Below are 57,671 nucleotides of genomic sequence, written 5' to 3'. Positions count from 1 at the left end.
GGGTCCCTCGGCCGCGCCGCCCATCAGCATGACCTCGAACCAGCAGTGCTCGACCCAGCGCAGATGTGACACGACCCCCGCCACGGTCATGGCGGGGGACGCGGGGAGCACGGGGCGATGGGCGTCCTTCTCGGAGACGCCCTCGCACTTCCACTCGACGACGGCGCGCTGCATGTCCAGCCAGGCGACCAACTGCGTCCGCTCGTCGGCGTCGTAGGCAGGACGTATGCGAGGAGGAGTCATGGGTGAGGACGCTACTGGCCGGGTCGCCCCCGCCGCACGGCAATTTCCTGCGGATGGCTTCGGGGCGCCTTACGCCGCGGGGCGCGGCGAGCGTTCCTTGGCGGCCGGGACCGAGGTGGGGCGGGGCTCGGGGCGAGCCTCTGGGCGGGCCTCGGGGTGGGCCTCGGGGCGGGCCTCAGAGCGGGGCTCAGGACGGAGCTGCGGCCGTGGTGGGGCGGGCGGCGCGAGGGCCGGTCGAACGGTCGTGGGTGTGGCGGTGGTCGGGGTGGACACGGATATGGGCAGGCGTACGCGCCTCGGGGCGGATATGACGTGGCAGTGCGGGGCGCCGAGGCGTTCGCCCAGCCGGCGCACGTCCCTCGGCAGGTCGCGCCGCCAGGCCATGGCGACCACGGGCGCGAGCAGGGTCAGCGCGCCTGTCAGGCGGCACCGCACCGTGAGGCGCAGAAGGGTGCCGCGGGGGCGCGGGGAGAGCGTGAACGAGTACATCGGCGTCTGGGCGCCGAGGGGGTTCCACATCCGGTCGCCGCGGTAGACGAGGTGCTCGCCCGGGACGTACGCCACGCACTGCAGGAGCTGGTCCCGATGGCGTCCGGGAAAGCGGTACACGTGGACCACGCCGGGACCTGCGGGCTCTGCGCTCTCGGTGACACTGTCGACTCCTGAGAACCAGAGTTCGAGATTCCGTGCGTCGGAAAGGAAGTCGTACACCTCAGTGACGGATCGGCCGATGTGGACGTCCACGGAAATCTCTGGCATCACGCACCTCCCCGGCGCCCGTCCGGTCGTCGGCGCGGTGCCGACGGGTACGCACCCCACGGGCTCTACATTCCAAACGTGCGTGCGGATCAGCTCCACGACATCTCGGGTTAGCCCGAACGGGTGATGGGGCAGGCACGTACGGTGGTCGCCTTCCCGGAACACCGCCGGCCATGCGACCCGGGGCGGCCGGGGGTGTGAGGGAGGTGCGGGGGAGGTGTGAGAGGGGTGGGGCCGGGTCGTCACCGATCGGGGGACCCGGCGCCGGACGTGTTGAACGTTCGTTAAAGCTATGCCTTGTGTGCTCGTCGCAGGTCCGCCTTCAGGACCTTCCCCGCGGCCGAGGTGGGCAGTGCCTCCAGGAACCGCACCTCGCGCACCCGCTGGTACGGCGCGACACGGGCGGACACGTGCGCCATCAGCTCCTGCGCGAGGGCCGGGCCGGGGGCGGGTGAGGCATCAGGACGCGCCACGACGTACGCCGCCGGTATCTCGCCCGCGTCGGGCGCGGGAACCCCGATCACCGCGACCTGCGCGACCGCGGGATGGCCACTGAGTATCTCCTCCAGCTGGCCCGGATAGACGTTGTACCCCTTGTAGATGAGCATGTCTTTGGCCCGGCCCACGATGTAGACGTGGCCGCGCTCGTCGCACCGCGCCAGGTCGCCGGTGCGCAGCCAGCCGTCGACGAACTGCTCGGCCGTCAGCTCCGGGTGGCCGTGATAACCCGCGGTGATCTGCGGACCGCGGGCCCACAGCTCGCCCGTCTCGCCGTCGGGCACGCATCTCCCGGTCTGCACGAGGTCGCGGATCTCGACCTCGGTGTCGAAGACCGGCAGGCCGACCGACCCGATCGGGACCGGGTCGTCGGGGTCGACGATCCCCGAGGTGACGCCCATGGTTGCCTCGGTCAGTCCGTAGCCCTCCACGACGCACGCGCGGGGGAACAGCGTCCGCAGGGCCCGTAGTGTCGTCGTGTCGATGGGCGCGGCGCCCGAGTTGACCACGCGGACCGCGGGGAGTGCGCGGCCCTGTGCGGCGGGGGCGGCGAGCAGGGCGTGGAAGAGCGCGGGGGACCCGGCGATCTGGGTGGCTCCGAACTTCTCGGCCAGCTCCAGGAAGCGCTCGGGGTCGAAACGGCCGGCGAGGACGCTCGTCAGCCCGGCGAGTACGCCGATCGACTGACCGACCAGGCCCATCGCGTGGAAGAACGGCGCGACGGCGATCGAGACACCCTGTCCGGGCCGGTTCGTGTACTCGGTGGCGGCCTCGGCCACCGGGTCGAGGAAGATGCCTCCGTCGGAGTCCACCGCGGGCACGGCGGCCGCGCGCCAGCAGGTGAACTGGAGGCAGTTCGCCACGACATGACGGTGCAGCACTTGGACCGCCTTCGAGCGCCCCGTCGTGCCGCCCGTGAAGGACAGGTGGGCGACCGCGTCGGACGGGACGCGCGGGCCGGGCTCCGGGTCGCCCGCCAGCAGCTCGGTGAGCGGCACTGTGCCGTCCAGGTGCGCCCGATCGCCTGGCGCGACGGCCGACGGCGGTACGACGGTGACCAGTTCGAGCCCGTCGGTACCGGCGGCGAGGAGCGCCGGTGCCGTGGCCGGGTGCGTCACGGCCGCCCGGGCCCCCGCCTCGTCCAGCTGGGCGCGCAGGGCCGCCGGGGGAAGAGTGGGGTTGAGGGGCGCCACGACGGCGCCGGCCAGCAGGATCCCGTAGTAAGTGAGCGGGAACCAGAGGGAGTTCGGCTGATGGAGTGCCACCACGTCGCCCTCGGTGATGCCGCGCTCGCGCAGTCCCCGCGCGAAGCGGAGCGACTGTGCGTGGAGTTCCGCGTAGGTCAGCGTGTCGTCGCCGTCCCGCAGGGCGACCCGGTCGGGGTATCTCCTGGCCGAGCCGGCGAGGATGTCCCCGACGGACGCCTCGGGGTAGGAGAGGCGGGCCGGCATGCCCTTCGGATGGCGACGGATCACGCGGCAACTCCCTTGTCGGCGGGTGCGACGGGCGTGCAGTCAGAACATTCGTTAAGCTACGGTCCCGGTCGGTGCCTGTCCAGACGTCTGCAGCAGAGCCCGGTTGGGTGTCATCGAAGCGGTGCCCTCCGCACACAGCCTGCCCGCCGCGTCCTCGACGACGGCCCGCACCAGCGTCCGGAGGCGGCCCGGCTTGAGCACCGTCCCGACCACCTTGTACGTGGCGCCCGCCCGGAGGGGGCGCAGGTACTCGATGTTCAGGCTCATCGTCAGGAACGGCGTCAGCGGTTCGCTCCCGGACATGACGGTGGCGCCGCACGCCTCGTCGAGCGCGGTCGCGATGAAGCCGCCGTGCACCACACCGCCCCGGTTGAGGAGGGAGTCACCGGGGGTCCATGCCATCTCCACCCGCCCCTTGTCGACCTGGGTGATGCTCAGGCCGAACTGTGTGTACGGGACGTGCGGCGAGTGCGCCAGCTCCTCGGCGAGCGTGCGGATGCGGTCCAGGCCGGTGCCGGCGCCCCAGGTGAAGTCGAGCATGGGGAGTGGATTCCTTCCGGTTGTGCTGCGGGGGCAGGTGGGTCAGGTGGCTGCGGGCCGGTGGCGGATCAGCGCCTCCTGGAGCACGGAGGCGACCAACTGGCCGTCCTGCGACCAGAGTTCACCGCGTGACATCGCGCGGCCGTCCGACAGGTTCGTGGTGTGCTGGGCGTACAGCAGCCAGGCGTCGGCGCGCGCGGGGCGGTGGAACCACATGGCGTGGTCCAGGGACGCCAGCATCACCCTCGACCGGCGGGCGCTTCGCGCGCCGTGCGGCTCCCAGGGCAGCGCGGCCGTGGGGGAGATCGTCAGGTCCGACAGGTACGCGAGTGCGGCGGTGTGCAGCAGCGGCTCGTCGGGCAGCGGCCGCGCCGCCCGCAGCCAGCAGCGACGCCGCGACATGCCGTCGGCCCGCGCCGCCAGCTCATCGGCGTCCGCCTCGACGAGCCGCAGGTCGACCGCGCGGGGGATGACGGATTCCGCGTAGCGCTCCGGGTGCTCCCGTGCCATCACCTCGTACGGGGCTTCGCAGTCGTCCGGCGACGGTGCGCCGGGCATCTGGGGCTGGTGGTCGAGCGCGCTCTCGGGCTTCTTGAAGGAAGCGGAGAGGCTGAGCACCGTCATGCCGTCCTGGCGCGCGGCCACCTGTCGCGCCGCGTAGGAAGCCCCGTCCCGCAGCCGCTCCACCTCGTACGCGACGGAGGCTTCCGGGGCGACCGAACGCAGGAAGTAGGCGTGCAGGGAGTGCGGTTGCCGCCCGCCGTCGACCGTGCGCCCCGCCGCGAGCAGAGCCTGCGCGAGCGTGACCCCGCCGAACGCGCGCGGCGGCCGGCCCAGGTGCGGCATGCCGGTGAAGGCGCTGTCGCCCGACGCCTCGAGGCCCAGCAGCTCGCCGAGGGGAAGCAGGTCCGCGCGGTCGCCCGTGGCATCCGGCTGCGCCACCGCGAGTTGGTTGTATTGAGCACCCATGGTCGGCATGCTGCCAGCCCCGGGGGCCTGTGTGGCTGTGACGGTGCTCACGCGGCAGGCCGCGGCGCCGCCCGAATCGGACGTCCGTGGTGCCTGCTCCGGTCATTTGCCCTGTGAGCGGTAGGTTCGCGGCGTGTGCCAGTACACTCGGCGACGTCCCGCTACGACTGTTCGACCGTTCGTTCAGTGCGCGCGGCGCCGGGACGGGAGCAGGAGATCGGAGAGCTGTGTCCACGCGACCCGCAGGCCACAAGGCCATCGTCGAGGCTGCCCGGCAGGAGTTCTCCGAGCGGGGCTACGGCGCGACCTCGATCCGCGACATCGCCCAGCGCGCCGGGGTGAGCCTGTCCGCCCTGTACTACTACTACAAGGGCAAGCAGGACCTGCTGGTCGCCATCCTCGACGACGGCCTCGACGCCTACTTCGGCGCGTGCGGCGAGGCGCTGGAGGCGGCGGGCGACGACCCCGCCGAGCAGCTGGAGGCGCTCGTCGCGGCGACCGTCCGGTTCCGTATCGACCACCCCGTGAAGAGCAGCATCGTGCTGACCGAGGGGCGCAGCCTGGAGCCCGAGCACCTGGCGCGCTACCGGAAGAACGAGGCGCGCGGCACCCAGCAGTTCCGCGAGGTCGTCGAGCGGGGCGTGGCGCAGGGCATCTTCCTCACCCCCTATCCGGACGACGCCCGGCGCGCGGTCATCGCGATGTGCAACGCCATCGCGGAGTGGTACCAGGCTGAGGGCCCGGTGTCCGTCGACGAGTTGGTGGAGCGGTACGTGGCCCTGGCGCTGACCGTGGTCGAGTACCGCCCCCGCGCGGTGCGGCGCCCCGCGCGGGCCTGACACCGAACCGCAACGGCTTCATCCGGCGGGAGTGGCCGTCAGATGCGGTGCTCCGTCGTCGTCCAGGAACTCGATCACCGCGAGAGCGATGAGCGCGCACAGGGCGATCCACACGATGACGACGCCCGTCGGACGGTCCCACACCAGCATGATCACGGCCGCCACCACGACGACCGTCCAGTTCAGCCACGTCTTCGCCCGGTGCACCCACGCGCCGACCGGTCCGCCCGCGAGGCCCGCGGCGTCGCGCACCGCGCCGATGCCGCCGCGCCACATGGCCATGACCCGGGTCGCCGCCCGGCCCTCGCCGGTCAGCCACGCGGCGAGCGCCACCAGGACGCCGACGGTGATCACCATGCGTACCGTCGTCCGCAGGAACCGCACGAGCGCGTCGTAGACGGCGCCGGCGGCCGGCTGCGACACCCCGGAGGGCAGCCCGTCGAGATAGATCGCGCGGAAGGCCCACAGGCCGATGCCGAGAAGCGCGGCGCCCACGGCGATGGCGATGCCCATCGCCACCAGGGCACGCCGCTTGCGGACGGCGAGGAGGACGGCCACGGCCGCGAGGACCAGGGTGAGGATCGGCAGCCAGATCCCCATGAGCTGGAGGAGCCGGAAACCCTTCTTGATCTTTCCGATGGAGTCGGACTTCACGACGGTGAAGTCGGTGTGCACCTGGGGGATCTTCGAGGCGACGCCGAGGCCGCGGTCGACGAGCCGGTGCTTGGCCTCCTCGATGACGGGAGCCAGGTCGATCGTCACGGTGTCGTTCGTGAGCTTGACGGCGCCGCCGCCGCTCCCGGTCAGTGCCTTGTCGACCGCCGTGTGCACACGGCGGTTGAGGCCGGTCCACAGCTTCGCGAACTCGTCGCTCGAGACGAACTTCTGGACGGTGTTGTGCACAAAGCCGCTGAGACCGCTGGTGAGCGGGCCGCTCAGCGTCCCCAGCGCCTTTTCGAGCCTCGGCCGGTCGGCGGGTGCCACGTCACTGAGGAGCGTCTTGAGATCGATGTTCTCCATGACGACGTTCGTGACGCGGTTCGTGACGGCCGCCTGGACATCGGGGTCGGAAGCGAGCGGCTTCATCGTCGCCACATAGCGATCGGTGTCGCCGACGATGTCGCTGGCCCAGGTCGCGACGGCGCTGAGCGGCGTCAGGATCGCCACGAGGACGATCAGGAGGCCCGCGAAGAACGAGCGCAGACGGTGACGGTGCCGGGGCCGCGCCGGCCCTCCGGACTCCAGCTGGGCGACCCGGGCGCGCAGCTCGGCGATCTCGTCGCGCGCGTCCGACGGGGGACGGTCCTCACGGTCCGGTGTCATGTACTCATGGGATGCCAAGCGGAGGCCGAGGGCCCGCTGGATTAGTGCGTACGGGCGGCCGCCGCACCCCGTCACCACCGTCACGGGGTGACGATCGCGAAGTCCGGGTCGTTCTCGTCGAGGACCGAGAGCAGGGTGTCGAGGACGCCCAGGTCGCCCGAGTGATAGACGCCGTCGAGTCCCTTCCCGGCCAGCAGAGTGAGGAGTTGGGGCTTCGTCAGTGTGAGGGACAGGTCCGCGCCGTCGGCGGGGCGGCTCGTACGGGTGTGGACCAGAACCCCGTTGTGCAGCGTCATGCGGTACATCTCGCCGAGGTCGGACAGATGCAGGTGCAGGGTGAGCGAGTGCTCCCACGCCCGGGGCCCGTCGACGCGGACCGCGAGTGAGTCGAAGAGCTGCTCGACGGTCAGCGCGTCGGTCATGCTGCCGCCTCCGATCCTGGTCTCCCCGATGCCGCCGCGCAGCTCCTGTGCGCCGGTGAGGTAGCAGTTGCGCCAGGTCGCGTTCTCCGCGCCGTGCGCCAGCCGCTCGAAGGCCTGTGCGAGCAGCTCCTTGGCGTCGGCGTTGTCCGGCGCGGCGAACACGGCGTGCCTCAGGAGCTGGGCGGCGAACCGCAGATCGCCCTCCTCCAGGTACGTACGCGCCTTGCCGAGCACCGCGTCGAGGCCGCCGATGCAGTCGACGTAGCGCTCGGCGGTCTCCGTGGGCGGGTGCTCCCACAGTGAGGCGGGGTTGCCGTCGTACCAGCCCATGTAACGCTGGTAGACGGCCTTCACGTTGTGGCTGACGGAGCCGTAGTAGCCGCGCGCGTGCCAGGCCGCGGACAGCGCGGGCGGCAGCTCGATCAGCTCGGCGATCTCCGCCCCCGTGTACCCCTGGTTGAGCAGCCGCAGCGTCTGGTCGTGCAGATACGCGTACAGGTCGCGCTGCTCCGCGAGGAACGACCTGATCCGCTGCGAGCCCCAGGTCGGCCAGTGGTGTGAGGCGAACAGGACGTCCGCGTCGTGGCCGAAGAGCTCGATGGCCTCGTTGAGGTAGCGGGCCCAGAGCCGGGCGTCACGGACCACGGCGCCGCGCAGGGTCTGGATGTTGTGCAGGTTGTGCGTCGCGTTCTCGGCCATGCACAGGGCGCGCCGCTGGGGCAGCAGGAAGTTCATCTCCGCCGGCGCCTCGGCGTCCGGCGTCATCTGGAAGCGGAACACGACGCCGTCGAGGATGAGTTCCTGTCCCGTGTGCCGGACCTCGACGGTGGGCGCGACCAGCCCCGCCGTGCCGGTGGACGCGGTGAAGCCGAGGCCCATGCCGACAAGACCCTCGGGCCCCCGCTCCAGGTTGGCGCCCGAGTAGTAGGTGCCGCGGCGCAGCATCGCCGTACCCGCGTACACGTTCTCCGCGACGGAGTGCTCCATGAAGCCCTGTGGAGCGACCACGGGAACGTCGTCGTCGGGTCCGATGACGCCGAGTACCCCGCCGAAGTGGTCGAGGTGGGAGTGGGTGAACACGACGGCGGCGACGGGCCGTTCACCGCGCAGCGACCGGTACAGGTCCAGGGCGGCGGCCGCCGTCTCGGCGGAGGCGAGAGGGTCGACGACCACGACACCGTGGTCGCCCTCGATCAGCGTCATGTTGGAGAGGTCGAACCCGCGCGCCTGGAAGACACCCTCGGTCACCTCGAACAGACCTGCCCGCGCGGACAGTTGGGACTGCCGCCACAGGTTCGGGTGCACCGTGTCGGGACAGTCCTCGTCGAGGAACGCCGTGTCGTCGAAGTTCCACACGACCCGCCCGTCCTCGGCCGTGATCGTCGAGGAGAGCGGCGGGGAGACCAGACCTCGGTCCGCCTCCTCGAAGTCGGACCGGTCGGCGAAGTCGGGGGCGGAGTCGGGGATGTCGGAGGTGGTCACGTCGGTCTCCCAGGGATGTGTGTCAGCGCCGCGCCTCGGTGCCGTACGCGCGCAGGAACGGCGCCTTCACCCGCGCCGATGTGCTCGATCTCGGACGGGTCCGCCGGGACAGGGGCGGGCGGCAGCGCGAACACGATCGCCGGGACGATATAGACAAAGACGCAGGCCAGGCCGTACGCAGCCAGGGACGGAGCGGCCCGCGGACCCGCCACCGACGAGGTCGTCATCAGCGTCGGCGGCACCCGCTTCAGGGCGGGCGCCGCTGCCGGTGGCGCCGCCCTCGCCCGCGGTACGGGTTCGTCGGACGGGGCATCCATGGTGGCCATACGGGCCCTCCCGGGGCGCGTCTGCGGGCACCGGCGCCACCGGTGCCCGCGTCGCCCGGACGACGCCAGGCGTGCAAGTGGTACGTCGTTGCACAAAATTGTCATAGCTTGTGCCGGTTCGCACCCGCTGTCGGGCCGGGCCCGTATGCCCGCGGGGCGCGGACGGAGGGGATCCGCACCGTCCCCGGGCCGGTCAGCCCTCGGTCAGATGCCGCACCAGAACCGGCACATGGCTGTGCTCGATGTCCTTGACCGAGGTCACCAGTGTGACCGTGCTCGTACGGGCCAGCGCGCGCAGCTTGTCCGTCAGCTCCGCACGGTCCGGCTCGGCGAGCTCGTCGCGGTAGCGGCGCTCGAACTCCGGGAAGCGGGAGGCGCGGTCCTCGTGGTACCAGGAGCGCAGCGCGGAGGACGGCGTCAGATCCTTCATCCACTCCTGGACATCGGCCCGCTCCTTGGAGACGCCGCGCGGCCACAGGCGGTCCACCAGGACCCGGATCCCGTCGTCCGACGACGGCGGATCGTAGACGCGGCGGACGCGGAAGTGCGGTTCGGAGCTCTTGGAGCGTTCTGTCATGGCCTCATTGTGCGGAGTCTTCCGCGCCACACGTGCGCGGTCGTACGCCGCTGCGGTGACGGACCCGCATCGCGGGGGTGTACGTCGTTCGCCTCACCCGAGTGGCCGTCGCGCCGACGCCGTGTCAACAGTCGGACATGACGCACGCACCGCACGAACCCCGCATCCCGACGTCCGAAGACACCCGCGAAGAGCGCCCCGCCGCGCCCCGGGGCCCGCTCGGACGCCTGGCCCAGTCCGCATGGCAAGTAGTGCTGCTGGCCGGCACGGCCGCCCTGATCCTGGGCGTACTGGTCCTGGTCTGGCCAGGGGCGTCCCTGTTCGCCGCCGGAGTGCTCTTCGGCGTGTACCTCCTGGTCACCGGCGTCTTCCAGCTGGTGGCCGCGTTCGGCACCCATGTCACCACCGGGCTGCGCGTGATGGCCTTCATCAGCGGCGCGGTGTCGATCCTGCTCGGTCTGTTCTGCTTCCGTGGGGCGACACAGTCGATCCTGCTGCTCGCCCTGTGGATCGGCATCGGCTGGTTGTTCCGCGGCATCACCCAGACCGTCGCGGCCATCTCCGACGAGGCGATGCCTGCGCGCGGCTGGCAGATCTTCCTCGGCGTCGTGAGCGCGCTGGCCGGTGTGGTCCTGATCGTCTCGCCGTTCCAGTCCGTCGCCGTGCTCACCCTGGTCGGCGGCTGCTGGCTGGTCGCGGTCGGCGTCGTGGAGATCGTCACGGCGTTCCAGCTGCGGAGCAAGGCGAAGCGGATTCCGCACGGGGTGTGAGGGGGGCGGGCACCCGAACGCCGGGCGTCCCCCGCAGGGGCGCCCGGCGCGACTGCTTCGGCCTGCCGACGACGGTCAGACCGCGACCGTCTCCTCCATCTCTTCCTCCGCCGCCTGCGACTCCTGGGCCTCCTGCGACTCCTGGGCCTCCTCTGCCTCGGTCCGGTCGGAGCGTGCGGAGGCCTGCGCCGCGCTGTCCGCGGCCTGCCGCCGGGGCTCGACGGCGGAGGCACCGCGCCGCCGCTCGGTGAGCGCGGCCAGAGCCATCACGGCCAGGCCGACGACGAGCCAGACGGCCAGCGTCCACACATTCCTGGCCAGGTCGTGGCTGCCGAAGTAGAGCAGGCTGCGCGAGCCCTCGACGAAGCCGGCGCCGTTCCAGAAGGAGTGCAGCGTGCCGAAGAAGCCGTTCTGGAGTTCGGGCCGGTAGAGGCCGCCGGAGCTGGTGAAGTTCAGCATCACGAACAGCACCATGAGCGCGAGGGTCGTCCACCGCTTCAGGAACGTGTGCAGGCCGACGCCTATGAAGAGGATGCCCGCCGAGTACAGCCAGGCCATCGACCACATGCCCCACAGGCCGTGGTGGGCCAGGTGGAAGACCGGTCCCGCGAGAGCCGCGCCGACGAGGGCGACCACCCCGGACACACCGACCACGAGAGCGGCCCGTGTCCGCATCGACAGGGCGGAACCCGCCGCGCCGACCACGGCCACCGAAGCGTACGAGCCGATGCTCAGCGCCACCAGCAGGAAGAACAGGCCCTGGCCCGTCGGGTCGTCCGAGACGGTCGGGGTCACGTCCGTCACCTTGAGCGGCACGCCCTGCTGCGTGGCGACCGGCGTGAAGATCTTCTCGGCGGTGATCGCGCTCATGTCGGACCCGGCGGTCGCGACGATCAGCTCGGGGGACTTCGCGCTCAGGACGTACGCGCCGTCGATGTCGCGGGAGCGGAGCTGTTCGACGGCGGCGGAGCGGCTGTCGAGCGTACGGACGTCGAGCGCGTCGCCGGCCTTGTCCTTCACGGTCTGGGCGAAGACCTTCGTCTCGGGCCCGGCTCCGACGACCGCCACCGGCAGATGGTGCGGCTCGGGCGCCACGAAGGCTCCCATGTACGCCAGTCCCATGCCCACGCACATCAGCAGCGGGGTGATGAGGTGGGTCAGGACATGGCGCAGGGCCGGATTCCGCACGCCGTGCACGGTGCCCGAGGACTCGGAGCGGTGCGCCTTGTGGTCGGCGGGCATGGGCAGGACCTCCAGTGGGGGACGGAGAGCAGGGGTGAGCGTTGGCGTATACAACTCAATGGGTTGGTGTTTACAACCTTTGCATACGTTGTACTGTACAACCATCGCTTGGCCGCGGGGTCCGGGGGAGGGTGTGACGATGGCCACCACGAACCCGCGGTGGCCATCGCGCGTGCTGTTCGGCCCGCCCGAGGCCGAGGCCGTCGGCTGTGCCGGAGGTCGGGGTCGTCAGGCCTGCTGGAGGTCGAGCTGGTACTCGTACGCCCGATGCGTCGGCACGTAGCCCAGTCCGTCGTTCACCGCGCGCATGGGGGTGTTGCTGTCGGCGGTGTCCGTGAGCAGACCCCCGAGCCTCGGGTGGCGGGCGCGGGCGCGGAGGACGGCCTCGGCCTTCATCCAGCGCGCGAGACCGTGACCGCGGTGCTCGGGCACCACGCCCGTGCCGTAGTGCTGCCCGTCGCCCCTGCCGTCGCCGGGGACGACGAGCTCGGTGAACCCCACGACGGTGCCGTCAAGGACATCGACCGCCGCGACCGTGTCGAGGTGCTCGCCGCGCCGCTCGACGGCCTCGGCCACCGCGCGGACCCGGTCCACGTCCCACGGGACCGTTCCGTAGTCGGTGTCGTCCATGGGCGTGTCGTCCATGGCGCGACGCGACGCCGCGAACGTCGCGGCCAGGTGGTCCGGAACCGTGCCTTCCCAGGAGACGAGCCGGTATCCGGGGTGCTCCGCGCGCGCCGTCCGCGTGAGGGCCGGGATGTCCGCGTCGGCGAGCGGGAGCCGCGCGTACGTCAGACTCAGCACCCGGCGGAACCCGCGCGCGGCCAGGAACAGGTCGGCGGGTGAACCGTCGTCGGCCGGGGCGATGAGCGAGCGCCGGCCGTCCGCCTTCGCGGCCGTCACCGCCGCGTCGAGGAGCCGGGAGCCCGCGCTGCGGCGGCGTTCCGTGGGATGGACCTGGAGGGACAGCTCGGCGAGATGCCGCTGCCCGTCCCGGTCGACGAGCCGCAGGAACGCGGAGCCGACCGGGTTCCCGTCGGCGTCGGACGCCAGCCATGCGAGGCGGCGGGCGTCCGGACCGCCGGCCGGATCGGTCAGCGGTGTGAGGTGCAGCGACAAGAGGGCTCCTTGTGCGGGGAGTTGCGGACGCGGCAGAACCTAACCGGGCCCGCGCGACGCCCGCAAAGGAATTGGGCGCGCACGGGTCGAGCGCGCACGGGCGGGACACGTTCGGGCCGGACGTGTCGAGGCCGTGTGCCGGAACCGTCCGCCCGCGGCCATTCCCTATTTCTGGAACGAGTTCTACTGTGTGCGCCGTCAGGAGACCGGGATGACCGGGACCCGGTGTACCAGCGACCGCCAGGAGGGGCCGTGCACCTCGAATACACGCCCGAGCAACAGCAGTTGCGCACGGAGCTGCGCGCCTACTTCGCCGAGCTGGTGCCCGACAACGCGTACGCCCGCTACGAGGACCCGGCGGCACAGAAGCGGTTCTACCGCGAGACGGTGCGCCGGCTCGGCACCGACGGGTGGCTCGGTGTCGGGTGGCCGAAGGAGTACGGCGGACGCGGCCTCACGCCCATGGAACAGTTCATCTTCTTCGACGAGGCCGCGCAGACCGGCGTACCCCTGCCGCTCATGGCGCTCAACACCGTCGGCCCCACGATCATGCAGTACGGCAGCGACGAGCAGAAGGCGTACTTCCTGCCGAGGATCCTCTCCGGGGAACTCGACTTCGCCATCGGCTACAGCGAGCCCGACGCGGGCACCGACCTCGCCGCGCTCAAGACGCGGGCGGTCCGCGAGGGGGACGAGGCCACCGGCCACTACATGGTGAACGGGCAGAAGATCTGGACGACCAACGGCGACACGGCCGACTGGGTGTGGCTCGCCGTACGCACCGACCCGGACGCCCCGCCGCACAAGGGCATCACCATGCTCCTCGTGCCGACGTCGGACCCCGGCTACTCCTGCACGATCATCAACACCCTTGCCTCGCACGACACCACGGCCAGCTACTACGAGAACATCCGCGTTCCCGTCAGCCGCCGCGTCGGTGAGGAGAACAAGGGCTGGCGGCTCATCACGAACCAGCTCAACCACGAGCGGGTCACCCTCGCCGCCCACGGCACCATGGCGATCCGCGCGCTGCGCGACGTGCAGCGCTGGGCCATGGACACCGAACTGACCGACGGGCGCCGCGTCATCGACCTCGGCTGGGTGAAAAAGCGCCTCGCCCAGACCCACACCCGGCTCGACGCGATGAAACTCCTCAACTGGCAGATGGTGAACGCCGTCCAGGACGGCAGCCTCACCCCGCAGGACGCCTCCGCCGTGAAGGTGTACGGATCCGAGGCGCGCCGCGAGGCGTACGCCTGGCTGATGGAGGTCGTCGCCGCGGCGGGAGCGCTCAAGGAGGGCTCGGCAGGCGCCGTCCTGCACGGCGAACTCGAACGCGGCTACCGATCAGCCGTGATCTTCACGTTCGGCGGCGGCAACAACGAGATCCAGCGCGAGATCATCTCCTGGATAGGCCTGGGAATGCCCCGCGTCCGCCGCTGACGCCCCGCGACGGCGTTGCCCCCAGTGCCTGACCGAGTGGCTGTCGGCGGCCTGGAAGATCCAGTCGCACAACACCAGTTCACGCAGTGCCTCGGGGTTCTCAACCCGTCGCGGGATCGTGGTTCAGACGGATCTGTGGATTCGCCCGGCCCGCGTCGCGGGCGGCGAGATCGCCTTTTTGGCCCGTCGAATCGGGGCCTCCCCTGAGCGGTGGGCACGCTGATACTGGAACTGCTCGATCCAGAGGAAGCGAGAAGATCACCGATGGCGATGAAGGACTACTCGGCCGAGTTCACGGCCGAGCCACCGGTCCCCCACCGGCTGGTGCCATCCGGGCTCAGCACACGTTTCACTCCCTCCTTGCCTGAACCCTGTTCACTCCGGAAGCACCCGTTCACCGAGCGTCGCCACCACTCGGAGAGCGACCTCGAGGGGCATCTTGCGTTCGTCGAGCGGCTGCGGCAGCAATCCCTCGACCTGCTGCATTCGATAGAGCACCGTGTTCTTGTGCACGCTCAGTGACTCGGCGGCCCTGGCCATGCTGCCTTGTTCGAGGTAGACCAGGGCGGTGTCGCGCAGTCGCGCGGTGGCCGCGCCCCGCTTCGCGAGGCCGCCCAGTTCGCGGCGCACCAACCGCGACAGCGCGGCGATGTCGGCGGCCAGACAGCTGACGAGTTCGACATCGCGGTACAGGGTGACCGGCGCGGGCTCGGTCTCCGCGGCGATTCGGTAGGCCCGCAGGGCCTCCTGGTGGCTGACGCGGAATCCTTCCACTCCGGTCGCGGGGACGCCGGCCGCCAACTGAACGATCGGTTGACGCTGCTGAAATGCCTTCAGGCGAGCGATCTTCCGGAGGTCGGGCGCCTCCGGTGTGGCCAGCCAGGCCCAGAGTATCCGGCCGCCGGCGGGCAGCATCAGCGGACGTGGAGCGCCGAGGGCGGTCGCGATGTCGACGGCCAGTGTCTCCAGCATCGCAGTGGCGTCGTCCTCGGTGCGGTCCAGAGTCCAGATGATCAGGCCGGTCTGCTCGATGTAGAGGTTGTGCCCGAGTTGTCGTGTGCTGCGCTCGATATCGACCCTGTCCTCGTGCAGGATCGCCTCGATGAGCTCGCGCCTGCGGGTCAGCGCGCTGCCCGCTTGCCGCCGCGTCTCGTCCAGAAAGGCCATTTCAGCGCGCTCGGTGGCAGCGGACATGGTGCGGCTCAAGTGATCCCACTGCAGATCCAGCACCACCGGCAACAACTCCGGATCGGTGATCTCGCGGCAGGCGGAGGTCATGATCTCGGCCCAGCTGATGCGTTGCAGGGTCCGGTAGCAGCGCTGCAGCAGTGCGATGTCGTAGCCACACCGGGCCAGTCCGCGCCCCAGGGCTTTGGCGGAGTTGGGGAGATGGATATCGCCCGGGCGTTCATGCGGGCCCTGGCTGAAGTACGCGCCGACGCCGTCGTGCACCGCGACCCGCAATTCCTGTCGAAGCGCGGGGTCGGATCCGATCTCGGGCACGTCGGCGGCGATGGCGTCGATCATTCGCCCGGACAGGCTGGTCAACTCCGGCTCGTCCACTTCACGGTTGGCGAAGGATTCGAACCAGACTCTGGCCTCCGCAACGAGGTCACGGGGTTGACGCATATCGACTTCTCCCAGCGTACGTCGATGTACGGATGGCAGCGGTGGCACATCACAGGGTCTTCGAGCTTGAGTGGGCAGGTGCTGTCCCCTGATCGCCTTGTGTGATCGGGGGAGGGAGGGGGACATTCGGTGATCGTTTCGGGGGTGGGGGAGCGTCCGTAGTCGGGTGATCATGTTCTTTCCGAAGAAACGTGATCGGTGGCCAAGGGCGCACGGAACAGCATAAGAGTGCCGGGCTGCCGCTGGATTTGGACGGCGTCGAGGTCGTGGGCGTCGAACTCGAGTCGGATCAGGGCCGCGGTACCTGCCGCACGCCAGGGTGGCCGAGGAACCCTTCCACACCCTGGACGGCGACGGCACCGCCGCGCTCGGCGGGTCCCGGCCGCCTGGTTCGCCGAGGAGAAACTGCGCGACGCCCTCACCCTCGGCGTCTCCCGCACGGGCATCACACCCACCCCCGGGAAGATCCACGCCAAGCTGTACGACTTTTGAACCTGGTGCGCGGCCTGCCAGGACAACCCCGAGCTCCTGTCACAGGCCGCCACTCACAGGCCGCCACCGACACTCCTGGGCCGACCCGATCGTCTGCGATCGTGCTGGGCGTGTCCCACGCCCGCAGCGAAGGCCTCGACCGCGTCGCCGGACTCGAAGCCCGCAGGGCCCACGGGTTCCGCGACCCCGCCGACCGACGCCGCCGCGTCCGCTGGGCCGCCGGCCGATCCGACCGCCGGACACACCCCGTAACCAGAAGATGATCACCACAAGTGATCACCGAACGCATCGGTCCGCTCTACCTCGAAGACCCCCTTCATGGACTGCGGCGGCGGCACAACCGCGGCCGGTCGCTTTGTGACTGGCGGTACAAGCGTCCAGTTCAGGTGCCACAGCACACTGGCCGGCATGAGCCCTACGGAAACCCTTTCGCGGCTGTCGCAGGCGAAGTCGCTGTGCGAGCTGTTCCAGCACACCTGCGCGACTCGAGCCGGAGATCTCGCGCTGCGCACACCCGACGGCAGGACCGCGTTGACGTGGGGTGAATACGGTGCTCGAGTGCGCCGGCTTGCGGCGGGGCTGGCGGCAATCGGTGTTGAGCACGGCGACACGGTCGCGATCATGCTGACCAACCGACCCGAGTTCAGTCTGATCGACACCGCCGCGTACCACCTGGGCGCGATCCCCTTCTCGGTCTACAACACCAACGCTGCGGCACAGATCGCCTACCTGTTCGGCAATGCGGGCAATCGCGTTGTCGTGTGCGAGAGGCAGTTCCTGGCGCGTGTGCTCGAAGCCAAAGAGGGCGGCCGGGTCGAGCATGTGATCTGCCTCGATGACGCTCCGGCCGGCACCATGACGCTCGCGGAACTCGAAGCCCTGGGCGATCCCGAGTTCGACTTCGAATCCCGTTGGCGTGCGGTTGAAGCCGATGACACGATCACCGTCATCTACACCTCCGGCACCACCGGGGCGCCGAAGGGCGTGGAGATGTCGCATCGCAGCGCCATCTTCGCCACCGAAGCGATGTTGGGGATCCCGGAGTTCGCGGTGGGTTGCGGTGGGCGGGTCGTGTCCTATCTTCCCGATGCTCACGCCATCAACCGGTGGTATGCCCACTACATGCCCGCCGTCACCGGTGCGGCGGTGTACACGCTGGCCGACAGCAAGGACCTCGCGGCCGCTCTGCCGGTAGTGCGCCCGACGGTGTTCATCACCGTGCCGATGCTCTGGTACAAGATCGAGGCGGCGGTGCGAGCCGCACTCGCCGAGCAGAGCGGCCCGCGCGGCGCGGTGGCGGCGTGGGCGGTCGAGGTCGGTCGGCGCAAGGTCGCCACGGATCTCGCGGGCAGGTCGGTCTCCCCGCTGCTGCGGCTGCGGCATCTGCCGGCCGAGCGCCTGGTGTTGGCTCGGCTGCGGGAACGAATCGGTCTGGATCAGACGAGTATTGCCTATACCGGTGCCGCGCCGATCACCCCGGAGACCCTGGAATTCCTGTTGGCGCTGGGCATACCGGTGGCCGAGGCATGGGGAATGTCCGAGATCGGTCTGGCGACGTCCAATCGTCCGGGTGCGCAGCGGGTGGGCACCGTCGGAACGGTGTTGAACCAGGTCGAAATACGCTGCCTCGATGACGGTGAATTGGTGGTCCGTACCCCCGGGTTGATGAAAAGTTACCGCAACGACCCGGACCGCACTGCCGAGACCGTCGACGCCGACGGCTGGGTGTCCACCGGCGATGTCGGGGTCATCGATGCCGACGGTTACGTCACGATCGTCGATCGCAAGAAGGAATTGATCATCAATTCCGCGGGCAAGAACATGTCCCCCGCCAATATCGAGAGCACGATCCACGCGGCCAGCCCGCTGATCGGATCCGTGATGGCCATCGGTGATCGGCGCAAGTACGTGACTGCGCTGATCACTTTGGAGCCCGAGGCGGCGGCCGAGTTCGCCGCCGAGCACGGCATCGAGGGATCACCGCGCGCGCTGGCGGCCGATCCGGACGTTCGGCGCCGGCTCGACGCTGCCGTCGCCGCCGCCAATGCGCGACTGTCGCGTGTCGAACAGGTGAAGGCGTACACCGTGCTGCCGGTCTTCTGGGAGCCCGGCAGTGACGAGATCACTCCCACGATGAAGCTGCGCCGCGCCGTCATCGCCAAGAAATACGCCGGCGAGATCGATGCGCTCTACGCGCGCGACCGAACCTGAACGCGCAGCCGTTCAGGCATTTCCTTCGCTCGAAGCGTCGCGTCGAATCCGAACCGACAGAACGGAAGACATAAAGAAATGACGACAGAAGCATGGGTGTACGACGCGATTCGCACCCCACGAGGTCTGGGCAAGCCCATCGGCGGGCTGTACACGATCGCGCCGGTCGAGCTCGCCACCGGCCTGATCCGGGAACTGCTGCGGCGCAACGAGGGCATCGACGCGAGCCGGATCGACGACGTGATCCTGGGTTGTGTCAGCGCGGTCGGTGAGCAGGGATTCGGCATCGCCGAAATGGCCGTACTGCGTGCGGGACTGGGCGAGACCGCGGTGGGCGTGCAGCTCAACCGGTACTGCGCTTCGGGACTCGAAGCGGTGAACACCGCCGCCCAGAAGATCGCCTCGGGCTGGGAGGACCTCATCTTCGCCGGTGGCGTCGAATCGATGTCCCGGGTTCCGATGGGCTCCGACGGCGGCATGGTCGTCGCCTCGGATGCCAATTACTACCAGCGCACTCCGATCATTCCGCAGGGACCGGCCTCGGATCTGTTGGCCACCACGTACGGATTCAGTCGCACCGATGCCGACGCCTTCGCCGCGCGCTCGCACCAGAACGCCGCCCGAGCGTGGGCCGAAGGCCGGTTCAAGGATTCGGTGGTGCCCGTCGCGGACCTCAACGGTGTCGTCGTGCTTGACCACGACGAACTGATTCGCCCGGACACCACCGTGGAGTCGCTGGGCGCGTTGCGGCCGGCATTCGCGGCCATCGGTGAGCACGGCGGCTTCGATGCCGTCGCGCTGCAGCGCTATCACGAGCTCGAGCGCATCGAGCACGTGCACACCGCGGGCAACTCCTCGGGCATCGTGGACGGCGCGTCGCTGCTCGTCATCGGAAACGCCCGTGTCGGTGCGGAATTCGGGCTCACTCCGCGGGCCCGGATCGTGGCCACCGCGGTCACCGGATCCGATACGTCGATCGGCTTCACCGGCCCCTACCCGGCCTGCCGCAAGGCGCTGGACAAGGCCGGACTCGGCATCGACGACATCGACCTGATCGAGGTCAACGAGGCGTTCGCGGCCGTGGTGCTGACCTTCGCCCAGCAGTTCGACATCGGCCTGGACAAGATCAATGTCAATGGTGGCGCCATCGCCATGGGCCACCCGCTGGGTGCGACCGGCGGCATGCTGCTCGGCACCGTCATCGACGAGCTCGAGCGCACCGGCAAGCGCTACGGCATGGTCACGCTCTGCGCGGTCGGCGGCATCGGCATCGCCACCATCGTCGAGCGCCTCGGCTGATCCGCCCGCACCAGAGAGGACAGACAAGACCATGAACGAGAACATCATCGGCTGGGAACTGGGCGCGGACGGCATCGTGGTGCTGACCATCGACGACCCCTCCCAGACCGCCAACACCTGGAATGCCGCCTTCCGGCGGTCGCTGGCCGTCACCGTGGACCGGCTGGAGGCCGAACGCGACGACTACGCCGGTGTCGTCATCACCTCCGGCAAGGAAAAAATCTTCAGCGCCGGTGCGGATCTGAAGGAGGTCGGGCCGCTGCTGCGGAGCGCGGACGCGGTACAGATCGCCGCCTTCTTCGACGGGGCGAAGGCGCTGCTGCGCCGGCTGGAGCGCCTGGGCAAGCCGGTCGTGGCCGCGATCGACGGCATCGCGCTCGGCGGTGGTCTCGAACTCGCGCTGGCCACCCACCACCGAATTGCCGTGGACCGCACCGGAATTCAGATCGGCCTGCCCGAGGTGACCCTCGGTCTGCTTCCCGGCGCGGGCGGGGTGGTGCGGACCGTGCGCATGCTCGGCCTGGCGGGCGCGTTGACGAACGTGCTGCTGAAGGGCACCAAGTTCAGTCCGCGCAAGGCGCTTGCGGCCGGGCTGGTCGACGAGGTGGTCGACACCGACGCCGAGTTGCTGCCCGCCGCGCGGGCGTGGATCGCCGCCAACCCGGCTCCCGTACAGCCGTGGGACCGCAAGGGCTACACCCTCCCGGGCGGGCTCGCCACCAGGGCCGAGCTGTCGCAGCAGGTGCTGGCGCTGACGGCCTCGGTGCGCAAGCAGCTCAAGGGAGCCGATCTGCCCGCCCCGCGTAACCTGATCGCCGCCGCGGTCGAGGGCAGCCTCGTCGACTTCGGCGCGGCGTCGACGATCGAGACCCGGTACCTGGTCGACTTGGCGCTGAATCCGCTGACCGGCAACGGGATTCAGTCGTTCTTCGACCTGCAGCAGGCGAACCGGAACGCCGACCGCCCCGCAGGGGTGGAGCCTTTCCGTCCGACCAAGGTGGCGGTGCTCGGCGCGGGCATGATGGGCGCGGGCATCGCCTACGAATACGCCAAGGCCGGTGTGGCCGTGGCCCTCAAGGACATCTCGACGGCGGCCGCCGAGCGCGGCAAGTCGTACTCCCGCACCCTGGTCGAGGCCGCGGTCGCCAAGGGCCGCTGGAGCCGGCAGCGCGCCGACGAGCTGCTCGCCCGCATCACCCCGACTGCCGACGACGCCGACCTCGCCGACGCGGATCTGATGATCGAGGCCGTGTTCGAGGACCCAGAACTGAAGAAGGAGACCTACGGCCAGGTCGAGTCGGTCCTCGACGGCAACGCGCTGCTGGCGTCGAACACCTCGCAGATTCCCATCTCCGGACTCGCCGAGGGCGTCACCCGCCCGGAGGCGTTCATCGGCATGCACTTCTCCTCGCCGGTGGACAGGATGCCGATGGTCGAGGTGGTCAAGGGTGCTCTGACCAGCCGGGAAACGGTGTCGCGAGCCGTCGACGCGGTCCGGCTGATCAACAAGACGCCCATCGTGGTGAACGACGGTCGCGGCTTCTACCTGACGCGCCTGTTCATGGCGGCCACGTTCGAGGCGTGCGAGATGGTGGCCGACGGCGTGCCCGCCACCTCCATCGAACAGGCGGCGCTCCAGAACGGCATGGCGACCCAGCCGCTGCTGGTGCTCGACCAGGTGAGCCTGTCGCTGTCCCGGCAGATCATCGCCGACCGGGAAGCCGCGGCGGGCAGCACGGACCGCCGCACCGCGGGCGAGGGCGTCGTGGTCCGCATGGTCGACGCATTCGAGCGCCTCGGCCGCGCCGCGGGAGCGGGCTTCTACGACTACGCCGACGGCAGGCGCCTCGGACTGTGGCCGGGTCTGCGGGAGGCCTTCGGGCCTTCCCGTGACATTCCGTTCAAGGATCTGCGCGACCGGTACCTGTTCCGGATGGCGCTGGAGGTGGCCGCCTGCCTCGACGAGGGCATCGTCGAATCCGCGAGCACGGCCAACATCGGTTCGGTCATGGGCGGATTCCCGGCCGGAACCGGCGGCGCGCTGTCGTTCATGAACACCTACCCGGGCGGCCCCGCCGGGTTCGCCGCCCGGGCCGTCGAACTCGCCCAGGCCTACGGCCCCCGATTCCTGCCGCCCGCCGGGGTGGTGGCCGCCGCCGAGAACGGCAGCCTCGTCGGCCGCTGAATCCCCTACCCCCGCACCCGCACATAGATCGGACCATCATGAACGCGTTCGTCCTCGACGAGGATCACCTCGTCTTCCGCGACAACATCCGCAAGTTCGCCCGCGAGAAGTTCACTCCCGGCCAGCTGGAGCGGGCCGCGAGCACGCAATACCCGCGCGCGGAGCTGCGGGAGCTGGCCGCAGCGGGTCTCACCGCACTGGCCGTGCCGGAGGAACACGGCGGACAGGGCGCGGACCTGCTCGCCCTCGGGCTCGCCGCCGAGGAACTCGGCTACGCCTGCTCGACCATGGCCCTGTCGTACTTCTTCGTCAATGTGCAGACCAGCTTCTTCTCCGCACACGCCCCGGCGGCGGTGCGCGAGGAGTGGCTGCCCAAGCTCATTTCCGGCGAGGCCATCGGCTGTACCGCGCTCACCGAACCCGGCACCGGCTCCGACGCCTCCGCGTTGACGTGCCGCGCCGAGCGGGTCGAGGGCGGCTGGAAGCTGTACGGCGAGAAGTCCTCCATCACCCAGGCCCCGTACGCCGATGTCGCCGCCGTCATCGCGCAGACCGATCCGGGCGAGCGCGCCAAGGGAATCGGCGCATTCGTCGTGCCGCTCGACGATCCGACCATCTCGCGTCAGTCGTTCGTCGACCCGGGCTGCAAGCCCATCGGCCGCGGCGCGATCACCTTCGACGGCACCTTCGTGCCCGACTCCTACGTGATGCTCGAACCGGGCACCGGCTTCCACGGGATCATGCGGGAGTTCGACCTCACCCGGACCCTGATCGGGCTCATGGTGATCGGCACCGCGCAGCGCGCCGTCGACATGACGGTGGAATACACCAAGCAGCGCACCACCTTCGGGCAGCCGCTGGCGGTGAACCAGGGCGTGCAGTTCCCGCTGGCCGAGCACAGCACCTACATCAGTGCGGTCCGGGCGCTGGCCTACCAGACCCTCGGTCTGCGTATGGCGGGCCAACCGCACACCACCCAGGCAGCGATGCTCAAGTGGTGGGCTCCGCAGGTCGCGATGGCCGCCGTCAACGACTGCGTCGTCCTGCACGGCCACATCGGCTGGTCCGAGGAAATGCCGTTGCAGGCCATGCTGCGCGACGTGTCGGGCTACCAGATCGGTGACGGCACACCGCAGATCCAGAAGATGATCATTGCCCGCGATCTGTACGGCAGGTGACGAAAACCCCTGCCGCATAGGCAGGTGACGACCTGGTTGGCGTCATGAGGGTTGCGCCGACCAGGTTCGCCTGGCCTCCCCGACTTTCGAAGGGTCCCGACTTGCGCATCGGCATCAACGTCCACCTCAGCACCGACCATCAGGCCGGGGCAGGCCCCGCCCCACGGCACCTGGCCGGCCACGAGAGTGCAGGGCTCGACATCGCCTTTCTCCCCGAGGCCCTGGGCGTAGCGCCCGCAATTCAGGTCGGCACCGCCCGCGTCGGAGGGGAGCCCGGGCCACATCCAGCCGACCCTCGTGTGACGGGGGCTGATGGGCATGCGTGAGGCTTCGGCGGAAGCCGGTCGGCTCTACTCCGAGGACCTCCCGCGGTTCGTCGACCTCAGACAGCCACTCGGCACGCACATGATGACCGAGGACGACATCCGGGAGTTCGCTGGGCAGTGGGACCCGCTGCCGATCCATGTCGGGGATGGCGAGCACTTCGGCGGGGTCATCGCCAGTGGTCTCCACACCCTGTGCGTGTACCAACGGCTCGCCGTCGCTGGGCCCTACTCGCGATGGGCCGTGGTGGCAGGCCGCCGCATGACGAACATGAGCCTGCCGAGACCCGTCCGCCCTGGGGACATGCTGACAGGCTGGGTCACCATCGGACGGGTGTCACCTCGCGCGAGGACCGCGATGGCGCGGATCCAGGGCGAGTTGGTCAACCAGAACGGCGAACAGGTCCTCAGTCTGGAGCTCGACGCGGTGGTGAAAAACCGCCCAACGGCGACATCCGATGGACACCGGTGAACATGCCGACCGGCCCGGCCGCCAAGCGTGTGGGAGCCTGCCCGTCGCATGCGACACCAGGGGAGCCACCAACGTTCTACGGGCCGGGCCGGGCCGGGTGGGTCCGGTCCGTCGCGAAGCCACAGCGACGTAGCGAGAAGCCCCCTCGTTGTGCAGGGTGAGGAGTCACGACCGAGCCTCAGGGAAACCGCAAGGGCGCCGCCTCGCCGTAACTGGGCCGAGAGGAAGGCTGAAGCCCTGCGTCACGGGCTCGTTGAGAGGTCCAGGCCACCCACAGCAGGATCGCGCAGCCCCCTAGGACCACGCCGAGCACATCTGTGACGGTCGGGCCGCGGCCCGACGGAAACACCATGAGAACCAGAACGACGACCGCCGTCTTGATCCGGGCGTCCGCCAGCGCGCGCCAGGCGACCGTGGCCAGGGGTACCGCCCCCCACAGCAGGTACCAGCCCTGCACGGCGGGAGCGCACACCACCAGGGCCAACAGCCCCAGGGCCGTAGCGCGTTCGGCGCCGAGGCGAGGAGCGCGCGCCAGGAAGTACAGAGCCCCGCACACCCCTGCCAGGGTCCCTATCGCACGCATCACCGTCACCGGGTCGGGTGAGGTGACCCAGCCAGCCTCGGTCCCGATCCACCTCAGCAGCCGGCCTACGTCCGTGGTCACCGACATCGGCGTGTACGAGTGCGTCGGTGTGCGGAGCGTGTCGAGCCAGCCCCAGCCCAGCCCGCAGAGCGTCACCGTCAGCACCAGCGTCCCGACGGCGGCGAGGAGGATCCCCGCCGCGCGGCCCAGACGTCGCCACCAGCCCGTCCGACCGGCGACCGCCACCAGGGCGGCGCACCCCAGCGCCAGCGCGGCCGGAGCCTTCACCAACGCGGCGCAGGTCAGGAGGACCACGCCCAGAACCCATCGCCCGGACCTGCAGGCCACGAGACCGGCCATCATCAAACCGAGCATCAGTGCCTCGTTGTGCGCCCCGCCCACCAGGTGGGCCAGCACCAGCGGATTCAGCGACGCCGCCCACCAGGCTCCCGAGCCGTCGCCGCCCGACCACGTCGCGAGCCGCTGGACCGACCAGGCCAGCAGGGCGAGCCCGGCGAGCGCGGCCACTCGATGGAGCACGACGGCGGTGACGACATGGTGTTCGCCGGTCACGAAGACCACGGCCCGGCTCACCAGGACGGAAAGGGGTCCGTACGGAGCCGGGGCGTGCTGCCACACCTCCGGGACGTTCGCGGCGAGTGGGCCGCCGAGCGCGGAGGGACCGATCTCGTAGACGTTCCAGGAGCGCCCGGCCAGCGCGCCCTGGGCCACGTAGCTGTAGATGTCCGTGCTGAACAGGGCCGGCGCCGGAAGCAGGGGCAGCGCCCAGCCGCCCAGCGTGAGCCACTGCCGCCGTCTGCTCATCACCGCACCGGCCCGCAGCAGCGTGCCCAACTGCCACCAGGACCACAGGAGCAGCCCCAGTCCCGCGTACGCCGCCGTCGCGCCGATCAGCGCGAGAGCGGGGCCCGGGGCTCCCCAGATCCCGTCGGGCACGCCGCGCGGGAGCGCGCCGGCGCCCCAGGCACCCGATGAGAGCAGCACAGAACCCCACATGCCGCGTTGTGCCCAGACCCGTGTTTCGATATCCGCCGCTCTCATTCGGTCGAAGGTAGAACGCTTTGCGGATCACCGCACCCAGCTCCGCCCCAATGGACGGCAAACGCGGGATGTCGCCTGAGGCCGGTCCGGGTGCGGTCCATGTTCACAGCTTGGATCACGCGTCTCGGCCGGGTCCACCGGGATGACCAGGATGTGGACATGCGCACGGGCGAATTCCGGCCGGTGCATACGATCCGACGGTACGTCCCCGCACCACACCGGAAGGCGCTCGTGAGCTCCACCTCCCCCCTGTCCACCAGCACATCTGCGGTGACGCCGTCGGGCACGGTGCTGATCCGCTCCGCGGCCGACGTCTCCGATCTGGTCAACTCGGGTACGGCGCGCGGCCGCCACGCCAAGATGATCGTGATCATCGCGCTCGGCGGCATCTTCCTCGACGCCTACGACCTGAGCTCCCTCGCCTACGGGCTGCCCGACATCACGAAGCAGTTCGGCCTCAGCTCCACGATGGCCGGCACGGTCACCGCCTCGATCAGCGTCGGTTCGCTCCTCGGCGCTCTCGTCGGCGGCTGGCTGGTGGACCGCATCGGCCGCTACCGCGTCTTCATGGCGAACATGCTCTTCTTCGTCGCCACCGCGCTGGTGTGCGCGGTCGCGCAGGACGTGTGGACGCTGATCGCCGCGCGGTTCGTGATGGGCATCGGCGTCGGCATGGACATCCCCGTCGCGATCGCGTTCCTCGCCGAGTTCTCCCGGCTGCACGGCAAGGGCAGCAAGGGCTCCCGCACGGCCGCCTGGTCACCCGCCTGGTACACCGCGACGAGCGGCTGCTACCTCGTGATCATGCTGCTGTACTTCCTCCTGCCGGATGCTCAGCTGGGCTGGCTGTGGCGGTTCACCGTCGGCTTCGGCGCGGTCCCCGCGCTGCTGGTACTGCTGCTGCGCCGGCGCTACATGAACGAGTCCCCGACCTGGGCCGCCGACCAGGGTGACCTGGAAGGCGCGGCGAAGATCCTGCGCCAGTCGTACGGCGTGGACGCGCGCGTGGCCGACGATGCGCCCAAGACGCCGTCCCGCCCGCCCCGGACGGGTCTCGGCGCGTACGCACGGCTCTTCACGCCTCCGTACCGCACGCGCACGATCCAGTCGGTGGCGGTCGGTCTGGCGGAGACGTTCGGCTACAACGCCGTCGCGTTCGGGCTGCCGATCATCATCGCCACGCTGATGACGCAGGGCCCGCTGACCACGATCGCGTCCTCCTTCGCCCTGAACCTCGTCTTCGCCCTGACCGGTGGGCTGCTCGGCATCCGCTGGGCGTCGACCCGCGGCGCCTGGCCGATGATGACGCTGGGCTTCGCGATCCAGTTCGCCGCCATCACGGTGCTCGCCCTCATCGGGGATCCGTCCGGGACGGCCGTCGTGACGGCGGGCATCCTGATGCTCGGCGCCTTCATGTTCGCCCAGGGCTTCGGCCCCGGCGCGCACATCATGAGCTACGCCTCGCTGGGCTTCCCGACGTCGATGCGCGGTGTGAGCATCGGCTTCAACCAGGCCGTGCTGCGCCTCGGTTCGACGCTGACACTGTTCTTCTTCCCCATCCTCAGCACCGGCCTCGGCACCCACGTCTACTGGGTCATCCTCGCCGCCCCCGTCCTCGGCCTGATCGCTCTGCTGTCCAAGCGCTGGGAGCCGATCGGCTTCGACGCGGACGCGGAGGAGCGGACGCGATCGGAGAAGGCGGCAGCCAACGCCTGAACCCCTGGGGCGACCGTGCCGACTCACCGGTAGCGTGATGCTGAAGCGCCCAGTGGAGATCCTTGATCGCGCTGGGACCGCCGATGCGAGGGAGAGGCGGCGACGTGGTGGGCGCAGGGACGGGGGAGTGGCGGGGCGATCCCGGGCTTTTCGGGCCCCGATCGGTGACCTGGCAGGTGCACGCGGATCCCATGATGTGGGTCGCGGGTGTGCGTGCGCTCTACTTCCAGGCACTCCTCCCGCGGGCCGTGCGCGGTGTCATGCAGAACTCGGACTTCCGCAAGGACGCCTGGGGGAGGCTGATGCGGACGGCCGGTTTCGTCGGTACGACGACGTACGGGACCGCTGAGGACGCGGAGCGTGCCGGTGCTCGCGTGCGGAGGATCCACCGTCATCTCGGGGCCACCGACCCCGACACCGGTGAGCGGTACGGGCTCGACGAGCCGGAACTGCTCCTGTGGGTGCACTGCGCCGAGATCGACTCCTACCTCCACGTGGCGCGCCGCTCCGGGTTCCGGCTCACGGACGCGCAGGCCGACCAGTACATCGCCGAACACCGCACCAGCGCCCGGCTGGTCGGCCTCGACCCCACCGACGTGCCCGGCGACCGGGCCGGGCTCGCCGCCTACTTCGAGACGATGAGGCCGCTGCTCGCCGCCGGTCCGGAGGCCCGGGAGGTCGACGACTTCCTGCGCAGGCCGCCCGTGCACCCGCTGCTGATCCCGGCACGCGCGACGCTCTGGAGGCGTGTGTCGCATCTGGCGTACGCCTCTCTGCCGCCGTACGCCCACGAGTTGTACGGGAGGCCGGCCCCGACACCGGCCGCAGTGACCCGGGGGCTGCGGTGCACCGGCACCGTCCTGCGCTGTGTTCCCGCACGCGTGCGCTGGCAACTCCCGCCGAAACACATCCTGCGCGCCATGGCACGACTCGGCCCCGGCAGCCGTCCCGCACCGTACGGAATCCGCCCCGCCCACCCCGGGCCGGGGTCTGGCCCGGCATGATCGGATCGTGTTACCAAGAGGGATGCCAGCACACGAGCGCTACGACGTCGTCATCGTCGGCGGAGGTCACAACGGCCTCGTCGCCGCCGCCTACCTCGCCCGGGCCGGACGTTCCGTCCTGGTTCTCGAGCGGCTCGGCACCACCGGCGGTGCCGCCGTGTCGACCAGGCCTTTCGCCGGCGTCGACGCGCGACTGTCGCGGTACTCGTACCTGGTCAGCCTGCTGCCCCACAAGATCGTCGACGATCTCGGGCTCGACTTCGCCGTGCGCGGCCGCACCGTGTCCTCGTACACCCCGACCGAGCGCGACGGGCGGGCCACCGGGTTGCTCGTCGGCGGTGGCGAGGAGCGCACCCGCGCCTCCTTCGAGCGGCTCACGGGCGGCGGGCGCGAGTACGCCGCGTGGACCGACTTCTACGAGACGACCCGCCGCGTCGCCGAACGGGTCTTCCCCACCCTCACCGAGCCGCTTCCGGACCGCGACGCACTGCGCCGGAGGGTCGACGACGACGCGGCCTGGCGGATGCTCTTCGAGGAGCCCATCGGCACGGCCGTCGAGGAGCGCTTCACGGACGACCTGGTGCGCGGCGTCGTCCTCACCGACGCCCTGATCGGCACGTTCGCCGACGCCCATGACGCGTCCCTCCAGCAGAACCGTTGCTTTCTCTACCACGTGATCGGCAACGGGACCGGGGACTGGGACGTGCCCGTCGGCGGCATGGGCGCCCTCACCGACGCCCTCGCCGGCGCCGCCCGCGCGGCGGGCGCCGAACTCGTCACCGGACACGAGGTGACCCGCGTGGAGACCGACGGGCACCACGCCGAGGTGACGTACGAGTCGCGGAGCGGCGCGGGCCGCGTGGGCGCCGGGCACGTGCTCGTCAACGCGTCCCCGCAGGCTCTCGCCGCACTCGTCGGCGACGAGCCGCCGGAGCCGGCCGAGGGCGCGCAGCTCAAGGTCAACATGCTCCTGACCCGGCTGCCGAAGCTGCGGGACACGTCCGTCGACCCGCGCGAGGCGTTCGCCGGGACGTTCCATGTCGCCGAGGGCTACGAGCAGTTGGCGACCGCGTACGGTCAGGCGGCGGCCGGTTCACTGCCCGCGGCGCCCCCGTCGGAGATCTACTGCCACTCGCTGACCGATCCGACCATCCTCGCCCCGGACCTCGTGGCGCGCGGCTGTCAGACCCTCACCCTGTTCGGCCTCCACACTCCCGCCCGGCTCTTCGCGGGCGACAACGACGCCGCCCGCGAAGAGCTCCTGAAGGCCACGCTCGCCCAGCTCGACGCGCAGCTCGCCGAGCCGATCGAGGACTGCCTCGCCCTGGACGCCGACGGCCGGCCGTGCATCGAGGCGAAGACCCCGCTCGACCTGGAGCGGGACCTGCGCCTGCCCGGCGGCAACATCTTCCACCGCGACCTGTCCTTCCCGTACTCCCAGGAGGGGACGGGCCGTTGGGGTGTCGAGACCGCGCACGCCAACGTCCTGCTGTGCGGGGCGGGCGCCGTGCGCGGCGGCGGAGTCAGCGGCATCCCCGGGCACAACGCGGCGATGGCGGTCCTCGGCCACTGAACCTCAGGCGGCCAGGGCGCCGCGCAGCGCGGCGATCTTCCGCGGCAGGTCGTACTCGGCACCTCCCTCGTGACCGTTGTAGGGGAACACCTCGATCTCGGCGGGCCCCGCGTAGCGGTGATAGGCGGCGAACACGGTGGACGACGGGCAGATCCTGTCCATCAGGCCGACCGAGAACCAGGCGGGGCAGGTGGCGCGCGCCGCGAAGTTGACCGCGTCGACGTACGACAGTGTCTCCATCGCGGTCTCGACGCTGAAGCGGTGGCCCGACAGCCAGCGCGCGATCTCCGCGTAAGGCCCGTTGTCCGTGATCTGCGAGGCACGCCGGAAATGGCACAGGAACGGCACGTCCGCGACGGCCGCGGACAGGTCGTCGCGCAGTCCCGCGACGGCCAGGGCGAGCCCGCCGCCCTGGCTGCCGCCGAGGACGGCGACCCGTGAGGCGTCGACGCGCGGGTGGGCCCGGGCGGCGTCCACGGCCCGGACGGCGTCGGTGATGAGCCGCCGGTAGTAGTGCCGGTGCGGGTCCTCGACGCCCCGGGTGAGGAAGCCGGGCGAGGAGGAGCCGTGGCCCTCGGGCGCGATGTCGGGGGTGTCGGCGGTGTTCTTGCCGCCGCCGCCCTGCCCGCGGTTGTCCATCACGAGGTGGGCGAAGCCGAGCGAGCTCCAGGTCAGCCACGAGTAGGGGATGCCGCGTCCGCCGTTGTAGCCGATGTACTGCACGACCGCGGGCAGCGGCTCCGCGTGACCGCGCGGCAGCAGCAGCCAGGCCTTGACGGGCTGGCCGCCCCAGCCGTTGAACGTCACGTCGTGCACGTCGACCGTGGCGAGGCCCGCGTCGTGCGCCGCGAACCGGGCGTCCAGTGGATGCCGGGCGGCCTCGTCGAGAGTCTTGGTCCAGAACGCGTCGAAGTCGGCGGGTTCCTCGGGCTCGGGACGGTAGTCCCGCAGCCGGTCGAGGGGCATGTCGAACAGCAAGGTCAGCTCCTGGTGAGGGTGAGGGCGAAGGTGGCGCCGTGCGCGCCGGCCGTGTCGACGGTGACGCGTGTCCCTGCGGAGGTGCGCTCGGCCCGTACGCCGGTGTCGGCGCGAGCGAGGGTGAGACCGCGCAGCGCGAGGTCGAGCGTGACGCGGTCGCGCAGCTGCGTGGGGTCGCTGACCGCCACGGTCACGCTCTTGCCGTCGGGCCGTACGAGGACGGAGGAGGGTCCGTCGGCGGACACCTCGCCCGCCCGGCCCCCTGCCCAGAAGTTCGCGGCGAGCAGCCCGTCCGCGCCGCGCCGCACGGCGTGCACGGACGCCGTCGTGGCCACGGGGCGCACGGGCGGCGCCAGGGAGAGCCGCCGGGTCCGGTCGGCGGACGCGCCCGGCGCCTGGAGCCAGCAGTACCCTGCGTCGGTCGGCGCCGTCCCGTGTTCCTGCCACAGCGTCAGATACGGCCGTGTCACCGGGGTGTCGGTGCCGTACTTGAGGTTGATCTCCCGCCAGGTCGCGGTGCGTTCCTCCCGCAGGGCCCGAACGCGGGTGGGGCGGGGGAAGACGTAGCCGCCGGTGCCGGCGAGGTGCAGCCAGCGGACGCCGGCGAGTTCGCCGGATCCGTCGAAGCGGTCACCGTCGACGGTCAACTGCGCCTGCGGATCGCGCAGTTTGCGGTTCTCGACGATCGTCTCCGCGTCGCCCGCGTCCGCGCTGACGCCTGATCCCATGTGCACGATCACGTCGTCCAGGCAGAACCAGCTCTTCAGGGCGCGCAGTGAACTGCCGTAGGCCCGCAGCTCCATCCCGTACGAGCCGAGCGTCGTGCCGGGCAGCGCTGCGCCACCCGCCCAGTCGGCCGTGCTGGTGGTGCGCTGTCCCTCCGCGTCGGCCGGGCGCCCGGTGAGGACGGTGGTGCCGGGCAGGCGCTTCGGGTCGACGGTGGGCCAGTAGTCCTCGCTGTAGTGGCCGAGGTCGTCGTCGTGCAGCAGCGTCATGCCGTCGGACAGGTGCCAGCCGTGCAGGTTCTCGTTCTGGATGGACTCGTAGTTGTAGATGCGGGTCGAGTAGGCGGAGACGCCGAACGTGAAGGCGGGCCTGTGATGCACCGCCTTGTCCATCCGCGGGTACTGACGATGCGTCACCAGTTGTCCGCGGGGCGGCACACCGGAGCCGAGCACCTCGCGCGCGGCCACCAGCGAGGCGAGATCGGTGGCGGCGAGGAAGTCGCGGTAGGTGTCCTCGGTGATCCACTGCTTGAGCAGCGCGGTGAAACGGTCGGTCTCCGCGGCCGGGACACCGGGCAGCAGGCGCAGCACGGCCTCGATGACCGTCTGCGCGGAGACGTGTCCTTGCTTGCTGGAGCGCGCGATCTCCCGGCCGCAGACCGGCGCGAGCATGTCACCGCGTGCCATCAGCGGGTCGAACCCCTCCGTGACCCAGCGCCGCACGTTGGCCACGTCGGGGTCGGTGACATCCCACGGTGTGGCGGCCAGGAGGTGGAGGAGGCGGGAGAGGTTGCCGAGGAGTTCCTTGCCGTAACCGCCGTTGTAGGGGTGCTTGTAGTGCTGGAGGAAGGAGCCGTCGGAGTAGAAGCCCTCGCCGGTACCCGTCTGGTCGTCGTTGAAGGCCAGCACGCTGTTCGCGCCGGCCCCCTCCACGTCCGACAGCGCGTCGCGGACGCGGGCGAGCGTGTCGGCGTCGTCGCGGAGCACGGCGTTGACGGCGACGACCGTGCAGATCCACACGCGGTTGGCCCCCGTGGCGATCTGCCGGTCGGCGCGCCACAGATTGGGGTCGGGCGTGTAGTGGCGCACCGCGGACGTGACACGCGCGAGCCGGTCCGCGCCCAGGACGTCATGGAGGAGGACCGCCGCGTCGTTGAGGGCGAGCGCGCAGCCGATCTCCCAGTCCCAGTCGTTGTCGAACCGCGTGAAACCGGGTCCGTAACGGTGGTCGAGCATCCAGTCCACGCCGCGCAGCAGGAGGTCGGCGGTGGCGGCGTCGGCGTGCTGCGGGGTGCCGGGGACGGCCCAGGCGGTGGCGAGCGTGGCCAGCCGTTTGAAGGAGGTGGTGACGTGGTTGGACACGGTGGTGCTGGTCAGGTCGGGCCACAGGCCGTCGGTGCGGCCGGGGTCGAGGCCCTGCGCCGCGGAGGTGCCGGCGCGGCCGATCCGGGCGACGGCGTCGGCGATCTGCGGGTCGGCCGGGTCGAGACCGGGGCCACCGGTGAGCAGGCCCTGCCAACGGGCCAGCAGAGAGGCGGCGCCGGGGCTCTCCGAGGCCCGCGCGAGCGGCATGGCGACGGGGAGCCCGGTCAGGGCAAGGGCGGTGGCGCCGCCGATCAGGACCGTGCGTCTGGAGGCGTGCGGAGTCATCAGGGGACCTCGCGAAAGGTGGGAGAAGGAGAAGGAGAAGGAGAAGGAGAAGGAGAGACGAAGGGGGCGGTGAGTGCTCAGGCGGGGCAGGGACCCGTCGGGTCGTACGCGCTGCCGTAGGTGCCCACGGCGTCGCCGCCCGTGTTGCCGCTCATCTTGTTGGTGCAGACGGGGCCTTGGGGCGTGCGCATGAACTTGATGCCGCCGCCCGCGTTCCCCGTGATCGTGTTGCCGTACACGCTCGTGTCGACGCCGTCGGTCGCGGTGTCACCGCCGAGGCGGATCCCGGCGCCCGTGTTGTCGTGCACGGTGTTGTAGCGGAAGATGTTCCCGCTTCCCCGGGCGTCGAGGCCGGCCGAACTGGAGTCGCGCTGCTGGGAACAGTCGTTGTACTCGACGTAGTTGTTCGTCGAGTTCTCCTTGAGGTCGACACACTCGTTGCCGCGCGTGGCGATCGTGTTGTGGTCGATGCGGTTGTTGCGGCTCACGTCGGGCGCCGCGTCCGGAGCGCCGTTGTCGCCCTGCTGTTCGGGGGCCGTGCCCAGATAGACTCCCTCGCCGTTCTTGCCGCCCGCGCCGAAGCGGAAGTCGGCGACGCCGCAGTCGGTGATCGTGTTGCCCGACACCTCGGCGCCCGTCACGAGATAGCGCAGGCGCAGACATTCGTCGGCGGCGTTCTTGAGCGTCATGCCGGTGATACGCAGCCCGCCGACGCCGTTGCCCGGCGTGGTGCTCATGACGTAGACGAGCTTGAGCCGGTAGCCGTCCAGGGACGTCGACGAGCCGTGCAGGCCGTCGACGGTGAAGCCGTCGAGGACGGTGCCGTCGTGCTGCACCTGGATGACACGGGCGTTGCCCGCGCCCTTGACGACCGCGCTCGAAGGGCCGGTCAGGGTGACGTTCGCCCTGCGGGTGACGGCGTCCTGCCGGTACGTTCCCGCGGCGAGATGGACGACCGCGCCGGACGGGGCGAGGTCGAGGGCGTGCTGGATCGTGGCGAGGGGAGCGGACGCGGACGTGCCGGCGTCGGCGTCACTGCCCGAAGGGGCGACGTAGTACGCGGTCGCCGCGGCGGCGGGGTGCGCGGGTAACGCGAGCGGGGCGGCCGCCGTGACGGCGGCGGCGAGCACGGTACGGACGATGCGGCTCATGCGGGGTTCCTTGCGGTCGGGGACGGATCGGCGAAGGACAGGGCGAGCAGAACGGGCACGCTCGGGCCCAGGAGCAGCGGGCCGAGCGGGACGACGAGCGAGAGCAGTACGGCGGAGACGGCGGCGCCGAGGAGCGCGGTGCCGCGGGCGGGCGAGCCGAAGGACAGGGCGAGCGCGCCGCGGGTCCACGAACCGACGGACGCCTCGGGGGCGAGGCCCGCGCAGGCCGCGAGCGCGGTGTGATGCACCACCACGGCCGCCCCGATCCCCGCCTGCGCGGCCAGGAGGACGAAGGCGTACGGGCTCGAACGGCCCGTCAGGTAGAGGGTGTTGACGACGAGCAGCGCGACGACGCCTGTGGAGAGCAGGCCGTGCCGCCACAGCGACCTCCAGTAGTGCGGAAAGGCCCTGAGCACGCCCGAGAACACACGGCTGTCGCCGTCCGTGCGCCAGCTCTGGAGGGCCCGGGCGAGCGCGGCGAGGGCGGGCAGCCAGGTCACGACCCCGAGCGCGAGCACCGCGAACGCCGCCCCGGCGGCCGCCGGGTACGCGACGAACTCCAGCCGCCGCAGCAGCCCCCGGTCCGCGAAACGGCCCGGTGAGAGAGCGGTCGCCATGTCACACACCTCCGGTGAACGGTTCGGGAACGTCGAGGACGACGTGGCCGTCCACCTCCACACGCCGCGCGGCCACCACGTGAACCGGCAGGCCCTCGCTCACGAGGACCGCCGCCGCGTCGGCCCGCACACCCGCCCCCTCGACGCGCCGCTCCACGGGCGAGAGCAGCACGGTCTCCGACCCGAACGTCACGCCGTGCCCGTGCGCGCAGTCCACCGCCCGTGCGGTGACCCGTGCGCCCGGCTCGATCACGGTCAGGAACGTGGCATTGCGAGCGGCAGGGGTGGTCACCCGCAGCGTGTGCAGCGTCCTGGTGACCGTCAACTCCGGTGTGCTGGAGGTGGGGTTGGCCGTAACCTCGGTCACGCCGGACCGCGTGCGGACGTCGTCGGGCGCGAGCCGGGTCACCGTCGCCCGCGCCTCGCCCGCCCGGATCAGCCGCGTACACCCGTCGTCTTCGGGGACCGTGGGCTCGTCGGTCTGCAGCAGGAACGTCCACTCGCGGGCTGTGCCCTCCTCGGCCTGCGCCAGGTCGAGGAGCACCAGCCGCCCCGACGGCGTGCACACCAGGGTGCGGTCGAGGCGGCGAACCCCGAGGCGAGGGTCGTACATGGCGCCGATCTCCGCCGTGCCATGGGCCCAGCCGCCGCCCGCGAGGACGTCGCGCATACGGGCTCGGCGCTCGTGCGGGATGCCCTCGTAGACGTGATAGCGGTCCTCGTCGGCGAAACCCTGCCCGTCGACGAGCAGCAGATTGTGGTGGGCTGCCCGCTTGCGATTGCTGTAGCCCTCGTCGACCGCGAGGAACGCGCCCTGCGACAGCAGGACGAACGAGCCCGAATCCGGGTGGTGATGACCGGTGTCGAGCGTGTCCCAGCCGAGCTCCGCCCGGTGTTTCGCCGCCGTCTCCCACGCTTTGTGGCCACCGCCGGGCGAGGCCTTGAACGACACGAACGTCGCGTCGTCGGCCCAGCTCGTGCGGGCCGTGACGAGGCCCAGGTCCGGGAAGTGGGCATGGGTGTCCGACGCGGCGGGCGGGCGGGCGCCGACGGAGGGGTCGTACCAGAGGTACTCCAGGTAGGCCTCGGGCAGGATTCCGGGCCGCACCCCGCTGTCGGCCGCCTCGCGTCCGAGCAGCTCACGCCCGACGAGACCGGCGAGCCACTGGGCCTCGCCGATCCCGTACGCGGCGGCGAGACGGTGGTAGAGCGCGGCACTGTGCCCACTGAGCCGGTCGTGGCAGTCGCCGTGTCCCGTCTGTTCGGCGAACCCGGGCGCCGACTGGTGGAGCCGGAAGCGGAACGTGTTCTCCATGAACCCGCCGCGCCCCCACCAGTCGAGACCCTCGCACTCCTGGAGCAGATCGAGGTGGATCGCCAGCCAGGGCACGCCGTAGCGCCAGTACACGACGCCCTCCGCGTGCGAGCCGTCCTCCGGGAGCAGGTCGAGGACGCGTCCCAGATTGTCCTTGGCCCGCGCGGTCCACTCCTCGCGGCCGAGGACGTAGCCGGCGGTGGCCAGGCCCGCGTGACAGATCCAGTTGTGGTTCTGCCAGTACGAGGAGGACCACCAGCGGCCCTCCGTGGCCACCGCGAAGTCGTGCAGGCGCCGGCCCTGCACCATCAGCTTGTACCGCAGGAGCGTGCGTGTCTCGTCGGACAGGGCGTCGCCCAGCCAGTGGTGGGCCAGAGCGAGATGATGCAGGAGCCAGCCCGCGTCCAGGTCGTGGTCGGGCATGTGGGCCCTGCCCCAGTGGGCAAAGCCCGTCGCCGCCCCGATCCAGCGCTCGGCCTCCGCCAGATGCGCGGGGTCGCCGCTCACGCGGTACGCGAGGGCGGGGTTCGACGCGGCCGGGCCGAGCCAGGTGATCGACGCCTCGGGGTGCCGGCGGGGCGGTGCGAGGGCGCGGTGGCGGACGGCCTCGTCCATGAGCCGCCGCTCCTGGAACGGGCGGGGCCCCGCAGGCGGCGTCGCGGACAGCAGCATGTCAGGCCTCCGTCCGGTGCACGCGGCGGGAGCCGTCGGCCAGGGAGACGACCAGGCCCTCCTCGGTCAGCCGGACGTCCGTCACGGCGGGCCCGGCGGACGCCGACTGGTACACCGACGCGAAGACGACCCGCGCCGTGTCCCGGGCGGTGAAGTCGACCCGGGTGCGCTGCTGCTGGGGGTCGTCGGCGGGCCCCGGACCCGGTCGGCAGAAGGGCCGCACGGGTGGGGACGCCGTGTGCCAGCCGTGCAGCAGCTCGTCCCCGTACCAGGTGGTGCGCACCGGACCGGATGCCTGCACCTGGAGGTCGAGGGCGACGCCGGGCCGCAGCTGCGCCGAGATCCGTCCGAGTGCGCCCCGCTCTCCCGTCACCGTGAGTACGTCGACCAGGTGACTGGTTCCCGCCTCGACCCGCCGGACCGCGCGCACCCCCTCGTAGGCCGTGGTCGTCTCGGCCGTGACCGACGTGTCGTCCGCGCTCAGCAGCCGGCCCGCGCACTCGGCCTGCTCGGCGCCGTCCACACGGAACGAGGGATGGGCGGCCGTGGAGGCGTACAGGTCGCGGAACTCCTCGTGAGCGTAAGGGACTTGCCCGGGGTCGGGCTGCCACGGAGCCGTCACCCCATACAGGTACAGGGAGAGCTTGTCGCGGTGGCCGTGCGAGCCGCCGTGCGGTCCGAAGTCGAGGACGGTGTGGACGCCGGCGGCGCGCACGACGGCGTATCCCGCGTCGCCGAACACCGTGACCGGAGCGGGTGCGGAGCGCTCCGGTAGAGGGGCGCCCGTGAACCAGCCGCCGAGGAGGAGGTCCAGGCCGTCGTCCGCGCCCGCGAGATCCGCGCGGGCCCGCGCCGCCACCGCGTCCATGCGTGGCGAGGGCGCGAACTGACGTGCCAGCGCGCAGAGTTCGAGCCACTCCAGGGAGAGTGGGTCGCGCAGATACGGGCCGTCGTGCAGCGCGGGCAGGACGCCGCCGTCCGTGGCGATCGCCGCCAGGACGTCGACCATGCCGCCGAGGCGGGTGGCCACGTCGGCGGGCAGCGCCGAGGGGTCGGTGCCGCGCAGCGCGAGGAGCGCCGCGCGCAGCACGAACCCGTGGTAGTACGTGCTGCCTTCCCACTCCCAGCCGTCGTCCGCGACGCAGGCCCGCAGATGGGCGTACAGGCCCTGCGGGCCCTCCAGCCACTGCTTCGCCCCGTCCCAGGGGACGCCCCGCACGACCGCCGCGGCCCGCCCGGTGGCGATGCCCGCCGCGGTCAGCCACGTCGTGTAGTTGGACGCCAGGTCGCCCCGTGCGACCAGCACGTCCCGGGCGTCGAGGGCCGCCCGCTCCAGTTCGTCGAGCAGGGGGAGGACGGCGGTGAGCCCGGCCGTGCCGCGTGCGCCGAGCGTCCACGTCGCGTGTCCGATGTTCACGGCCCAGATCGCGTCGGTGAGCGCCTGGTGGAACAGTCGGCCGCGCAGCATCCACGGCTGCGCGTCGTCGTGGTGCCGCCCCGCCAACTCCGCGTACAGGGAGGTGTATTCGAGGAGTCCGGACACCGCCTCCGCGTCCTCGCCGCGCTCGGCCAGGACACGGAGGCGGCGGGCCCACGCCTGATGGGACAGGACGGTCCGGGCACCGCGCACGGCGGGGGTGTCCACGCGGCAGCCGCGCGGGCACCGCGCACCGTCCGCGGGGAACACGCCGCCGAGGACGTCGCCGTGGTCGAGCTCGACGCCGTGCGCCGGGCACACGTACGCGTGCCACCAGCCGCCGCGCTCGCGGGGGATCCCCTTCACCGCGGCCATACGCCACCGTCGATGTCCAGGGTCGTGCCCGTCAGGAAACCGGAGGCCGGGGAGGCGAGATGGACCACGGCGGCCGCCACGTCCTCGGGCGTGCCCGCGCGGCCGACGGGGATCCCCGCCTCCATCGCCCGCTGGGCCTCGGGCGCGGTGAACGTGTCATGGAAGGCGGTGCCCTTGATGAAGCCGGGCGCGACCGCGTTCACCGTGACGCCCGCCCCCGCGACCTCCTTGGCCAGGGCCTTGGTGAAGCCGCGGATCCCGGCCTTCGCCGCGGCGTACGGCACGGAGCCGGGCCCGCCGCCGTTGTGCGCGGCCAGCGAGGACATGGTGACGATCCGGCCGGCCGCCGACCCGGTCAGGTGGGGGAGCGCGGCGCGGCAGGTACGGAACGTGGACGTCAGATTGGTGTCGACGACCCGCTGGAAGTGCTCGTCGCTCATCTCGGCGACGGTGGCCCGCCCGATGAGATGTCCGGCGTTGCAGACCAGGACGTCGAGACCGCCGAGGAATCCGGTGGCCTCCGCGACGAGGCGGTCCACGTCCGCGGTCACCGTGACGTCCGCCCGAAACGCCTTGGCGCGGCGGCCGAGCGCCCCGATCGCGGCGACGGTCCGCTCGGCCTCCTCGGGCGAGCTGTGGAAGTGCACGGCGACGTCGCAGCCGGCCGCGGCGAGAGCGACGGAGATGGCACGGCCGATGCCGTGGCCGGCTCCCGTCACGAGCGCACGGGAACCTTGGAGATCGACAGACATGGAGACAGGGCCCTTTCACGAGCGAGTGGGGGACGAGACGAAGAGCGGACGGGGTGAGAGGTCACTTGAGGCCGGCGGTGGCGAAGCCCTGGACGAAGTAGCGCTGGCCGATGAGGAAGAGGATCACCATCGGCAGCGTGGCGAGCGTCGTCCCCGCCATCAGGAAGTGCCACTGCGTGCCGTTCTCCGTCTTGAAGACGGACAGTCCAACCTGGATGACGCGCAGGCTGTCGGTCCGCGTCACGAGCAGCGGCCACAGGAAGTTGTTCCAGGACGACTCGAAGGTGAGCAGGGCCACCGTGGTGAGGGCCGGTTTGACCTGCGGGGTCATGATCCGGGCGTAGATCCGGAACTCGCCGAGCCCGTCGAGCCGCGCCGCCTCCTCCAGCTCCACGGGCAGGTCCAGGTAGAACTGCCGGAACAGGAACACGGCGAACGGGGTCACGGCCCCGGGCACGATCAGTGCCCACCACGAGTCGAGCCAGCCGCTGCCGCCCTGGCCGAAGAGGTCGTTGCCGCCGGCGAGCGGCATGAACCGCACGATCAGGAACTCCGGCAGGACCTTCGTGTACGTCGGGATCATCAGCGCGGCGATGAAACAGTAGAAGATGAGGTCGCTGCCGCGGAACCTGATCCGCGCGAGCGCGTAGCCGGCCATCGAGGCGACGAGCACGTTGAGCACCGTGTGGCTGATCGCGATGACGAAACTGTTGCGCGCGTACGTCGCGAACGGAGCGGCCTCGAAGGCGTCGACGTAGTTCCCGAACTCCCAGTGCGACGGCAGCAGTCCGGCGTGCTCGGAGGCGATCTCGGCCGGTGTCTTGAGCGAGGTCAGCACCATCCACGCGAACGGCACGACCATCAGGAGCGAGGTGAGCGCGAGCGTCACGTACAGGGCGACGCGGCCGGGTGACACCCGGGGACGGGACTCAGCCATGGCCACGGGTGCCTCCCATCATCCGCCGGTTGACCAGGGTGAACGCCATCAGCAGGACGAACAGCACGAGGGACTGGGCGCAGGCGTAGCCCACGCGGAACTCCCGGAAGGCGGACTTGTAGATCTCGTACGTCATCATCGTGGTGCTGTTGGCGGGGCCGCCGTCGGTGAGGATGTAGATCTGGTCGAAGGACTGGAACGCGCTGATCATCGAAGTGATCAGGACGAAGAACGTCGCGGGCTTGAGCAGGGGGAGCGTGAGGGAGAAGAACTGGCGCACCTTCGAGGCGCCGTCCACGGAGGCGGCCTCGTACAGCTCCTTCGGCAGGTTCTGCAGCGCGGCCAGATAGATGAGCATCTTCATGCCGATGCCCTGCCAGATCCCCACGAGGATCACCGACGGCATCGCCCACGTCGTGGACGCGAGCCAGGCCGGGCTCTCCACGCCGAAGATGCTCAGCAACGTGGTGAACAGGCCGTTGCGCGGGTTGTAGATCCACAGCCACACGAGGGCGATCGCCACGGTCGCGGTGACCTGCGGCAGGAAGATCGCGGTCCGGAAGACCCCGCGCGCCCGCAGCCCCGCGTTCAGGGCGAGCGCGAGCAGCAGCCCGAGCGCCATGCCGAACGGCACGGTGAAGAAGGTGTACACGACGGTGTTCAGGACCGACTTGCGGAACACGGCGTCGCCGAGCATGTCGCGGAAGTTGTCCAGGCCCACGAACTTCGGTGCGGACAGGACGTCGTACGACGTGAACGCGAGGAACACGGCGGCGACGACCGGCAGGCCGATCCACAGCGCCGCGTGCAGCAGGGCGGGCGCGACCATCAGCAGACCGGCCCTGCGGCGGCGTGCGCCGGGACCGGCGCCGCCGCGAACGGCCCGGCCGCGAGCGGGTTTCGGTGACTCGGGAGGCGAGGGCGGCCGCGCGGGGCCGGTCTTCACCACGGAGAGGGCTCCCACGGTGACAGCCCCTCACATCCGCGCGATGGCGGACTCGGCGAGACGCCCGAGCTCCGCGATCGCGCTCTTCGCGGACCGGCCGCCCACGACGGCGGGTTCGAGGGTCGGCTTGATCTTCTCGCGGATCTCCATCCAGGCCGGGGTGCCGCCTTCGGCGCAGGCGCTGCCGAGGTTCTGCAGGGAGAAGTCGACGAGCTTGTTCTTCTTGACGTACGGGGTGGAGCGCAGTTCGCGCAGCCCGGGCACGGTGGCGCGCTGCTCGGCGGCGGCGAGGATCGAGTCGGGCGCGGCCAGGTACTCGACGAGGGCGCGGGCCGCCGCCGGGTGCGGGCTGCGCGCGGACTGCGTGACGAGCGTCCCGCCGGTGAGCATCGCGGGCTTGCGGTTGCGCAGCACGAACGCCCCGATCAGGTCCTTCTCGATCAGCTCGGGCGTCTGGTCCTGGAGCTGCTTCCACAGGCCGCTGCCGGTCATCATCATGGCGGCCTTGCCCGTCTGGAGGTTGGTGGGAGCCCCCGCGTCCGCGTCGGTCTTCTTCGCGTAGTCGGCCGAGCCGTCCGCGCTCAGATCCTTGAAGAACTGGAGCGCTTCGACTCCTCGTCCGTCGGTGAAGGCGACCTTCTTGCCGTCGGCGCTGAACAGGGAGCCGCCGTTGGCGTACAGGAAGGTCTCCCAGCACTGCCGCAGGTCGATCGAGAACGGGTCGAAGCCCAGCCGGTCGCCCTTGGTCAACTGCTTCGCCATGGCGCGCAGTTCGCTCCAGTCGCGGGGCGGCTTCTTGATGCCGGCGGCGGCGAAGTGGTCCTTGCGGTAGGCGACGAGCCGGGTGGCCATCACGGTCGGGAGGGCATACAGCTTTCCGTCGTAGCGGGACGGTTCGAGGACCCGCGGCTCGTAGTCGTGGCGGGTCGCGAGCGACTCGGGCAGCGGGGCGAGCACCTTCTTCGCGGCGAACGGCGGGATCCAGCCCACGCCCATCATCAGCACGTCGGGCAGCAGCCCGCCCGCGAGCGCGGTGGTGATCTTCTCGTTGAGCTGCGTGTACGTCGTGTAGTCGACGTTCACCTTGACGTCCGGGTGCTTCTCGCGGAAGCCGCCGAGGATCTCCTGCTCCAGGAGCTTCTTGCCGTCGGAGCCTTCGAAGATCGGGGTGAGCAGCGATATCTCACCTTCGGCGGCCCCGCCGGCCGAGCCGCCGGACGAGGAGCCGGTGCCGCAGCCCGTGACCGCGGCCGCCGTGCCCGCACCGAGTGCGGTCAGCAGCAGTCGTCTCGTGAGTTCCATGGGACACCCCTTGTGAGGCGGAGATGGTCAATCGATACAGCGGAGAGTGGCCTGTCAGTGGCCGAGAACGCTGGTAAATCGATGCAGTGAGGCTAGGAGCCGCTCGCGAGGGGCGTCAACAGCCCGTGCACAACAATCTTTTGGGCAGATCATGGGAGTGGACGATCTGCTGAACTCGCGAAACAGTTCTAGTAAATCGGTACACTGGAGTGGAACACTGCACGGGACAGTCGGGAAGTCGCAGCTAGCCGGAGGTGGCACGGCATTGAACGGGGTTACGATCCATCAGGTCGCGGAGGCGGCCGGGGTGTCCGCGAGCACGGTGTCCAACGTTCTCAACGGCCGCACCGACCGGATGCAGCCCGCCACCCTGGCCCGGGTCGAGCAGGCGATAGAGCAGCTGAGCTACCGGCCCAACCGCGCGGCCCGGATGCTCCGCACCGGTCGCATCCAGGTCATCGGCCTCATCGTGCCCTCCGTCGCGAACCCGTTCTGGGGTGCTCTCGCCCGTGAGCTGGAGGCCGTCGCGCTCGCCGAGGGCTACCACGTACTCCTGTGCAACAGCGAGCGCGACCCGGCCAGGGAGCTCAAGTACGGGGAGGAGCTCCTCGCGGACGGGGTGAGCGGCGTGGTGCTGTGCTCCTCCCTCCCCTCGCTCGACCACGTGGCACCCCTGCTGAAGCGCGGGCTCAAGATGGTGGCCTTCGACCGCGCCGCCCAGGCCGGCGACCCGCCGTCGCTGGCCAGCATCAGCGTCGACAACGCGATGGGTGCCGAGCTGGCCACCCGCCATCTCCTCGACCTCGGTCACCGGCGGCTCGCGTTCGTCTCCGGCTCGGTCAACAGCGTCAACCGGCGGGAGCGGCTGCGCGGTTTCCGGTCGGCCCTGGAGGAGGCGGGCATCGATCCGGCCCTGGGCGTGGTCTGGCCGGGTGCGGCCACCAGCGAGTTCGGAGACAAGGAGTCCGCCGAGCTGGGCCGCTCGGCCGCGCGCGAGTTGCTGGCCGCGCCGGAGCCGCCGACCGGGTTCGTCGCGATCAACGACATGTGCGCGATAGGCGTGTGCCGGGGCGCCCGCGACGCGGGGCTGAGCGCGGGCCGCGAGGTCTCGGTGGTCGGGTTCGACGACATCCTGCTCGCCGAGCTCTTCGAGCCTCCGCTGACCACCGTCCGTCAGCCGCTCCCGGAGATGGCCGTGGAGACCTTCCAGCAGTTGCGCGCCCGCATCGAGTCCACGTCGGGCGCCGGGCGTTCGCTCCTGATCCGGCCGCGGCTCGTGGTGCGGGAGTCGACCGCGGCGGCCCCGGAGGGAGGACTTGGTGCCCGGTGAGGTGGGCACAAAGGCCCGTGCGTGCGGGACGTCGGGCCTCTCAACGGCGGTGTGTGCCCGGGGTACGGTCGAGTGACCGTGGGGGGTCGAGAAGGAACGAGGTGGCGCCGTCATGGCTCCTCGCCGTGCGGACACGACGCCGACCCCGACCGAGCAGATGCGGCGCGGTCAGCTCATCGAGGCGACGATCGACCTGATCTGCGACAGGGGCTGTGCCGCGGCCTCCCTCTCGGCCATCGCCCGGCAGGCCGGGATGTCCAAGGCCGCGGTCCTCTACCACTTCTCGTCCAAGGACAACCTGACGCAGGCGACCCTCACGCACGTCCTCGACTCGGTCACGGCGTACGTCACCGAGCGCGTGGCACAGGCGTCCGGCCCGAAGGAGGCCGTCGTCGCCTATGTGCGTGCGGTGGTCGGCCACCAGCGGACGGAGCGGCGCCACGTCCGCGTCATCGCCGAGATGCTCCTCGACCGGCAAAGTGGCGCCGCGTCCTCGGTGGGGCGCTGGGACATGCTGGCCCGGCTGCTCGCCGACGGCCAACGGGCGGGCGTGTTCCGTGAGTTCGACCCGCAGACGGTGGCGCTCGCCGTCGGCGGCGCCATCGAGGGTGTGGTCTCCCACTGGCTGACGCGTCCCGCATTCGACCTGGACGCCGCGGCGTCCGAGCTGGAGACGTTCACGCTGCATGCGATCGAACGTCCCCGGCCCCGCCTGCCCGCCCAGGCGTCCCCGGCGTCGTCGGTGCCGCGCTCAGTCCTCTGAGCGCGACCACCCCACCGCTTCGATCCGTGCCGCGTCGGACGAGCGGTCCTCGTCGAACACCGTCCGGCGGCCGTCGGTGACGCGCACCCCGTCCACGTACACGCCGCGCCCCACGTACAGCTGGTCGGTCGCGTAGCGCCAGCGCAGGCGGACGTCGCCGCCCTTGAAGGCGCCGAGAGCGGCGGTCAGGCGGTGCCAGGTGCGGCCCGACCAGCCGTCGGCCGTGCCCTTGGGGTGCTCCTCGGCGTCCTCTCCCTTACGGGTGGTCGTGAACGGCAGGGGCTGCCAGGTCGCGCCGGCGTCGGACGACACCTCCAGATACAGCAGGTCGGAGTGCGGTTCCGTGTCCCACCACAGGTCGCAGCCGAGGCTCGCCGTGTCGGAGGCGACGGCGAGCGCGGGCAGCGTGAGCGTCGCCGACGTGGCGCTCGCCATGCCGGAGAACCAGGCGGTGCGCCCGTGCGCCGGGCGTACGGCGACGGCGCGGGCGAGATTGTTCCCCGCGGCGACCCGGGGAGCGGAGCCGGATCGCCAGGTGCGCACGGGGTGCACGGAGTTGCCGAGCACGATGAGGAACGAGTCGGTCGTCGGGTCGAGGACGATGGACGTGCCGGTGAAACCGGTGTGCCCGGCGGTGCGTGGCGTCGCCATCGCGCCCATGTACCAGTGCTGGTAGAGCTCGAAGCCGAGGCCGTGCTCGTCGCCGGGGAACGCCTGGTTGAAGTCGGTGAACAGCAGCCGCACCGACTCCTCGGACAGGATGCGCGCCTTGCCGTAGGAGCCCCCGTTGAGGAGGGTGCGGCCGAGGATCGCGAGGTCCCACGCGCAGGAGAAGACACCGGCGTGGCCCGCCACGCCGCCGAGCCCGAACGCGTTCTCGTCGTGCACCTCGCCCCAGACGAGTCCGCGGTCGAGGCCGGACCAGGGCAGGCGCTCGTCCTCCGTCGCGGCGATCTTCGGCTTCCAGGACGCGGGCGGGTTGTAACGGGTGCGGCGCATGCCGAGGGGGCCGGTGATCCGCTCGCGCAGGAGCACGTCCAGGGTCTGGCCCGTGAGCTTCTCCAGGACCAGCTGGAGCGAGATCAGATTGAGGTCGGAGTAGAGGTACACGGTGCCGGGCGGGTTGAGGGGTGCCTCGTTCCAGATGAGCCGGAGCTGTCCCTCCCGCGTCGTCTCCTTGTAGAGGGGGATCCAGGCGCGGAACCCCGAGGTGTGCGTGAGGAGCTGACGGATCGTGATGTCCTGCTTGCCGGCGCCCGCGAAGTCGGGGATGTAGGAGGCGACCGTGGCCTCCAGTTCCAGCTTGCCGCGCTCGATCTCCTGCACGGCGATGAGCGAGGTGAACAGCTTCGACACGGAGGCCAGGTCGTAGACCGTGTCCTCGGCCGCCGCGATCTGCTGGTCGGCGGGGAACTCCACACCCGTGTCGGTCTTGTCGTCGTAGGCCGAGTAGCGCACGGCCTTGCCGATCGGCTGGTGGAGAGCGACCGTGCCGCCGCGGCCGGCGAGCAGTACAGCGCCCGCGAACCAGGGGTGCTTGGGGGAGGGGTCGAGGAACTTCTCGGCGTCGGCGACGAGTTGGCGCAGGTGGCCCGCGATCAGACCGGCCTGTTCCGCAGACCCGCGGCGCAGTGTGGTCGCGCGCGCGTCGGCGTGCCCGGCCGTGTGGGTGTCCGCCGCGGCGGCGGGCCCCGCCGGGAACGGGGCGAGGGCCAGTGCCCCGCTCAACGCCAGTACACCCGCGCCCAGTTGGCGGCGGGAGAGCCCGTCGTCCGTGTCGTGCAGTCTGTCCGCCGCGCCGTCGGTCATGAACGGAACCCCTTCTGAAAGTATCTTTCGGGATCTAGCTCGACGGATGAAACTTTCATGTCAGGTTCCGGTCATGTCAAGCCTCCGCATGGCGTCACAGAAATCTGACGCGGCATCAGAAAGTGTCTTCCCTCGTCGGCGGGAGTGCGGCATTCTGCGCCCATGCAGACGGAGCTGAGCAAGAAACTGGGGATCGAGCACGCCATCTTCGGCTTCACGCCCTTCCCGGCGGTGGCCGCCGCCATCAGCAGGGCCGGGGGGTTCGGTGTGCTCGGCGCGGTCCGTTACACCGCACCCGACGACCTGGCCCGCGACCTCGACTGGATGGAGGAACACGTCGACGGCGCGCCCTACGGGCTCGATGTCGTGATGCCCGCGAAGAAGGTCGAGGGCCCGAACCATCAGAAACTGACCGAGGACGACATCGAGGCGATGATCCCCGAAGGACACCGCCGGTTCGTCACAGACACCCTCGCCAAACACGGCGTGCCCGAGCTCGCCGAGGGCGAGGCCTCCGGCTGGCGCATCACCGGCTGGATGGAGCAGGTCGCCCGCAGCCAGCTCGACGTCGCCTTCGACTACCCGATCAAACTCCTCGCCAACGCGCTCGGATCACCGCCCGCCGACGTCATCCGGCGCGCCCACGACCGGAACGTACTCGTGGCAGCCCTCGCGGGCAGCGCCCGGCACGCCCGTAAACACGCGGACGCGGGCATCGACATCGTCGTCGCGCAGGGCTACGAGGCGGGCGGACACACCGGCGAGATCGCGTCCATGGTGCTCACACCCGAAGCGGTCGACGCCGTGTCGCCGCTGCCCGTCCTCGCGGCCGGCGGCATCGGCAGCGGGGAACAGGTCGCGGCGGCCCTCGCGCTCGGCGCCCAGGGAGTGTGGCTCGGATCCCTCTGGCTCACCACCACCGAGGCCGACCTCCACTCCCGCGCCCTCACCGGCAAACTCCTCGCGGCCGGGTCCGGCGACACCGTCCGTTCCCGCGCCCTGACCGGCAAGCCGGCGCGCCAGCTCCGCACGGAGTGGACCGACGCGTGGGACGACCCGTCGGGCCCCGGCACGCTGCCCATGCCGCTCCAGGGGCTGCTCGTCGCCGAGGCGGTCTCCCGCATCCAGAAGTACGAGGTCGATCCGCTGCTCGGCACGCCCGTCGGGCAGATCGTCGGCCGGATGACGAGCGAACGCCCCGTCCAGGCCGTGTTCGACGACCTCACGCGCGGCTTCGAGCGCGCCGTCGACCGGATCAACCGCATCGCAGGAAGGAGCGGCCAGTCGTGAGCACAGGCCCCCACAACGACAGCGCGCCCCCCAACGGATTCTGGGCCCAGGCCACCGCGGATCCCGGCCGTACCGTCCTCGTCGCACCCGACGGGGAGGAGTGGACCGCGGGCCGGCTGCACGCCGACGTCAACAAGCTCGTGCACGGCCTGCGGGCCGCCGGGCTCGAACGAGGTGACGCCTTCGCCGTCGTCCTGCCGAACGGAGTCGAGTTCTTCACCGCGTTCCTCGCCGCCTCCCAGGCCGGCTTCTACCTCGTCCCGGTCAACCACCACCTGGTCGGCCCCGAGATCGCCTGGATCGTCGCCGACTCGGGAGCGAAGGTCCTCATCGCGCACGAGCGGTTCGCCGAGCAGGCCGTGGCCGCCGCCGACGAGGCGGCACTCCCCGCGGCACAGCGGTACGCGGTCGGAGCCGTCGAAGGCTTCCGCCCCTATGCCCAACTCCTCGACGGGCAGCCGGAGTCCGTGCCGGGCGACCGCACCCTCGGCTGGGTCATGAACTACACCTCGGGCACCACGGGCCGCCCCCGCGGCATCCGCCGCCCTTTGCCCGGCAAACTCCCCGAGGAGACCTACCTCGGCGGCTTCCTCGGCATCTTCGGCATCAAGCCGTTCGACGACAATGTGCACCTCGTCTGCTCGCCGCTCTACCACACCGCCGTGCTCCAGTTCGCGGGCGCGTCCCTGCACATCGGACACACCCTCGTCCTGATGGACAAGTGGACCCCCGAGGACATGCTGCGCCTCATCGACACCTTCAAGTGCACGCACACGCACATGGTTCCGACCCAGTTCCATCGCCTTCTCGCCCTGCCCGACAGGGTCAGGAGCGCCTACGACGTGTCGGCGATGCGGCACGCCATCCACGGCGCCGCGCCCTGCCCCGACCACGTCAAACGCGCGATGATCGACTGGTGGGGCCACAGCGTCGAGGAGTACTACGCGGCCAGTGAGGGCGGCGGCGCCTTCGCGACCGCCGAGGACTGGCTGAAGAAGCCGGGCACGGTCGGCAAGGCCTGGCCCATCAGCGAACTCGCCGTGTTCGACGACGACGGCAACCGGCTGCCGCCCGGCGAACTCGGCACCGTCTACATGAAGATGAGCACCGGCGGATTCTCGTACCACAAGGACGAGAGCAAGACGAAGAAGAACCGCATCGGCGACTTCTTCACCGTCGGCGACCTCGGCATTCTCGACGAGGACGGGTATCTCTTCCTGCGCGACCGCAAGATCGACATGATCATCTCGGGTGGGGTCAACATCTACCCCGCCGAGATCGAGTCCGCGCTCCTCACCCACCCGGCCGTCGCCGACGCTGCGGCCTTCGGCATCCCGAACGACGACTGGGGCGAGGAGGTCAAGGCGGTCGTCGAACCCGCGGAGGGGCACACGGCCACCGACGCGCTCGCCGCCGAGATCCTCGCTCACTGCGAGCGCCAACTCGCGGGCTACAAGCGGCCCAGGACCGTCGACTTCATCGAGACGATGCCGCGCGACCCGAACGGAAAGCTCTACAAGCGCCGTCTGCGCGACCCCTACTGGGAGGGCCGCACCCGCGCGATGTGACCCGCGCGGACGTCTGACGCAGGAGCGGCCCGGGGCAGTTCCCCCGGGCCGCTCCCGTCGTTCACTCGTGCACCCGCACCACCTTCAGCGCAGGTGACTTCAGGATGTCCTTCTCGCAGAAGCGCGAGGTCACCCACTGTCCGTCCGAGAACAGGCGCGTCTGGTCGCTGTAGTGGGGCGAGTTCGGGTCCGATGACTGGGAGTACGTCAGCAGGGTGCGGGCCACCGGGCAGCCGCCGCCGTTCCAGCCGACGGCCTGGATGTAGCTCGATCCGTGGACGACCTCTGTGTAGCCGCCCGCCTTCGCGTCCCACACCGACTCGACCTTGTTCCAGACACCCAGCGACTCCGTACCGCCGTGGACGGGGACGCGCTTGCCGCCGCGTACGACGAACTGGTGGGCGCCGAGCGGGTCGTCCAGGGCGATCCCGGCCGACCGCAGTTCGCCCACCGCGTCGGCGAGTGCCGTCGCGAAACCCGGCGCGTGTGTGTCCAGCGTGTTCGGCGTGCGCACCGGGTCGGCGGCCGAGAACGGCACCTTCCACAGCTTGTCGCTCGGCACGGCCGCCGTGAGCTTGCGCCAGAACCGGTCGAAGAGCAGCGCGCCACGGCTCGACGTGCGCATCGTGTGATCCCACTTCTCGAGCACATCGCACGCCCCGCTCACGTCGACGGGCTTTCCGTCACTGCCTGTTGCCGTGCCGCCCGGCAGCGCCGCGCACGCGCGCGCCGCGTCCGCCGCCGCCAGGTCCGCCGCAGGCACCCGGTCGGCGAACTGCTGGCGCTGGAGGTCGGCCACGGAGAGAGCGCCGCGACTCGCCATCGCCGAGACGTCCTCGACGCCGCCGCGCGTCCGCATCGACCGCTTCGTGCCGACCGTCCCGAAGACCCGCTCGTACCCCGTCAACGGCCGGTCGGCGTTGGCCAGCCAGGCGCTGTCGTTCGAGTTCTCCACATAGGGCGCGTCCTTGAGAACCGGCATCCTGGACGGCCCGAAGATGCCCGGTTGCACGGCGTCCTTGTCGGAGCCGAGCGCGCAGTCCCCGCGCGAGCCGTCCAGGACCGCGACGCCGGACGCCGGATACGTCACCTTGCCGAGCGGCGTCGAGCAGCGCGCGGCGAGGTCGTCGGTGATCCGGGGCAGGACCTGCGCCTGAGCGAACAGCGAGTGCCCGGACGCGTCGGCGGCGATCGTGTTCACCCAGGGAAGTCCCTGCGTGCGCTTCAGTGAACGCAGCACGTCCTCCGTGGACCGTGCCTTGCTGAACCCGAGCCCCGTGTCGGAGGCACGCAGGTTCAGGGCGTTCGGGTCGCCCAGCGCATAGGCCGTCGAGGCCGTCCAGGGCAGCGGCAGCGAGGCGCCCAGCGAGTTCACGACCGGTCCGTACCGCGTCCACCACTGGGTGCGGGTGACCGGCGCGCCGTCCTTCACCGCGACGCTCACGGTCCGCTTCGTCATCCGCTCCGGCTTGCCGTCCACGAGATACGAGGTCGGGTCGGCCGGGTCCAGTGTCAACTGGTGGAGATTGAGCGTCACGCCCGTCGCGACGGTGTGGCTCCAGGCGATACGGGAGTTGTGCCCGATCGAGATCGTCGTCGAGCCGAGGAGCGAGCCGCCGGAGACGTTCAGTTCGCCGGGAATCGTCTGCTGCGACTGCCAGAAGCGTCGGCCGCCCTGCCACGGGTAGTGCGGGTTGCCGAGGAGCAGACCGCGGCCGTTCGCCGTGGTGGCGCCGCTGAACGCGACGGCGTTGGACCCCATGTCGGCGTCCTCGTTCGAGAACAGTTCCTTGGCGGCCGCGGCCGTCGCGGCCTTGTCCGGCGTACGGGTGGGGGCTCCCGCGGAAGGCGGCTGTGCGGCCGTGATGCCGTCCACGCCGCGGCCCTGTCCGCCGAGCACGGCGAGCGCGAAGCCGTGCGCCGCGACGTCCAGGGTCGTCACCGGGCGCACCCAGTCCGCGCCCTTGCAGGCGGGGTCGGTGATCCGGTTCTGCCTCAGCCACGCGTCGTACCCGGCGGCGAAGCCCCGCATCGTCTCCTTCACCTCGCGGCTCGGGCCCGCGGGCGCCGGCTCGGCGAGGAGTTTCTGCACGGTGCCCGCCTCGCGGACACCCCGGAAGTAGAGGTCGCTGGAGACGTTCTTCGTGGCGGACGACAGGGAGCCGTCGGGGGCCGCGTCGGGCCCGAAGTAACGGGAGCGCTCGCCGCGCACGGTGGCGAATCCGTCGGCGAGCGCGCACACCTGGTCGGCCGCCTGCGCCCACCCGGTGCCGAAGCCCAGGCTCGCGTAGTCCTTGGCGACGATGTGCGGAATGCCGTACTCGGTGTAGCGGATCGTGGCGGACAGGCCGTCGCCGTGCGGGTGGTGCTCGGGTCGGCCGTGGCCGCCGGCGGCAGCAGGCGGGAGCGAGGCCGTGGTGCTCAACGCGGTCAACAGGGCGAAACCGATGACCGCGAGACGTCTGGGGCGGGTGCGCATCGTGCCTCCCAACTGGAGTGAGGGAAGGGGCGGTTGAGCGTACCAACCGGTATGCCCGGAGGGGCGGCGTCCGGTGAGGGCTTCGCGCGACGCGCGTCACCGGCCTTGATTTCGCGTCGGCCGGGGCACAGGATCGCGCCATGACGGGTGTCCGGGATGCACAAGACGTACGCGCCAGCACGGTCGACGGAACGCTGCGCCGCAGCGCACGACGCGCCCCCGAGCGCGCCGCCGTCCGCTACGGGCCGCGCACATGGACGTACGCCGAACTCGACGCGGCCGTCTCGCGCGCGGCCGGCGTACTGAGCGGTCTCGGCCTCGGACGAGGGGACCGCGTCGGCGCCTACGGGCACAACTCGGACGCCTACCTGATCGGCTTCCTGGCCTGTTCACGCGCCGGACTCGTGCACGTGCCGGTCAATCAGAACCTCACGGGAGACGACCTCTCCTACATCGTCGGCCAGTCGGGCTGCGCGCTCGTACTGACCGACCCCGACCTGGCGGACCGGCTCCCCACGGGTGTGCGCACCCTGGCGCTGCGCGACGCGGACGACTCGCTGCTCGCCCGGATCCCGTCCGCCGAGCCGTACGACGGACCGCAGCCCGCCGCTGACGACCTGGTGCAGCTCCTGTACACCTCCGGCACCACCGCGCTGCCCAAGGGCGCGATGATGTCGCACCGGGCGCTCGTCCACGAGTACGTCAGCGCGATCCACGCCCTCGGCCTCACGGAGACGGACCGGCCCGTCCACTCCCTGCCGCTCTACCACTCGGCGCAGATGCACGTGTTCCTGCTGCCGTACCTCGCCGTCGGCGCGCAGAACACGATTCTCGACGCGCCGGACGCCGCGAAGATCTTCGACCTCGTCGAGGCGGGTGACGCCGACAGCCTCTTCGCGCCGCCCACGGTCTGGATCGCCCTCTCGCAGCACCCCGACTTCGCGACCCGGGACCTGAGCGGCCTGCGCAAGGCCTTCTACGGTGCATCGATCATGCCGGTGCCGGTCCTGGAACGGCTCCGCGCACACCTGCCCGGACTCGCCTTCTACAACTGCTTCGGGCAGAGCGAGATCGGACCGCTCGCCACCGTCCTCGGACCCGACGAGCACGAGGGCCGCATGGACTCCTGCGGGCGGCCCGTCCTGTTCGTCGAGGCGCGCGTCGTCGACGAGGACGGCAAGGAGGTGCCCGACGGCACCGCCGGTGAAGTGGTCTACCGCTCACCGCAGTTGTGCGACGGCTACTGGGACAAGCCGCAGGAGACCGAGGCGGCCTTCCGCGACGGCTGGTTCCGCTCGGGGGACCTCGCGGTACGCGACGGCGAGGGCTACTTCACCGTTGTCGACCGTGTGAAGGACGTCATCAACTCCGGGGGAGTGCTCGTCGCCTCGCGTCAGGTCGAGGACGCGCTCTACACCCATCCGCGGGTGGCCGAGACCGCCGTCATCGGACTGCCCGACGAGCGCTGGATCGAGGCCGTCACGGCCGTCGTCGTCCGCGGCGGCGAGGTCTCCGAGAGGGAACTCATCGACCACGCGCGCGAGAAGCTCGCCCACTTCAAGGCGCCCAAGCGGGTCGTCTTCGTGGACGAACTCCCGCGCAACGCCAGCGGCAAGATCCTCAAGCGGGAGCTGCGGGACCGGTTCAGCACGGCGGACACTGAGCCCGCCGGAAAATGACGCGCGGACCCGGCCGGGGCCCTGTTACGGTCCCGGACATGAAGCGCGCTGCGATGACGACGACGCCGGAGAGTGTCCCGGCGCGCTGACAGCTGTCTCAGTCCGAAGCCCCGGGGCGAGTGCCCCGGGGCTTCGCCGTGGGACCACTCGCCCGACGACCGCGAGGGATCCCGAAATGAACCAGCACATGCAGGACCACCACATGCAGGACGAGCACGAGCAGGACCTGCGCGATCAGGAACACCCACAGTGCGAGCACGAGCGGCAGAAGCGCGACCGAGAAGAGCAAGCCCCGCGGAAGCACGTCCACGACAAGCAGGATCCGCACAAGCGCGAGCAGCACCGACAGGAACACCCGCGGCGCGAGCGCCCCGCGCACGACCACCGCAAGCTCGGTCGTGAGCTGGGCCTCTTCGACACCGACCCGCTGATCGGCGCGGGCCTGCCCTACTGGCTGCCCGACGGCGCGGCTGTGCGGCACACCCTGGAGGAGTACATCCGCACCGCTGAGCGGCGGGCCGGCTACCGGCACGTGTACTCGCCGGTCCTCGGCAAGCGCGAGCTGTACGAGATCTCGGGGCACTGGTCGCACTACAGCGACGACATGTTTCCCCCCATGGACCTGGGCGGCGAGCAGGTCGTCCTGCGGCCCAGCCTCTGTCCCCACCATGCCGTGATCTACCGTGCCCGCTCCCACAGCTACCGCGAACTGCCTCTGCGCATGGCGGAGCTGGGCGGCATGTACCGCTCCGAGCTGTCGGGCGTGCTCGGCGGCCTGACCCGCGTGCGGGCCATCCAGCTCAACGACGCGCACATCTTCTGCACCCTCGACCAGGTGGCCGGTGAGGCGCTGGCGGCGCTGGAGATGATCCGCAGGACCTACGAGGTGCTCGGCATCACCCCGGCGCGCTACCGGCTCTCGCTGCCGGGGCCGGGCGGAAAGTACGTCGCCGCCCCGGAGATGTGGCAGCGTTCCGCCGCGCTGCTCACCGAGGTCCTCGACCGGTCGGGTCTTCCGTACGAGGCGGCCGAGGGCGAGGCCGCGTTCTACGGGCCCAAGATCGACGTCCAGGTCGCCGACGGTGCGGGGCGCGAGTCGACCCTGTCCACCGTCCAGGTCGACTTCCACCAGCCCGAGCGTTTCGATCTCCACTACATCGGCGCGGACGGGGCGAAACACCGTCCGGTGATGGTCCACCGCAGCGTCGTCGGCAGCGTGGAACGGGCCGTCGCGCACCTCGTCGAGCAGCACGGCGGCGCCTTCCCGGCGTGGCTCGCCCCCACTCAGGTGGCGATCCTGCCGGTCTCGGACGGCGAAGGGGCGCACGCCGACGCTCTCGCGCGCCGGTGCGCCGAGCTGGGGCTGCGGGCCGAGGTCGCGGGCCCCGAGCACGGCACCCTGGGCGCCCGCGTCCGGGCGGCCCGGCTCGTGCCGTACCAGGCGGTCGTCGGTGCGAGAGAGGCGGCGGACGGCGGGGTCGCGCTGCGCCTGCGCGACGGCCGTCGCCCCGCACCGCTGCCCGCCGAGGAGGCGCTCGCCAGGATCGCGGCGGTCGTCGACGGGTACGCGCACGACCTGTGGGACGACGCGAGCTGACGAAGGCGGTCCGTCGGGGGCCGGCGTGCCGACCCCCGACGCACCCACCTACGCCTCCCGCCCCCGCAGGTCCACGATGCGCTTGATCTTGCCCACCGACCGCTCCAGCGTCTCGGGGTCCACGACCTCCACGGTCACCGAGACACCGATGCCGTCCTTCACGCCGGTCGCGATGGTGCGGGCCGCCGTGTCGCGCTCGGACGCGGTCGCGTCGGCGCGGGCCTCCGCGCGTACCGTCAGGGCGTCCATGCGGCCCTCGCGGGTCAGCCGGAGCTGGAAGTGCGGGGCGACGCCCGGCGTGCGCAGGACGATCTCCTCGACCTGGGTGGGGAAGAGGTTCACCCCGCGCAGGATCACCATGTCGTCGCTGCGGCCCGTCACCTTCTCCATGCGGCGGAAGGAGGGGCGGGCCGTGCCGGGCAGGAGCCGGGTCAGGTCGCGCGTCCGGTAGCGGATCACGGGCATGGCCTCCTTGGTGAGCGAGGTGAACACCAGCTCACCCTGCTCACCGTCCGGCAGGACCTCGCCGGTGATCGGGTCGACGACCTCCGGATAGAACTGGTCCTCCCAGATGTGCAGTCCGTCCTTCGTCTCGACGCACTCCTGGGCGACGCCCGGTCCCATCACCTCCGACAGGCCGTAGATGTCGACGGCGTCGATGGCGAAGCGCTCCTCGATCTCGTGGCGCATCTCCTCGGTCCACGGTTCGGCGCCGAAGACCCCGACCTTGAGGGACGTGGTGCGCGGGTCGACGCCCTGTCGCTCGAACTCGTCGAGGATCGTCAGCATGTACGAGGGGGTGACCATGATGACCTCGGGGCGGAAGTCCTGGATCAGCCGCACCTGGCGGGCGGTCATGCCGCCGGACGCGGGAATGACCGTGCAGCCGAGCCGCTCGGCACCGTAGTGCGCGCCGAGCCCGCCCGTGAACAGGCCGTATCCGTAAGCGACATGGACCTTGTGGCCGGGTCGGGCGCCCGCCGCGCGCAGGGAGCGCGCCACCATGTCGGCCCACATGGAGAGGTCGTTCTCCGTGTAGCCGACGACGGTGGGCAGGCCCGTGGTCCCGCTGGACGCGTGCAGTCGGCGCACGTCCGTCTCCGGCACGGCGAACATCCCGAAGGGGTAGTTGTCCCGCAGGTCGGTCTTCGTGGTGAACGGGAAGCGCGCCAGGTCGGCGAGCGAGCGGCAGTCGTCGGGGTGTACGCCCGCCTTGTCGAAGGACGCGCGGTAGAAGGGCACCCGCTCGTACACGCGGCGCAGTGTCGCCCGGAGCCGCTCCAGCTGCTGTGCGTGCAGCTCCTCGGGGCCGAGCTGTTCCCCCGCGTCCAGCAGTTCTGTCATCGTCGACCGCACTCCCGAGCCCTGAGGGCCGACCGCTCACCCGGAGTCACATAATGGGCGAATCGGTCGACCGATCATTCGGTTGATCCGTTCAGGGTCAGTAATTCAAGGGGTGGGGGCAGGCGTCAAGAGGCGGGACGGACTCAATCGCCGCCGGGTGGCCTCAGGCGCCCCCGGCGGCCCCGTGGACGTAGGGAGTCGTCGTGCTCAGGGCCGTGAAGCCGAGGCGCTCCAGGATCGGGCGGCTCATGCTGGAGGCGTCGACCTGGAGGTAGCGGTGGCCGCGCCGGGCGGCGATGCGGGTACGGAACGCGACGAGGCTGCGGTAGATCCCGCGCCCGCGCCACTCGGCGACCGTGCCGCCGCCCCACAGGCTCGCGAAGTCCGTCCCCGGATGCGTCTCCATGCGGGCCGCGCTCACCGGTACGTCCCCGGCCAGTGCGAGCACCGCGTGCACGGCGTCCGGGTCCTCGGAGAGCTGGGCGAGGAGCTGGTGCCGGGTGAGGCCGAGGCTCCTGCCGAAGGCCTCGTCGTGCACCTGCGACATGAGGTCGACGCCCGCCTCGTCGGTGACGGGGACCAGTCGGATTCCCTCGGGTGGCGGGACGTCCGTCGGCAGGGCCGCGACCTCGGCGATCAGGAGGGTCTCCACGGGCTCGGGGACGAATCCGGCGGCCCTGAGACGCCGCGGAAGGTCGTGCGGGAGGTCGTGCCCGTACACCTTCCACTCGAATTCGCGCCCGAGCTCGGTGAAATGCCGTACCTGGCGGGCGATCGCCGCGTCCGCCGTGCTCTCGTCGAGGTCCGACCACACGACGCCGTTCCAGGAACTGCCCTCGGCGCCGGTCTGCCGCACCACGCCGTCCACCCGCTCGACCCGCGCGCCGGGGCCGTCGGGCTCGGCGTCCCGCCGCATCTGCCGGTCGAACAGGGACAACACCGTTTGATGATCCATCCGGCCAGTCCAGCACCGGCGCGTCGGAGCGGCAAACGGTTTGTCTCCCGGCGCGCGGGTGCGTGGGTGCGTCACGACGGGAGCGCACGCCGTGTTCCGCCGCGACCGTCGTCGGGTCCCCTTACGAACCGTCCGCCGCCACCGCCCGCGCCCACCGGTAGTCGGCCTTGCCGCTGGGTGAGCGCTGGATGCGCTCGGTCAGGACGAGCTGGCGGGGGATCTTGTAGCCCGCGAGGCGGGTGCGGCAGTGGGTCTGGATGTCGTCG

The 57,671-nt window shown here is 70.9% G+C and carries 45 protein-coding genes (2 of these 45 running past the window's edge); 17 read left to right on the top strand and 28 right to left on the bottom strand.

The window, feature by feature from the left end:
• The 5 genes from ACFC96_RS11835 to ACFC96_RS11815 all read right to left on the bottom strand — a co-directional run.
• Positions 1-243: the 5' end (the start) of a DinB family protein gene (locus ACFC96_RS11835; protein ID WP_376253218.1), read on the bottom strand. 270 nt of this gene lie to the left of the window's left edge; only the first 243 of its 513 coding nucleotides appear in the window; its start codon is at positions 241-243; its stop codon lies off the left edge, out of view.
• Positions 244-312: 69 nt separating this feature from the next.
• The gene (locus ACFC96_RS11830; RefSeq protein WP_376611764.1) at positions 313-1,002 is read right to left on the bottom strand and encodes an SRPBCC family protein; all 690 of its coding nucleotides are present in this window, start codon (positions 1,000-1,002) and stop codon (positions 313-315) included.
• A 290-nt stretch (positions 1,003-1,292) separates the two neighbouring features.
• Positions 1,293-2,975 (bottom strand): class I adenylate-forming enzyme family protein, encoded by a 1,683-nt coding sequence (locus tag ACFC96_RS11825; RefSeq protein ID WP_376611762.1) that lies wholly within the window; start codon positions 2,973-2,975, stop codon positions 1,293-1,295.
• A gap of 51 nt (positions 2,976-3,026) precedes the next feature.
• The gene (locus ACFC96_RS11820) at positions 3,027-3,515 is read right to left on the bottom strand and encodes a PaaI family thioesterase (RefSeq protein ID WP_376611760.1); all 489 of its coding nucleotides are present in this window, start codon (positions 3,513-3,515) and stop codon (positions 3,027-3,029) included.
• A gap of 42 nt (positions 3,516-3,557) precedes the next feature.
• Entirely contained in the window at positions 3,558-4,484 is a 927-nt protein-coding gene (locus ACFC96_RS11815) for an acyl-CoA thioesterase (RefSeq protein WP_376611759.1), read from the bottom strand.
• 227 nt (positions 4,485-4,711) lie between these two features.
• On the opposite strand from ACFC96_RS11815, the gene ACFC96_RS11810 reads away from it, so the two are divergent.
• Complete coding sequence (locus tag ACFC96_RS11810; protein WP_376253228.1) at positions 4,712-5,323, top strand: TetR/AcrR family transcriptional regulator; 612 nt, start codon at positions 4,712-4,714, stop codon at positions 5,321-5,323.
• Positions 5,324-5,341: 18 nt separating this feature from the next.
• On the opposite strand, the gene ACFC96_RS11805 is transcribed toward ACFC96_RS11810, so the two are convergent.
• The 4 genes from ACFC96_RS11805 to ACFC96_RS11790 form a co-directional block, all read right to left on the bottom strand.
• Positions 5,342-6,646 (bottom strand): hypothetical protein, encoded by a 1,305-nt coding sequence (locus ACFC96_RS11805; protein WP_376611757.1) that lies wholly within the window; start codon positions 6,644-6,646, stop codon positions 5,342-5,344.
• An 80-nt stretch (positions 6,647-6,726) separates the two neighbouring features.
• Positions 6,727-8,550: an alkyl/aryl-sulfatase gene (locus ACFC96_RS11800; protein ID WP_376611756.1), complete on the bottom strand. Its 1,824-nt coding sequence runs from the start codon at positions 8,548-8,550 to the stop codon at positions 6,727-6,729.
• Entirely contained in the window at positions 8,547-8,876 is a 330-nt protein-coding gene (locus ACFC96_RS11795) for a hypothetical protein (protein WP_376611754.1), read from the bottom strand. The genes ACFC96_RS11800 and ACFC96_RS11795 overlap by 4 nt, the downstream gene beginning before the upstream one ends.
• A gap of 193 nt (positions 8,877-9,069) precedes the next feature.
• Positions 9,070-9,453, bottom strand: a complete 384-nt coding sequence (locus tag ACFC96_RS11790; RefSeq protein WP_376253238.1) for a DUF488 domain-containing protein — start codon at positions 9,451-9,453, stop codon at positions 9,070-9,072.
• Positions 9,454-9,590: 137 nt separating this feature from the next.
• Here ACFC96_RS11790 and ACFC96_RS11785 point away from each other — a divergent pair, with 137 nt between their 5' ends.
• Entirely contained in the window at positions 9,591-10,223 is a 633-nt protein-coding gene (locus ACFC96_RS11785; protein ID WP_376611752.1) for an HdeD family acid-resistance protein, read from the top strand.
• A gap of 75 nt (positions 10,224-10,298) precedes the next feature.
• Here the strand turns inward: ACFC96_RS11785 and ACFC96_RS11780 are convergent, their stop codons facing one another.
• Together ACFC96_RS11780 and ACFC96_RS11775 are read right to left on the bottom strand one after the other, a co-directional pair.
• Complete coding sequence (locus ACFC96_RS11780; protein ID WP_376611751.1) at positions 10,299-11,465, bottom strand: hypothetical protein; 1,167 nt, start codon at positions 11,463-11,465, stop codon at positions 10,299-10,301.
• A 228-nt stretch (positions 11,466-11,693) separates the two neighbouring features.
• Positions 11,694-12,584 (bottom strand): GNAT family N-acetyltransferase, encoded by an 891-nt coding sequence (locus tag ACFC96_RS11775; protein ID WP_376611749.1) that lies wholly within the window; start codon positions 12,582-12,584, stop codon positions 11,694-11,696.
• A gap of 252 nt (positions 12,585-12,836) precedes the next feature.
• On the opposite strand from ACFC96_RS11775, the gene ACFC96_RS11770 reads away from it, so the two are divergent.
• A complete protein-coding gene (locus ACFC96_RS11770) occupies positions 12,837-14,027 on the top strand; it encodes an acyl-CoA dehydrogenase family protein (RefSeq protein WP_376611747.1) in 1,191 nt (396 codons plus the stop codon).
• A 375-nt stretch (positions 14,028-14,402) separates the two neighbouring features.
• Here ACFC96_RS11770 and ACFC96_RS11765 read toward each other — a convergent pair whose 3' ends face one another.
• The gene (locus tag ACFC96_RS11765) at positions 14,403-15,656 is read right to left on the bottom strand and encodes a PucR family transcriptional regulator (protein ID WP_376611745.1); all 1,254 of its coding nucleotides are present in this window, start codon (positions 15,654-15,656) and stop codon (positions 14,403-14,405) included.
• Positions 15,657-16,556: 900 nt separating this feature from the next.
• On the opposite strand from ACFC96_RS11765, the gene ACFC96_RS11760 reads away from it, so the two are divergent.
• From ACFC96_RS11760 to ACFC96_RS11740, 5 genes are all read left to right on the top strand, one after another.
• Positions 16,557-18,359, top strand: coding sequence for an AMP-dependent synthetase/ligase (locus tag ACFC96_RS11760; protein ID WP_376253251.1), 1,803 nt, complete (start codon positions 16,557-16,559; stop codon positions 18,357-18,359).
• A 78-nt stretch (positions 18,360-18,437) separates the two neighbouring features.
• A complete protein-coding gene (locus ACFC96_RS11755; RefSeq protein ID WP_376611743.1) occupies positions 18,438-19,658 on the top strand; it encodes an acetyl-CoA C-acetyltransferase in 1,221 nt (406 codons plus the stop codon).
• Positions 19,659-19,689: 31 nt separating this feature from the next.
• A complete protein-coding gene (locus ACFC96_RS11750; protein ID WP_376611741.1) occupies positions 19,690-21,843 on the top strand; it encodes a 3-hydroxyacyl-CoA dehydrogenase NAD-binding domain-containing protein in 2,154 nt (717 codons plus the stop codon).
• A 38-nt stretch (positions 21,844-21,881) separates the two neighbouring features.
• Entirely contained in the window at positions 21,882-23,021 is a 1,140-nt protein-coding gene (locus tag ACFC96_RS11745; RefSeq protein ID WP_376227058.1) for an acyl-CoA dehydrogenase family protein, read from the top strand.
• Positions 23,022-23,426: 405 nt separating this feature from the next.
• On the top strand, positions 23,427-23,816 hold the full coding sequence (locus ACFC96_RS11740; RefSeq protein ID WP_376611739.1) for a MaoC/PaaZ C-terminal domain-containing protein: 390 nt from the start codon (positions 23,427-23,429) through the stop codon (positions 23,814-23,816).
• A gap of 178 nt (positions 23,817-23,994) precedes the next feature.
• On the opposite strand, the gene mptB is transcribed toward ACFC96_RS11740, so the two are convergent.
• On the bottom strand, positions 23,995-25,416 hold the full coding sequence (mptB, locus tag ACFC96_RS11735; RefSeq protein ID WP_376612285.1) for a polyprenol phosphomannose-dependent alpha 1,6 mannosyltransferase MptB: 1,422 nt from the start codon (positions 25,414-25,416) through the stop codon (positions 23,995-23,997).
• A 276-nt stretch (positions 25,417-25,692) separates the two neighbouring features.
• On the opposite strand from mptB, the gene ACFC96_RS11730 reads away from it, so the two are divergent.
• From ACFC96_RS11730 to ACFC96_RS11720, 3 genes are all read left to right on the top strand, one after another.
• Positions 25,693-27,177 (top strand): MFS transporter, encoded by a 1,485-nt coding sequence (locus ACFC96_RS11730; RefSeq protein ID WP_376611737.1) that lies wholly within the window; start codon positions 25,693-25,695, stop codon positions 27,175-27,177.
• Between the two features lie 83 nt (positions 27,178-27,260).
• Positions 27,261-28,181 (top strand): oxygenase MpaB family protein, encoded by a 921-nt coding sequence (locus ACFC96_RS11725; RefSeq protein WP_376611736.1) that lies wholly within the window; start codon positions 27,261-27,263, stop codon positions 28,179-28,181.
• Positions 28,182-28,203: 22 nt separating this feature from the next.
• Positions 28,204-29,754, top strand: a complete 1,551-nt coding sequence (locus ACFC96_RS11720) for a phytoene desaturase family protein (RefSeq protein ID WP_376611734.1) — start codon at positions 28,204-28,206, stop codon at positions 29,752-29,754.
• Positions 29,755-29,757: 3 nt separating this feature from the next.
• Here the strand turns inward: ACFC96_RS11720 and ACFC96_RS11715 are convergent, their stop codons facing one another.
• The 10 genes from ACFC96_RS11715 to ACFC96_RS11670 form a co-directional block, all read right to left on the bottom strand.
• On the bottom strand, positions 29,758-30,732 hold the full coding sequence (locus ACFC96_RS11715) for an acetylxylan esterase (protein ID WP_376253275.1): 975 nt from the start codon (positions 30,730-30,732) through the stop codon (positions 29,758-29,760).
• 2 nt (positions 30,733-30,734) lie between these two features.
• On the bottom strand, positions 30,735-33,107 hold the full coding sequence (locus ACFC96_RS11710) for a polysaccharide lyase 8 family protein (protein ID WP_376611732.1): 2,373 nt from the start codon (positions 33,105-33,107) through the stop codon (positions 30,735-30,737).
• A 77-nt stretch (positions 33,108-33,184) separates the two neighbouring features.
• Positions 33,185-34,258 (bottom strand): DUF1565 domain-containing protein, encoded by a 1,074-nt coding sequence (locus tag ACFC96_RS11705; protein WP_376611730.1) that lies wholly within the window; start codon positions 34,256-34,258, stop codon positions 33,185-33,187.
• Positions 34,255-34,875 (bottom strand): DUF624 domain-containing protein, encoded by a 621-nt coding sequence (locus ACFC96_RS11700; RefSeq protein WP_376611728.1) that lies wholly within the window; start codon positions 34,873-34,875, stop codon positions 34,255-34,257. The genes ACFC96_RS11705 and ACFC96_RS11700 overlap by 4 nt, the downstream gene beginning before the upstream one ends.
• A 1-nt stretch (position 34,876) precedes the next feature.
• Positions 34,877-36,862 (bottom strand): hypothetical protein, encoded by a 1,986-nt coding sequence (locus ACFC96_RS11695; RefSeq protein ID WP_376611726.1) that lies wholly within the window; start codon positions 36,860-36,862, stop codon positions 34,877-34,879.
• A 1-nt stretch (position 36,863) separates the two neighbouring features.
• On the bottom strand, positions 36,864-38,654 hold the full coding sequence (locus ACFC96_RS11690) for a heparinase II/III family protein (RefSeq protein WP_376611724.1): 1,791 nt from the start codon (positions 38,652-38,654) through the stop codon (positions 36,864-36,866).
• A complete protein-coding gene (locus ACFC96_RS11685; protein WP_376611722.1) occupies positions 38,642-39,406 on the bottom strand; it encodes an SDR family NAD(P)-dependent oxidoreductase in 765 nt (254 codons plus the stop codon). The genes ACFC96_RS11690 and ACFC96_RS11685 overlap by 13 nt, the downstream gene beginning before the upstream one ends.
• 61 nt (positions 39,407-39,467) lie before the next feature.
• On the bottom strand, positions 39,468-40,343 hold the full coding sequence (locus ACFC96_RS11680; protein WP_340459658.1) for a carbohydrate ABC transporter permease: 876 nt from the start codon (positions 40,341-40,343) through the stop codon (positions 39,468-39,470).
• Entirely contained in the window at positions 40,336-41,307 is a 972-nt protein-coding gene (locus ACFC96_RS11675; protein ID WP_376253292.1) for a carbohydrate ABC transporter permease, read from the bottom strand. Before ACFC96_RS11675 ends, ACFC96_RS11680 begins: the two co-directional genes overlap by 8 nt.
• A 12-nt stretch (positions 41,308-41,319) precedes the next feature.
• Positions 41,320-42,591 (bottom strand): ABC transporter substrate-binding protein, encoded by a 1,272-nt coding sequence (locus tag ACFC96_RS11670; RefSeq protein ID WP_376253295.1) that lies wholly within the window; start codon positions 42,589-42,591, stop codon positions 41,320-41,322.
• Positions 42,592-42,856: 265 nt separating this feature from the next.
• Between ACFC96_RS11670 and ACFC96_RS11665 the strand changes: the two genes are divergently transcribed.
• A complete protein-coding gene (locus ACFC96_RS11665) occupies positions 42,857-43,921 on the top strand; it encodes a LacI family DNA-binding transcriptional regulator (RefSeq protein WP_376611720.1) in 1,065 nt (354 codons plus the stop codon).
• Positions 43,922-44,033: 112 nt separating this feature from the next.
• A complete protein-coding gene (locus tag ACFC96_RS11660) occupies positions 44,034-44,684 on the top strand; it encodes a TetR/AcrR family transcriptional regulator (RefSeq protein ID WP_376611719.1) in 651 nt (216 codons plus the stop codon).
• On the opposite strand, the gene ACFC96_RS11655 is transcribed toward ACFC96_RS11660, so the two are convergent.
• Positions 44,673-46,493, bottom strand: a complete 1,821-nt coding sequence (locus tag ACFC96_RS11655) for a serine hydrolase (protein WP_376611717.1) — start codon at positions 46,491-46,493, stop codon at positions 44,673-44,675. The genes ACFC96_RS11660 and ACFC96_RS11655 overlap by 12 nt on opposite strands.
• 162 nt (positions 46,494-46,655) lie before the next feature.
• Between ACFC96_RS11655 and ACFC96_RS11650 the strand changes: the two genes are divergently transcribed.
• Positions 46,656-47,783, top strand: a complete 1,128-nt coding sequence (locus ACFC96_RS11650) for an NAD(P)H-dependent flavin oxidoreductase (RefSeq protein ID WP_376611715.1) — start codon at positions 46,656-46,658, stop codon at positions 47,781-47,783.
• Positions 47,780-49,351, top strand: a complete 1,572-nt coding sequence (locus ACFC96_RS11645; RefSeq protein WP_376611713.1) for an acyl-CoA synthetase — start codon at positions 47,780-47,782, stop codon at positions 49,349-49,351. Before ACFC96_RS11650 ends, ACFC96_RS11645 begins: the two co-directional genes overlap by 4 nt.
• Before the next feature lie 61 nt (positions 49,352-49,412).
• Here ACFC96_RS11645 and ACFC96_RS11640 read toward each other — a convergent pair whose 3' ends face one another.
• On the bottom strand, positions 49,413-51,830 hold the full coding sequence (locus ACFC96_RS11640; protein ID WP_376611711.1) for a penicillin acylase family protein: 2,418 nt from the start codon (positions 51,828-51,830) through the stop codon (positions 49,413-49,415).
• A 140-nt stretch (positions 51,831-51,970) separates the two neighbouring features.
• Between ACFC96_RS11640 and ACFC96_RS11635 the strand changes: the two genes are divergently transcribed.
• Positions 51,971-53,509, top strand: coding sequence for an acyl-CoA synthetase (locus ACFC96_RS11635; RefSeq protein ID WP_376611710.1), 1,539 nt, complete (start codon positions 51,971-51,973; stop codon positions 53,507-53,509).
• 175 nt (positions 53,510-53,684) lie between these two features.
• Positions 53,685-55,106, top strand: a complete 1,422-nt coding sequence (gene thrS, locus ACFC96_RS11630; RefSeq protein ID WP_376611708.1) for a threonine--tRNA ligase — start codon at positions 53,685-53,687, stop codon at positions 55,104-55,106.
• 48 nt (positions 55,107-55,154) lie between these two features.
• On the opposite strand, the gene paaK is transcribed toward thrS, so the two are convergent.
• The 3 genes from paaK to ACFC96_RS11615 all read right to left on the bottom strand — a co-directional run.
• Positions 55,155-56,450 (bottom strand): phenylacetate--CoA ligase PaaK, encoded by a 1,296-nt coding sequence (gene paaK, locus ACFC96_RS11625; protein ID WP_376611706.1) that lies wholly within the window; start codon positions 56,448-56,450, stop codon positions 55,155-55,157.
• Positions 56,451-56,613: 163 nt separating this feature from the next.
• Positions 56,614-57,405 (bottom strand): GNAT family N-acetyltransferase, encoded by a 792-nt coding sequence (locus ACFC96_RS11620; RefSeq protein ID WP_376611704.1) that lies wholly within the window; start codon positions 57,403-57,405, stop codon positions 56,614-56,616.
• A 121-nt stretch (positions 57,406-57,526) separates the two neighbouring features.
• Positions 57,527-57,671, bottom strand: partial view of an acyl-CoA synthetase gene (locus ACFC96_RS11615; RefSeq protein ID WP_376611702.1) — the final stretch only. It continues 1,472 nt past the right edge of the window; 145 of the gene's 1,617 nt are visible here — the last part of the coding sequence; its start codon lies beyond the right edge, outside the window; its stop codon occupies positions 57,527-57,529.

It is taken from the genome of Streptomyces sp. NPDC055955 (genome assembly GCF_042270245.1).
GTDB lineage: Bacteria > Actinomycetota > Actinomycetes > Streptomycetales > Streptomycetaceae > Streptomyces.
This window is presented reverse-complemented; position numbering and strand designations above follow the sequence as displayed.

What these genes read in the sequence shown, in the direction of transcription:
- ACFC96_RS11720 (WP_376611734.1), top strand. Translation starts at nt 28,204, where the DNA reads ATGCCAGCACACGAGCGCTACGACGTCGTCATCGTCGGCGGAGGTCAC.
- ACFC96_RS11690 (WP_376611724.1), bottom strand. Translation starts at nt 38,654, where the DNA reads ATGGCCGCGGTGAAGGGGATCCCCCGCGAGCGCGGCGGCTGGTGGCAC.
- ACFC96_RS11710 (WP_376611732.1), bottom strand. Translation starts at nt 33,107, where the DNA reads ATGACTCCGCACGCCTCCAGACGCACGGTCCTGATCGGCGGCGCCACC.
- mptB (WP_376612285.1), bottom strand. Translation starts at nt 25,416, where the DNA reads ATGTGGGGTTCTGTGCTGCTCTCATCGGGTGCCTGGGGCGCCGGCGCG.
- ACFC96_RS11815 (WP_376611759.1), bottom strand. Translation starts at nt 4,484, where the DNA reads ATGGGTGCTCAATACAACCAACTCGCGGTGGCGCAGCCGGATGCCACG.
- ACFC96_RS11780 (WP_376611751.1), bottom strand. Translation starts at nt 11,465, where the DNA reads ATGCCCGCCGACCACAAGGCGCACCGCTCCGAGTCCTCGGGCACCGTG.
- ACFC96_RS11670 (WP_376253295.1), bottom strand. Translation starts at nt 42,591, where the DNA reads ATGGAACTCACGAGACGACTGCTGCTGACCGCACTCGGTGCGGGCACG.
- ACFC96_RS11680 (WP_340459658.1), bottom strand. Translation starts at nt 40,343, where the DNA reads ATGGCTGAGTCCCGTCCCCGGGTGTCACCCGGCCGCGTCGCCCTGTAC.
- ACFC96_RS11685 (WP_376611722.1), bottom strand. Translation starts at nt 39,406, where the DNA reads ATGTCTGTCGATCTCCAAGGTTCCCGTGCGCTCGTGACGGGAGCCGGC.
- ACFC96_RS11635 (WP_376611710.1), top strand. Translation starts at nt 51,971, where the DNA reads ATGACGGGTGTCCGGGATGCACAAGACGTACGCGCCAGCACGGTCGAC.
- ACFC96_RS11700 (WP_376611728.1), bottom strand. Translation starts at nt 34,875, where the DNA reads ATGGCGACCGCTCTCTCACCGGGCCGTTTCGCGGACCGGGGGCTGCTG.
- ACFC96_RS11640 (WP_376611711.1), bottom strand. Translation starts at nt 51,830, where the DNA reads ATGCGCACCCGCCCCAGACGTCTCGCGGTCATCGGTTTCGCCCTGTTG.
- ACFC96_RS11705 (WP_376611730.1), bottom strand. Translation starts at nt 34,258, where the DNA reads ATGAGCCGCATCGTCCGTACCGTGCTCGCCGCCGCCGTCACGGCGGCC.
- ACFC96_RS11795 (WP_376611754.1), bottom strand. Translation starts at nt 8,876, where the DNA reads ATGGCCACCATGGATGCCCCGTCCGACGAACCCGTACCGCGGGCGAGG.
- ACFC96_RS11790 (WP_376253238.1), bottom strand. Translation starts at nt 9,453, where the DNA reads ATGACAGAACGCTCCAAGAGCTCCGAACCGCACTTCCGCGTCCGCCGC.
- paaK (WP_376611706.1), bottom strand. Translation starts at nt 56,450, where the DNA reads ATGACAGAACTGCTGGACGCGGGGGAACAGCTCGGCCCCGAGGAGCTG.
- ACFC96_RS11745 (WP_376227058.1), top strand. Translation starts at nt 21,882, where the DNA reads ATGAACGCGTTCGTCCTCGACGAGGATCACCTCGTCTTCCGCGACAAC.
- ACFC96_RS11820 (WP_376611760.1), bottom strand. Translation starts at nt 3,515, where the DNA reads ATGCTCGACTTCACCTGGGGCGCCGGCACCGGCCTGGACCGCATCCGC.
- ACFC96_RS11740 (WP_376611739.1), top strand. Translation starts at nt 23,427, where the DNA reads ATGATGACCGAGGACGACATCCGGGAGTTCGCTGGGCAGTGGGACCCG.
- ACFC96_RS11620 (WP_376611704.1), bottom strand. Translation starts at nt 57,405, where the DNA reads ATGGATCATCAAACGGTGTTGTCCCTGTTCGACCGGCAGATGCGGCGG.
- ACFC96_RS11765 (WP_376611745.1), bottom strand. Translation starts at nt 15,656, where the DNA reads ATGCGTCAACCCCGTGACCTCGTTGCGGAGGCCAGAGTCTGGTTCGAA.
- ACFC96_RS11830 (WP_376611764.1), bottom strand. Translation starts at nt 1,002, where the DNA reads ATGCCAGAGATTTCCGTGGACGTCCACATCGGCCGATCCGTCACTGAG.
- ACFC96_RS11760 (WP_376253251.1), top strand. Translation starts at nt 16,557, where the DNA reads ATGAGCCCTACGGAAACCCTTTCGCGGCTGTCGCAGGCGAAGTCGCTG.
- ACFC96_RS11660 (WP_376611719.1), top strand. Translation starts at nt 44,034, where the DNA reads ATGGCTCCTCGCCGTGCGGACACGACGCCGACCCCGACCGAGCAGATG.
- ACFC96_RS11650 (WP_376611715.1), top strand. Translation starts at nt 46,656, where the DNA reads ATGCAGACGGAGCTGAGCAAGAAACTGGGGATCGAGCACGCCATCTTC.
- ACFC96_RS11655 (WP_376611717.1), bottom strand. Translation starts at nt 46,493, where the DNA reads ATGACCGACGGCGCGGCGGACAGACTGCACGACACGGACGACGGGCTC.
- ACFC96_RS11695 (WP_376611726.1), bottom strand. Translation starts at nt 36,862, where the DNA reads ATGCTGCTGTCCGCGACGCCGCCTGCGGGGCCCCGCCCGTTCCAGGAG.
- ACFC96_RS11750 (WP_376611741.1), top strand. Translation starts at nt 19,690, where the DNA reads ATGAACGAGAACATCATCGGCTGGGAACTGGGCGCGGACGGCATCGTG.
- ACFC96_RS11785 (WP_376611752.1), top strand. Translation starts at nt 9,591, where the DNA reads ATGACGCACGCACCGCACGAACCCCGCATCCCGACGTCCGAAGACACC.
- thrS (WP_376611708.1), top strand. Translation starts at nt 53,685, where the DNA reads ATGAACCAGCACATGCAGGACCACCACATGCAGGACGAGCACGAGCAG.
- ACFC96_RS11755 (WP_376611743.1), top strand. Translation starts at nt 18,438, where the DNA reads ATGACGACAGAAGCATGGGTGTACGACGCGATTCGCACCCCACGAGGT.
- ACFC96_RS11725 (WP_376611736.1), top strand. Translation starts at nt 27,261, where the DNA reads ATGCGAGGGAGAGGCGGCGACGTGGTGGGCGCAGGGACGGGGGAGTGG.
- ACFC96_RS11805 (WP_376611757.1), bottom strand. Translation starts at nt 6,646, where the DNA reads ATGACACCGGACCGTGAGGACCGTCCCCCGTCGGACGCGCGCGACGAG.